Annotated in this window: 44 protein-coding genes (2 of these 44 cut by a window edge); 18 read left to right on the forward strand and 26 right to left on the reverse strand. The window is 66.0% G+C overall.

All coding sequences use genetic code 11. From position 1 onward, the window contains the following. Positions 1–5: the 3' portion of a DUF1028 domain-containing protein gene (locus tag C454_RS18395; RefSeq protein WP_004977943.1), read on the forward strand. It extends 685 nt beyond the left edge of the window; only the last 5 of its 690 coding nucleotides appear in the window; the start codon falls outside the window, past its left edge; it ends in the stop codon at positions 3–5. 45 nt (positions 6–50) lie between these two features. Here C454_RS18395 and C454_RS18400 read toward each other — a convergent pair whose 3' ends face one another. Genes C454_RS18400 through C454_RS18415 form a run of 4 tightly spaced genes read right to left on the reverse strand, consistent with a single transcriptional unit; the run spans position 51 to position 5,748 of the window. Beyond that, entirely contained in the window at positions 51–2,204 is a 2,154-nt protein-coding gene (locus C454_RS18400) for a dipeptide ABC transporter ATP-binding protein (protein WP_004977944.1), read from the reverse strand. Further along, positions 2,201–3,100 carry an ABC transporter permease gene (locus C454_RS18405; RefSeq protein ID WP_004977945.1) on the reverse strand — a complete coding sequence of 300 codons (900 nt, stop codon included), beginning with the start codon at positions 3,098–3,100 and terminating at the stop codon, positions 2,201–2,203. The genes C454_RS18400 and C454_RS18405 overlap by 4 nt, the downstream gene beginning before the upstream one ends. Continuing rightward, positions 3,100–4,059, reverse strand: a complete 960-nt coding sequence (locus tag C454_RS18410; RefSeq protein ID WP_004977946.1) for an ABC transporter permease — start codon at positions 4,057–4,059, stop codon at positions 3,100–3,102. Before C454_RS18410 ends, C454_RS18405 begins: the two co-directional genes overlap by 1 nt. A gap of 15 nt (positions 4,060–4,074) precedes the next feature. Beyond that, on the reverse strand, positions 4,075–5,748 hold the full coding sequence (locus tag C454_RS18415; RefSeq protein ID WP_004977948.1) for an ABC transporter substrate-binding protein: 1,674 nt from the start codon (positions 5,746–5,748) through the stop codon (positions 4,075–4,077). Positions 5,749–6,170: 422 nt separating this feature from the next. On the opposite strand from C454_RS18415, the gene C454_RS18420 reads away from it, so the two are divergent. Together C454_RS18420 and C454_RS18425 are read left to right on the forward strand one after the other, a co-directional pair. Continuing rightward, positions 6,171–7,418 carry a Zn-dependent hydrolase gene (locus tag C454_RS18420; RefSeq protein WP_004977951.1) on the forward strand — a complete coding sequence of 416 codons (1,248 nt, stop codon included), beginning with the start codon at positions 6,171–6,173 and terminating at the stop codon, positions 7,416–7,418. 401 nt (positions 7,419–7,819) lie between these two features. Beyond that, complete coding sequence (locus C454_RS18425; protein ID WP_004977952.1) at positions 7,820–8,635, forward strand: IclR family transcriptional regulator; 816 nt, start codon at positions 7,820–7,822, stop codon at positions 8,633–8,635. A 913-nt stretch (positions 8,636–9,548) separates the two neighbouring features. Here C454_RS18425 and C454_RS18430 read toward each other — a convergent pair. Then, positions 9,549–10,310 (reverse strand): universal stress protein, encoded by a 762-nt coding sequence (locus C454_RS18430; RefSeq protein WP_004977954.1) that lies wholly within the window; start codon positions 10,308–10,310, stop codon positions 9,549–9,551. Then, positions 10,303–11,772: an APC family permease gene (locus C454_RS18435; protein WP_004977956.1), complete on the reverse strand. Its 1,470-nt coding sequence runs from the start codon at positions 11,770–11,772 to the stop codon at positions 10,303–10,305. Before C454_RS18435 ends, C454_RS18430 begins: the two co-directional genes overlap by 8 nt. A gap of 203 nt (positions 11,773–11,975) precedes the next feature. Between C454_RS18435 and C454_RS18440 the strand changes: the two genes are divergently transcribed. After that, positions 11,976–13,226 (forward strand): tyrosine-type recombinase/integrase, encoded by a 1,251-nt coding sequence (locus tag C454_RS18440; protein ID WP_004977958.1) that lies wholly within the window; start codon positions 11,976–11,978, stop codon positions 13,224–13,226. A gap of 596 nt (positions 13,227–13,822) precedes the next feature. Here the strand turns inward: C454_RS18440 and C454_RS18445 are convergent. Together C454_RS18445 and C454_RS18450 are read right to left on the reverse strand one after the other, a co-directional pair. Continuing rightward, on the reverse strand, positions 13,823–14,287 hold the full coding sequence (locus C454_RS18445) for a DUF1269 domain-containing protein (RefSeq protein ID WP_004977961.1): 465 nt from the start codon (positions 14,285–14,287) through the stop codon (positions 13,823–13,825). 224 nt (positions 14,288–14,511) lie between these two features. Beyond that, positions 14,512–15,768, reverse strand: a complete 1,257-nt coding sequence (locus C454_RS18450) for an AI-2E family transporter (protein ID WP_004977962.1) — start codon at positions 15,766–15,768, stop codon at positions 14,512–14,514. Positions 15,769–16,307: 539 nt separating this feature from the next. On the opposite strand from C454_RS18450, the gene C454_RS18455 reads away from it, so the two are divergent. The 5 genes from C454_RS18455 to C454_RS18475 all read left to right on the forward strand — a co-directional run bounded on the left by C454_RS18455 (position 16,308) and on the right by C454_RS18475 (position 26,339). Then, positions 16,308–17,678 carry a TIGR00341 family protein gene (locus tag C454_RS18455; protein WP_049905294.1) on the forward strand — a complete coding sequence of 457 codons (1,371 nt, stop codon included), beginning with the start codon at positions 16,308–16,310 and terminating at the stop codon, positions 17,676–17,678. Between the two features lie 69 nt (positions 17,679–17,747). Beyond that, entirely contained in the window at positions 17,748–19,076 is a 1,329-nt protein-coding gene (locus C454_RS18460) for a metallophosphoesterase (RefSeq protein WP_004977965.1), read from the forward strand. Positions 19,077–19,148: 72 nt separating this feature from the next. After that, positions 19,149–19,988, forward strand: coding sequence for an ion transporter (locus tag C454_RS18465; RefSeq protein WP_004977966.1), 840 nt, complete (start codon positions 19,149–19,151; stop codon positions 19,986–19,988). A 77-nt stretch (positions 19,989–20,065) separates the two neighbouring features. Next, positions 20,066–21,736, forward strand: coding sequence for an MFS transporter (locus C454_RS18470; RefSeq protein ID WP_004977967.1), 1,671 nt, complete (start codon positions 20,066–20,068; stop codon positions 21,734–21,736). Between the two features lie 454 nt (positions 21,737–22,190). After that, on the forward strand, positions 22,191–26,339 hold the full coding sequence (locus C454_RS18475; protein WP_004977968.1) for a PKD domain-containing protein: 4,149 nt from the start codon (positions 22,191–22,193) through the stop codon (positions 26,337–26,339). Positions 26,340–26,443: 104 nt separating this feature from the next. On the opposite strand, the gene C454_RS18480 is transcribed toward C454_RS18475, so the two are convergent. From C454_RS18480 to acs (C454_RS18510), 7 genes are all read right to left on the reverse strand, one after another. Continuing rightward, on the reverse strand, positions 26,444–26,659 hold the full coding sequence (locus C454_RS18480; RefSeq protein WP_004977969.1) for a hypothetical protein: 216 nt from the start codon (positions 26,657–26,659) through the stop codon (positions 26,444–26,446). A 68-nt stretch (positions 26,660–26,727) separates the two neighbouring features. Further along, positions 26,728–27,210, reverse strand: coding sequence for a universal stress protein (locus C454_RS18485; RefSeq protein ID WP_004977972.1), 483 nt, complete (start codon positions 27,208–27,210; stop codon positions 26,728–26,730). Positions 27,211–27,213: 3 nt separating this feature from the next. Further along, complete coding sequence (locus C454_RS18490; RefSeq protein ID WP_004977974.1) at positions 27,214–28,863, reverse strand: VC_2705 family sodium/solute symporter; 1,650 nt, start codon at positions 28,861–28,863, stop codon at positions 27,214–27,216. Continuing rightward, positions 28,860–29,297, reverse strand: a complete 438-nt coding sequence (locus C454_RS18495; protein ID WP_004977976.1) for a DUF4212 domain-containing protein — start codon at positions 29,295–29,297, stop codon at positions 28,860–28,862. Before C454_RS18495 ends, C454_RS18490 begins: the two co-directional genes overlap by 4 nt. 54 nt (positions 29,298–29,351) lie before the next feature. Next, entirely contained in the window at positions 29,352–31,346 is a 1,995-nt protein-coding gene (gene acs / locus C454_RS18500) for an acetate--CoA ligase (protein ID WP_004977978.1), read from the reverse strand. Between the two features lie 198 nt (positions 31,347–31,544). Continuing rightward, positions 31,545–33,311: a bacterio-opsin activator domain-containing protein gene (locus C454_RS18505; protein WP_004977979.1), complete on the reverse strand. Its 1,767-nt coding sequence runs from the start codon at positions 33,309–33,311 to the stop codon at positions 31,545–31,547. Between the two features lie 143 nt (positions 33,312–33,454). Continuing rightward, positions 33,455–35,371 carry an acetate--CoA ligase gene (acs, locus tag C454_RS18510; protein WP_004977982.1) on the reverse strand — a complete coding sequence of 639 codons (1,917 nt, stop codon included), beginning with the start codon at positions 35,369–35,371 and terminating at the stop codon, positions 33,455–33,457. 144 nt (positions 35,372–35,515) lie between these two features. On the opposite strand from acs (C454_RS18510), the gene C454_RS18515 reads away from it, so the two are divergent. Beyond that, positions 35,516–36,679 carry a pyridoxal phosphate-dependent aminotransferase gene (locus C454_RS18515; protein WP_004977983.1) on the forward strand — a complete coding sequence of 388 codons (1,164 nt, stop codon included), beginning with the start codon at positions 35,516–35,518 and terminating at the stop codon, positions 36,677–36,679. Between the two features lie 37 nt (positions 36,680–36,716). Here the strand turns inward: C454_RS18515 and C454_RS18520 are convergent, their stop codons facing one another. After that, on the reverse strand, positions 36,717–38,729 hold the full coding sequence (locus C454_RS18520; RefSeq protein WP_004977985.1) for a sensor histidine kinase: 2,013 nt from the start codon (positions 38,727–38,729) through the stop codon (positions 36,717–36,719). A 148-nt stretch (positions 38,730–38,877) separates the two neighbouring features. Here C454_RS18520 and C454_RS18525 point away from each other — a divergent pair, with 148 nt between their 5' ends. Then, on the forward strand, positions 38,878–39,468 hold the full coding sequence (locus C454_RS18525; RefSeq protein WP_004977987.1) for a TetR/AcrR family transcriptional regulator: 591 nt from the start codon (positions 38,878–38,880) through the stop codon (positions 39,466–39,468). Next, positions 39,465–40,931 carry an MATE family efflux transporter gene (locus C454_RS18530; protein ID WP_004977989.1) on the forward strand — a complete coding sequence of 489 codons (1,467 nt, stop codon included), beginning with the start codon at positions 39,465–39,467 and terminating at the stop codon, positions 40,929–40,931. The genes C454_RS18525 and C454_RS18530 overlap by 4 nt, the downstream gene beginning before the upstream one ends. Positions 40,932–40,959: 28 nt before the next feature. On the opposite strand, the gene C454_RS18535 is transcribed toward C454_RS18530, so the two are convergent. Genes C454_RS18535 through C454_RS18545 form a run of 3 tightly spaced genes read right to left on the reverse strand, consistent with a single transcriptional unit; the run spans position 40,960 to position 43,806 of the window. Next, positions 40,960–42,018, reverse strand: coding sequence for a proline racemase family protein (locus C454_RS18535; protein WP_004977990.1), 1,059 nt, complete (start codon positions 42,016–42,018; stop codon positions 40,960–40,962). Further along, entirely contained in the window at positions 42,015–42,338 is a 324-nt protein-coding gene (locus tag C454_RS18540; RefSeq protein ID WP_004977992.1) for a hypothetical protein, read from the reverse strand. Before C454_RS18540 ends, C454_RS18535 begins: the two co-directional genes overlap by 4 nt. A gap of 1 nt (position 42,339) precedes the next feature. Beyond that, complete coding sequence (locus C454_RS18545) at positions 42,340–43,806, reverse strand: sodium-dependent transporter (RefSeq protein WP_081605266.1); 1,467 nt, start codon at positions 43,804–43,806, stop codon at positions 42,340–42,342. A 360-nt stretch (positions 43,807–44,166) separates the two neighbouring features. Here C454_RS18545 and C454_RS20120 point away from each other — a divergent pair, with 360 nt between their 5' ends. After that, a complete protein-coding gene (locus C454_RS20120) occupies positions 44,167–44,391 on the forward strand; it encodes a hypothetical protein (RefSeq protein WP_239639955.1) in 225 nt (74 codons plus the stop codon). Positions 44,392–44,662: 271 nt separating this feature from the next. Here the strand turns inward: C454_RS20120 and C454_RS18550 are convergent, their stop codons facing one another. From C454_RS18550 to C454_RS18560, 3 genes are all read right to left on the reverse strand, one after another. Further along, entirely contained in the window at positions 44,663–45,403 is a 741-nt protein-coding gene (locus C454_RS18550; RefSeq protein WP_004977998.1) for a helix-turn-helix domain-containing protein, read from the reverse strand. 352 nt (positions 45,404–45,755) lie between these two features. Beyond that, complete coding sequence (locus C454_RS18555; RefSeq protein WP_004978000.1) at positions 45,756–46,448, reverse strand: hypothetical protein; 693 nt, start codon at positions 46,446–46,448, stop codon at positions 45,756–45,758. 58 nt (positions 46,449–46,506) lie between these two features. Next, positions 46,507–47,118: a hypothetical protein gene (locus tag C454_RS18560; RefSeq protein WP_004978001.1), complete on the reverse strand. Its 612-nt coding sequence runs from the start codon at positions 47,116–47,118 to the stop codon at positions 46,507–46,509. 191 nt (positions 47,119–47,309) lie between these two features. On the opposite strand from C454_RS18560, the gene C454_RS18565 reads away from it, so the two are divergent. After that, a complete protein-coding gene (locus C454_RS18565) occupies positions 47,310–47,549 on the forward strand; it encodes a DUF7120 family protein (protein ID WP_004978002.1) in 240 nt (79 codons plus the stop codon). Positions 47,550–47,926: 377 nt separating this feature from the next. Beyond that, positions 47,927–49,225: a carboxylate--amine ligase gene (locus C454_RS18570; protein ID WP_004978003.1), complete on the forward strand. Its 1,299-nt coding sequence runs from the start codon at positions 47,927–47,929 to the stop codon at positions 49,223–49,225. A gap of 207 nt (positions 49,226–49,432) precedes the next feature. Here the strand turns inward: C454_RS18570 and C454_RS18575 are convergent, their stop codons facing one another. From C454_RS18575 to C454_RS18585, 3 genes are all read right to left on the reverse strand, one after another. Further along, complete coding sequence (locus C454_RS18575; protein ID WP_004978004.1) at positions 49,433–49,861, reverse strand: type II toxin-antitoxin system VapC family toxin; 429 nt, start codon at positions 49,859–49,861, stop codon at positions 49,433–49,435. Then, a complete protein-coding gene (locus C454_RS18580) occupies positions 49,858–50,133 on the reverse strand; it encodes a hypothetical protein (protein ID WP_004978005.1) in 276 nt (91 codons plus the stop codon). Before C454_RS18580 ends, C454_RS18575 begins: the two co-directional genes overlap by 4 nt. Positions 50,134–50,206: 73 nt before the next feature. Then, a complete protein-coding gene (locus tag C454_RS18585) occupies positions 50,207–51,637 on the reverse strand; it encodes a twin-arginine translocation signal domain-containing protein (RefSeq protein WP_004978007.1) in 1,431 nt (476 codons plus the stop codon). Positions 51,638–52,030: 393 nt separating this feature from the next. On the opposite strand from C454_RS18585, the gene C454_RS18590 reads away from it, so the two are divergent. The 3 genes from C454_RS18590 (at position 52,031) to C454_RS18600 (ending at position 55,845) form a co-directional block, all read left to right on the forward strand. Further along, positions 52,031–53,287 carry a polysaccharide deacetylase family protein gene (locus C454_RS18590; protein WP_004978008.1) on the forward strand — a complete coding sequence of 419 codons (1,257 nt, stop codon included), beginning with the start codon at positions 52,031–52,033 and terminating at the stop codon, positions 53,285–53,287. 322 nt (positions 53,288–53,609) lie between these two features. Then, on the forward strand, positions 53,610–54,725 hold the full coding sequence (locus tag C454_RS18595; protein ID WP_004978010.1) for a glycosyltransferase family 2 protein: 1,116 nt from the start codon (positions 53,610–53,612) through the stop codon (positions 54,723–54,725). A gap of 73 nt (positions 54,726–54,798) precedes the next feature. Beyond that, positions 54,799–55,845 (forward strand): DUF1616 domain-containing protein, encoded by a 1,047-nt coding sequence (locus tag C454_RS18600; protein ID WP_049905296.1) that lies wholly within the window; start codon positions 54,799–54,801, stop codon positions 55,843–55,845. 190 nt (positions 55,846–56,035) lie between these two features. Here C454_RS18600 and C454_RS18605 read toward each other — a convergent pair whose 3' ends face one another. Continuing rightward, positions 56,036–57,671: the 3' portion of a hypothetical protein gene (locus tag C454_RS18605; RefSeq protein ID WP_049905297.1), read on the reverse strand. 1,124 nt of this gene lie beyond the right edge of the window; 1,636 of the gene's 2,760 nt are visible here — the last part of the coding sequence; the start codon falls outside the window, past its right edge — the gene reads right to left on this strand; the stop codon is at positions 56,036–56,038.

Below are 57,671 nucleotides of genomic sequence, written 5' to 3' on the forward strand. Positions count from 1 at the left end.
ACTGAACCGGCTTCGGCGCTAAATACTGAGAAGAGACCGCGCGGGCGGATTCAGTCCGAGTCGGCCGGACTGGTCTCCGCGCGCTTCGACGGCGTGATGAACGAGTCACGCTGGCTCATCTCCTCCTCCGAGAGGTGACAGGAGATGTAGTGGTCCGCGCCCCCGACCGATTCGAGCTCCGGGAGCTCCTGCTCGCAGACGTCGCCGATTTTCTTCGGACAGCGCGTCTGGAACGGACAGCCCGACGGTGGGTTGATGGGACTCGGAACGCTCCCCTCAAGCAAGATGCGGTCCGTCTCGCGGTCCGGGTTCGCGTGGGGGACCGCCGACAGGAGGCTCTCCGTGTAGGGGTGGAACGGCGGCGAGAACACCTGCTCGATGCTCCCGAACTCCGCTATCTTCCCGAGGTACATCACGGCCACGCGGTCGCAGATGTGCCGGATGACGCCGATGTTGTGCGAGATGAACAGGAACGAGATGTTCTCGTCTTCCTGAATCTCGTTCAGGAGGTTGAGAATCTGCGCCTGCACGCTCACGTCGAGCGCCGAGACGGGCTCGTCGCAGACGATGAGCTTCGGTTCGACGGCGAGCGCGTGCGCGATGGCGACGCGCTGTTGTTGTCCCCCGGAGAACTCGTGGGGGTACTTGCTCGCGGCGGCCCGCGACAGGCCGACGCGTTCGAGCAGGTCGCCAACTCGCTCGCGCTTTTCCTCGCCGGTGGCGATGCCGTGTTTCTCCATCGCGCGCCCGACGATTTGGCCCACGGTCTTCCGCGGGTTGAGCGAACTCTGAGGGTCCTGGAATATCATCTGCATCTCGCGGCGCAGACTCCGAATCTCCGAGGAGCCGAGCTCGTGGAGCGGCTGTCCCTCGAAGTACACCTCGCCGTCGGTCGGTTCGAGGAGCCGGAGCGCGGTGCGAGCGACCGTGGACTTCCCGCAGCCGGACTCGCCGACGAGCCCGACGGTCTCGCCGGGATAGACGTCGAAGCTCACGTCGTCGACGGCCTTGACGTGCCGCCGTTCGACCGTCGGCAGGCCGCCGCCCTCCCACGAGAGGTGGACGTTGCCGAAGACGCCCTCGCCGGCGTTGAAGTACTTCTTCAGGTTCCGCACCTCGAACAGCGGCTCGCCGCTGCGGTCGATGTCGCGGCGGCCGGCCCCGGATTCGGGGACCGTGCTCTCCGAGAGGTCGAGGTCGGCGGCGTGGAGACACGCCGCGCGCGAGGAGTCGTCGCCGACGGAGTCGAGCGACGGGTCGCCGCCGGTCCGACACGCCTCGGTGGCGTGGGGACACCGCGGCGCGAAGTTACACCCGCTCGGGAGGTTCCCGAGGTCGGGCATCGCGCCGTCGAGCGTCGGCAGTTCGTCGTAGTCGGTGTCGACCTCCGGGATTGAGTCGATGAGCGCGCGGGTGTAGGGGTGTCGCGGGCGGTCGAACAGGTCGCCGAGTTCGGCCGTCTCCACGAGGTTCCCGGCGTACATCACGCCGACGTGGTCGCACGTCTGGGCGACGACGCCGAGGTTGTGGGTGATCATCAGCACGGCCGTCCCCTCGCGCTCCTGCATCTCGTTGAGCAGGTCGAGAATCTTCGCCTGCGTCGTCACGTCGAGCGCGGTGGTCGGCTCGTCGGCGATGATGAGGTCCGGCTCGCAGGAGAAGCCGATGGCGACGAGGACGCGCTGGCGCATCCCCCCGGAGAACTCGTGGGGGTAGTCGTCGATGCGTTCTTCCGCGTCGGGGATGCCGACGTCGTCCATCGATTCGATGGCGAGCTGGCGTGCCTCTGACTTGGAGACGTCCTGATGGCGGCGAATCGTCTCCGTGATTTGCTCGCCGACGGTCATCACCGGGTTGAGCGACGACATCGGGTCCTGCGGAATCATCGCGATGCGGTTGCCGCGGATGTCGCGCATCTCGGCTTCCGTCTTCTGCAGGAGGTCTTCCCCGTTGAAGACGACCTGCCCGCCGGTGATTTCGCCGGGCGAGTCGATGAGGCGCATGAGCGACCGCGCCGTCACGGACTTGCCCGCGCCCGACTCGCCGACGAGACCCATGGTCTCGCCGCGGTCGAGCGAGAACGACACCTCGTTGGAGGCGACGATGGGGCCGGCGTCGGTGCGGAACTCGGTTCTGAGTCCGCGCACGTCGAGCAGCGGGCCGTCGTCGGCCTCGCGGTCGGTCGCGGTGGTTGGTGCGCTCATTCTATCGCCTCCACTTTGGGGTCGAGCACGTCACGCAGTCCGTCGCCGAGCATGTTGAACCCGACGACGGCGATGCCGATAGCCAACGCGGGGAACAGCAACATCCACGGCGCGGTCTCCATGAAGCCGCGACCGGTGTTAATCATCAGCCCCCACGACGGCCGCGGCGGCTGCGCGCCGAGGCCGAGGAACGACAGGCTCGCCTCCGCGAGGATGGCGAACGAGACGTTCAGCGACCCCTGAACCAGCATGGGAGCCATGCAGTTCGGGAACACCTCGCTGAAGACGATGCGCGAGTCGCTCTCGCCGCGGGCGACGGCGGCCTCGACGTACGCCTCGTTGCGCTCGGCTAACGCCGCGCTCCGCGAGACGCGGGCGATGTACGGCGTGTAGACGAACGCCAAGGCGATGACGACGTTACTCAACTCCGGGCCGAGGACGACGAGCAGGGTGAGCGCGAGCAACACCGGTGGGAACGCCATCGCGGCGTCCATGACGCGCATCAGTATCTCGTCGGTCAGGCCGCCGGCGTAACCGGCGACGACGCCGACGACCGCTCCGACCGCGAGCGCGCCGGAGATGGCTCCGAAGCCGACGTACAGCGAGATTCGGCTCCCCATGACGACGCGGCTGAAGATGTCGCGGCCGAGGTCGTCGGTGCCGAACGGGTGTTCGACCGACGGGGCCTGCGAGCGGTCTTCGATGTTCGTCGCGTCGATGGGGTACGGCGCGATAATCGGCGCGAAGATGGCGACGAGCACGAGCAGCACCACGATGGAGAAGCCGAGCATCGCCTTCGTGTTGCTGCGGAACTTCCGAACGAACCGGGCGATGCGGTCGCGCTGTGACTGCGTGATGGTGAAGCGACCGCGGTCGGTCTCCTGTTCGGTCGCCATCAGTCGTCACCTCCGTAGCGGATGCGCGGGTCGAAGTACGCGTACAGCAGGTCTGCGGCGAAGTTCGAGAACATGTAGATGAGTGCGACCACGAGGATGCACCCCTGAATCAGGGGGATATCGCGGCTCTGAATCGCGGTCAGCGTCAGCCGACCGATGCCGGGCCAGAAGAACACCTCTTCGAGCACGACGACCCCGCCGAACGCGTAGCTGAACTGGAACGCGATGACCGTGATGACGGGGATGATTGCGTTCTTGAGCGCGTGTCTGAGGACGATGACCCGTTGGCTCATCCCCTTCGCACGCGCGAGATTGATGTACTCCTCGCTGAGAACCTCCAGCATCGACGACCGGGTCATCCGCATGATGTACGCGGTGAGCGCGAAGCCCATCGCCCCCGCGGGGAGGACGAGTCGCGTGAGCGACCCGACGAGGTCCTCGCTCGGGGAGACGTACCCCCCGGTCGGAAAGAGGTTCAGCCAGACGGCGAACACCAGGATGAACACCAGTCCCCACAGGAATATCGGCATCGAGATGCCGACGAAGGCGAACATCGAGGCGCTCACGTCGGGCGCTTCGTTCTGGTTGACGGCGGCGTAGACGCCGAGCGGGACCGACAGCACGACGGCGACGAGCGTCGCGGCGACGGCGAGCATCATCGACCGGGGCAGGCGCTCGGCGATGAGTTGCGCCACGGGCTCGCCGAATCGGAGCGATTCGCCCATGTTCCCCTGGAGGAGCCCGACGACCCAGTCGATGTACTGCACGTACAGCGGGCGGTTGAGTCCCAGTTGGGTTTGGAGCGCTTCGAGCGATTGTTCGGTCGCGTTGGGGCCCAAGATGAGCAGGGCCACGTCACCGGGCAGGATGTTGGTGACGGCGAAGGCGATGAGCGTGACGAAGAACAGCGTCACCGCCATGAACCCGACGCGCCGAAAGACGTAGTTGTACATCGACATTGTGTGGAATCTCTGTTAGCGGTCGAGCCAGTTGTCGCCGAACTGCAGCGTCGACCCGTCGGGCGCGCCGATGTCGCCCTTGTACTGCGAGGCGGCTCCGTAGAGGCTCGGCTGCCACCACAGGAAGAGGTGGCCGGCGCGGTCCTCGTGGAGAATCTCCGTCGCCTGGTGGTAGAGCTCGGCGCGCTCCTGTTCGTCGTAGATGGTGCGCGCCTCCTCGACGAGCGCGTTGTAGTCCTCGTTCACCCAGTTGGTGAAGAAGAACGCCCCGTTGGGGTGCAGGAACTTGTAGAACGACACGTCGGGGTACCAGAGCGCGAGGTAGGAGCTCGTCGTCGCCTGGAAGTCGCGGTTGGAGTAGACGTCCGAGAGCCACGTGCTCCACGTGATCTGCTGGATTTCGAGGTTGATGCCGACCTCGGCGGCGTCGGCTGCGATGACCTCCGCGGCCTGCACCTGCGTCGGGTAGGACTGCGGAATCTTGAACGTCGCCGTGAAGCCGTCGGACATGCCGGCGGCGTCGAGGTGCTCCTGTGCCTTGTCGAGGTCACGCGGGCGCGGTTCGATGTCCGGGTTGACCCACGGGCTGCCGGGCGTCGCCGGGGACGCCGTGGTCTGACCGGTGCCGTAGAGGGCCGCCTCGGCGACCTTCTCCTTGTCGATGGTGTAGTCGAGCGCGAGGCGGGCGTCCTTGTTGTCGAACGGAGCCACGTCGCAGTTCAGGCCGAGGTAGACGAGCGATTTCGGGAACTGCTTTTCGAACCGAACGTCGGGGGCCTGCTCGACGCGGGAGACGTCCTTCGGCGCGATGCCGTTGATGAAGTCGTACTCGCCGGCGAGGAACGACTGGAGGCGGACGCTCGGGTCCGGCACCTCGCTCTTGACGATGGTGTCGATGAACGGGCCGTCCTCGTCGGACGCGCCCCAGTAGTCCTCGTTGCGCGACATCGTGAACGAGGTCTCGATTTCGCGGCTCTCGAACACGTACGGGCCGGTCCCGATGGGTTCTTCGACCATGTCCTTCTCGGCGTTCTCGGCGGGCATGACCGACAGTTCCGCCGTCGCCATCTTCGCGAGGAACGGCGCGAAGGGTTCGGTGAGTTGGACTTCGAAGGTGTAGTCGTCGGGGGCGCGAAGCTCCTCGACGTAGTCGAAGAAGCCGGTGGCGAGGTAGTCGCCGTTCTGGACGCGCTCGTAGCTCGCCAGCACGTCCTCGGAGGTCATCTCCTTGCCGTTGTGGAAGGTGACGCCCTCCCGGAGGTTGAACGTCAGGACCGTGTTGTCGTCGGACTGCTCCATCGACTCCGCGAGGTGCGGCTGGATGGAGTAGTCGTCCTGCAGCGCGACGACTTCCTCGTAGATGTTCTCCAGAACGCGCTTGGAGGCCGCCGAGGTGTCGATGTGCGGGTCGAGCCCCTGCACCGGCACCGCGCCGCCCCACTGGAGCGTGCCGCCCTGCTTCCCGCCGCTCGCGGCGGTCGTGTCGGTGCTCTCCGTGTCGTCGCTTCCGCCCGAGGAACCCGAATCTTCGGTCGTGCTGTCGTCCGAACCGCCGCCCGTACACCCGGCGAGCGCCACCGCGCCGGTCGTCGCCGCCGCCCCGAGGAAGGTACGGCGGTCGAAACGACTGCGACGCGTGCCGTCGCCGGTGCTGTCGGAGGAGTCGCTCCCCTTGCCATTCTCTTGCATACAGTCGCTCAAATCCGTTACTGTGTGATAAAAATTGTGGTTATGTGAGTACAATCCCCATATCGAGACGGTGAAAATGTAATATCAGAGACTGTTCCGAGCGCCGAGCGCGATGGAACTGTAGAATGACCAATTCTATCCCGTCTCTATGCGTGATTACTCCACGTATGTCAACCCCCTCGTCGCAAACGACGGCCCGCATCGGCGTCCCGCAGGTCGCGACGACCGAACCGTCGCCGACGCGCGTCCTCGAACGTCGCCGATGTGCGCCCTCGAACGACACGGGCGGTGGGCAGAGTCCCAGAACCCACATCCAGCGCGCCGTGCCTGCTGATTTCGGGGAGTTCGCGGCCGCTCGGTACTGTCACGCATGTGACCGAATTCCAAACAGTAAAATAGGGTTAGTCACGAATCCGGGAACCATGCGAGTCAATCAGCAGCGACTCCGCAGCGACATCGAGTCGAACGCGGAGTTCGGGGCCGTCCCGACGGACGAGGGTCGGGGGCGGACGGTCCTGAGCGGCAGCGAGGCGGACCGGCGGGCGAGAGAGTTCTTCTGCGAGCGCCTCCGGGACGCCGGTCTCTCCATCACCATCGACGAGGTCGGCAACATCGTCGGTCGGTGGGTTCCCGAGAGCGCGGACCCCGACGCGGCCCCCGTCGCCACGGGAAGTCACCTCGATTCGGTCCCCGAAGGCGGCATCTTCGACGGTCCGCTCGGCGTCTACGCGGGGCTGGAGAGCGTCCGCGCGATGCAGGACGCCGGAATCGAACCCGTCCGACCCGTCGAGGTCGTCAACTTCACCGAGGAGGAGGGCCAGCGGTTCGGCGGCGGCCTCATCGGGTCGGCGGTCGCCGTCGGCGAGTTGAGCGTCGAAGAGGCCCTCGACATCGAGGACGCCGACGGGATTCCGCTCGGCGACGCCCTCGCTGACATCGGCTACCGAGGCGAAGGGCGCGTCGACGCCGCCGACTGGGACGCGTGGATAGAACTTCACATCGAGCAGTCCGAGCGCCTCGAAGACGCGAACGTCCCCGCCGGCGTCGTCACGAGCATCGTCGGTCTCTCCCGGTGTGCCGTCGAAATCACGGGCGAGGCCGACCACGCCGGGTCGACGCTCATGGACGACCGGTCGGACGCGCTCGCCGCCGCCAGCGAGTTCGTCCTCGACGTGGAGCGCGCGACGACCGAGCGCAACGAGGTCTCGGAGACCGCGGTCGGGACCGTCGGCAAACTGGAGGTCTCGCCGAACGCGCCCAACGTCATCGCCGGGAAAGTCGCCCTGACCGTCGACATCCGCGACGTGGCGTACGACTCCATCGAGTACGTCATCGACGAGGCGGAGGCGAGCCTCGACCGCATCGAGGCCGAGCGCCCGGTCGAGGCCTCGCTCTCGCACCCGTGGGACCGCAAGCCCGTCGAGATGAGCGAGCGCTGCCGCGCCGCGCTCCACGACGCCGGGACCGACGCCGACCTCGAAACCCTCGACCTCCACTCCGGGGCCGGCCACGACACCATGCACGTCGCGGCCGTCACGGACGCCGCGCTGCTCTTTGCCCCCTCCCGCGACGGCATCTCGCACAACCCCCGCGAGTGGACCGACTGGGAGGACTGCGCCGACGCGACTCGCGTGCTCGCCGGCGCGCTCGCCGACCTCGCGACCGAGTGACGGAACCGCCCGACTGACGACTGCTGTTCTCGGTTCCGCTCTCCGCGGACCCGCCCTATCGATGCGTTCGAATCGGCCGCCGCCCGCCGCGCCGCGACGACCGCATCGTCGAAACGTCAGCCACCACGATGCGCTATTCTCCGCCCAGTGTCCCTGAAACCCGTGTTCTCTCGCTGTGCGATGAGTCTGGAATCGGTCAGAGCATCGCGGTGTTTGTACAATGAGAACACGGTGTCTAAGTGGTCGAATTCACTCGTTTCGGCCACGTTACAGACGATATTCGAAATAAGAACCGCGCCAATTACGCTACTTTGCGGCAATCAGTGCGATTTGCCGGCGATTTCAGAAGTGACCGTTCGTCAAATACAAACACATATGACTTCGCGGCTTCGAACTTGACTATGGCAGACGAACACACGACCGGTTCGCCGCGGACCCTGAAGACGGTGTCTCGTGCGTTCGATGTCGTTCGGGCGCTCGAGGAGCTGGACGGCGCGCGGGTGACGGAGTTGGCAAACCATCTGGACCTCTCGAAGAGCGTCGTCTACAACTACCTGAGCACGCTTCGAGCCGAGAAGTTCGTCGTGAAGGAAGAAGACACCTACCGGCTGTCGCTGCAGTTCCTCCTCGTGGGCGAGTACGTCCGGTACCAGAACATCCTCTACCGCATCGGCAAGCCCGAAATCGAGGAACTCGCGGAGAAGACCGGCGAGTACGCGCACCTGGCGACCGAACAGCACGGGCTGGGCATCAACCTCTACAAGGTGAGCGGCGAGAAGGCCGTCGGGAGCGACTACCAGGTGAACAAGCTCCAGCGCGCCGACTACCTCCACTTCTCGGCGACGGGGAAAGCGATTCTCGCGCACCTCCCGAAAGAGCGCGTCGAGTGGATTATCGACCAGTACGGCCTGCCGGGCAAGACCGAGGCGACCATCACGACCCGCGAGGAGCTCTTCGAGGAGTTGGAGACGATTCGCGACCGGGGCTACTCGCTCAACGACGAGGAGGAAATCAAGGGCCTGCAGGCCATCGGGGCGCCGGTGACGAACCGTCACGGACGCGTCCTCGGCTCCATCAGCGTCTCCGGTCCGGTCCGCCGGATGAAACAGCCCGACTACCACGAGCAACTCATCGAGAGCGTCGTCAACACCGCCAACGTCATCGAAGTCAACGTCAACATGGAGGAGTCCGACGACGATTTCCCGACGTTCAGTTAGCGGTCCGCGTCGTCCTCAACGCTTCTGCGGCGGTATCGCCTTCGCGCCGACCGCGCGTCGATACGGTTCACAAACGGAGAACCGACGGTCTCGGCCGAGTCGCGGGCGAGTCGGAGACCGCTTCGGTACGATCGACGGGCCGAACGAGTCGCCAGTCCCCGAATCTCGGCGTCATGCTGTCGAAGCCGCGCTCGGCCCCTCGATACGGCTTGCCGGACGAGATTGACGTTTTCGAACGTCGGACGGTCAACGCGCCCCGAAAAGTTTCGAGAACGGAACATCTGAGAGACGACACACGACAACGAGTATCGCGGTGTATTGACCATATATGAACACAGTCAGGACATCCGTTAGAGAAGATACAACGATACGCCATATTACAGCTAGTTCCCCGTAGTTCTCGTCACTAGCGATACGCCTCACCGGAGGAACTGGCGGTGACTAACGCCCCGCAAACGACCCACACTACATTACATAATTACTGGTGTAATGAAAGTGCGAACGTCCACAGCAGTCGGATGTCGTTCGCGGACGACCGAGCCGGCCCGAGCGAGTCGCCGATGGGGGGACGCTCCGCGCCGACCGAGTGAGTCGAGGCGGGCGAGACCCGTCGGAGACGGTCGTCTGACCGAGATAGTGATTCAGTTATTTTGCAATAATAATCGATTCCGAATCGACTGTCGATTGTACTCTGGATTCGCGGGAGAATCACGTTCGACAGTCCCGGACACTGATATCAAATCATCAGCGCCCCACACCTACAAACAATTTGGAATTTGTAAAAATTGTAGAAATTTTTGTTCTACCTGTGTTTTGTGCAGCTCTCAGAACAGTCGGTACGAGTCGTGATAATTGGAATAATAGTACAATAGTATCCCGTGTCGGGCCGGAGACGTTCGAGGGCGAACCGCCCTCACTCCGAATCGTCGGTACCGCCGGCGTCGTCGGGTTCGGGGTCGAGCGGTCGCCGGACCACGAGCACCGGGGCGACGGTCTGCTCGGCGACCCGGTCGGAGGTCTCGCCGAACAGTCGGCCGCGGAGCGTTGGCTTCTCCTCGCCCATCACGACCACGTCGTGGTCGTCCGCGCCCTCGATGAGCGCCTGGAGCGGGTTCTGTGCGACGACGACGACGCGCGAGACGTGCTCGCGGTTGACGCCGAGGACCGCCAGGTCGTTCGCGACCTCGTCGAGGAGGGCTTCGCCGTCCGGGACCGCGCCGTCGTCTTCGACCGCGTGGAACAGCGTGAGTTCGACGTCTCCGCGCTTTCCGACCGCCGCGGCGACCTTGGTAATCGTCTCGAGGTTGATGGCCTCCTTTATCGGAACGATGACGCGGTCGATGGTCGGTGCGGGGTTCGAGAGTAGTACCGCGTCGCACTCCGCCTCCGTGGCGATGCGCTCCGTCGTCTGGTCCATATCGTGAGTGAACACGAGTCGCGTCTCGACGGTCGCACCGGCGGATTCGAACACCGAGACGAGTTCGTCGAGTTCCTCGCGGGCCTTCGGTTCGAACTGCTCTCTGGCCTGTTCGGGGGCCGTCTGCTCGGGTATCTCGTGGTACGCGAGCAGGACGACCGTCGTCTCCGAGAGGAGGTGAATCAGTTGGTCGGGAATCACTTGCCCCTCCAGTACCGCGACGGGGACGAGCACGCGAACGTCGGGAGCGTCACGCATCGGCGCTCACCCCCTTCAGGCGCACGTCTCGGGCGTAGACGAAGTACCACACCAGCGCGGCGAGCGCGACGACGACGCCCACCGCCTGCGAGAGCGGTTGCATGAACGCGACGAGGCTGAAACTCGCGAGCGCCCCGAGGACCGGGACGACGGGGTAGCCGGGGACGCGGAACGACGGGTCGTACCACGCGGGGTTCGAGCGACGGAGCCCGATGAGCGCCACGCAGATGAGCCCGTAGGTGACGAGGTGCAGGAACGACGCGACCTCGGCGAGTACCTCCGTCCGACCGACGGCGACGAGGACGACCGTCGGTCCGCCGACCAGCGCGAGCGCGACGTGGGGCGTCCCGTACCGGAGGTTGATTCGCGCGAGTTGCGGCGGGACCAGCGCGTCGCGGCTGAGCGCGTAGAGGGCGCGCGACGAACTGAGAATCGAGGCGTTCGCGCTCGACACCGTCGCCAAGAGCCCGGCGATGAGGATGGCGACCGCACCGGGGAAGCCGAGGTACGAGCGCGCGACCTCGACGATGGCCGTCTCCCCGAACGTGGCGAGTCGACCGCTCCCGAACGCGCCGGTCGAGACGAGGATGGTCACGACGTACAGCACCCCGACGACGACCACGGACCCGACCATCGCCAGCGGGAGGTTCCGCCCGGGTTTCGTTATCTCGCCGGCGACCGTCGCCACCTGTGCGAACCCGAGGTACGAGGTGAACACGAGCGCCGCCGTGGTGAAGATGCTGAGCGTCCCGTAGGGCATGAACTCCTCGGGGACGGTCTGACGGCCGAACAGCCCGAGCGTGTCGAGCGAGCCGTAGACGAGGAACACGAGGAGGATGCCGAGGAGCAGACTCACGATGCTGTTCTGGAGCTTCGTCGCGTTCTCGGTCCCGAACATGCTGAGAGCCGTCAAGACGACCCCGAAGCCGACTCCGAGGACCGCCACGAGCGGCAGGTCCGAGACCATCGACGCCGCACCCAACTCCGTCAGCACGGCGATGGCGTACTGCGCGAAGCCGACGAGGTAGAACGCCGAGGCGAAGACGAGCCCCAACCAGAGCCCGATGCCGACGACCGCGCCGAACGCCGAACCCATGCCGCGGGAGATGAAGTAGTACGCGCCGCCGCTTTTCGGCATCGCCGTGGCCAACTCGGAGGTCGGGAGCGCGACCAACAGCGCGATGACCGCCCCGAGCGCGAACGAGAGCGCGGCCGCGGGACCCGCCTGCCCGGCGGCGAGGCCGGGAAAGACGAAGATGCCCGCGCCGACCATCGTCCCGATACCGATCGCCAACCCGCCGCGAAGGCCGATCGTCCGCTCCAACTCGGTCCCGCTTTCGAGGACCGTCACCTCGTCGGCCGCGGCACCGACGTCGACCGCCGGGTCCGCGTCGCCGACCCGTCCCCCCTCGCCGGGCGGGTCCGCCTCGAGCACCGAACCGCCGTCGTTTCCATCGGACATTGTGGTTTCCTGTTATCGCGTCTCCCCAATATATCTACTACCCGTCATATTGAGGGTCGACGGGTCGGTCGGCGGGCACAACTCACCGACGCGCCGTCGGTCCCAGCGAGAGAAAGTGTTAATCCGTCCGCGGCACGCCCTGCATGCAGAACGATGGCGCACGGAACGCGACGCGGCGGCCGGTTCGCGCGGGGTGAGCCGCGGTGAACTGGTCGCGGAAGTCGCTCGACGAACTCGAAGCGTTCTACTGGGAGACGATGGCACCCGCGATGGACCGCGACGGGATGGACCCGACGCGGGACGTGCCGACCTACTCGTGGCTGACCGAACGCGGCTGGTCGGGCATCGCCTACGCGCTCCGCGAGAAACACGACCTCACGCCGCGGGAGTTCTTCGTCGGCGTCGTCGGCCTCGGCGACGAGGCGACCGACGAAGGCTACGACTGGGGTATCGACGACGACCGCACCGTCGAGGCGTTCGAGACGTACCTCGACATGCTCGAATCGCGGCGCGGCCTCGCGGACTCGACGCTACCGACCCGCCGGACTCACCTCGCGCGGTTCGCCCGGGTCTACCGCGACCGACACGGTTCGGCCGACCTGCTCTCACGACTGGACGACCGCGACGCCGAGCCCGACGAGATAGACCGCTGTCTCGCGGTCCTCGACGAGTTCGACGCCGAACTCGCCACCGACGGGACGAAGCTCAAGTACCTCCAGACGGTCCGGTCGTTCTACGAGTACCTCGTCGACTTCCGGCGCGCGCGGTACAACCCCGTCGGGAACGCCGCCAAACAGTTCCGCTGGGAACAGGGCCAGCCCGACAACCGCACGATGACCGCGGACCAAGTGAGCGACGTGTACGCCGTCGCCGACGACCTCGAAGACCGCCTGCTCGTCCTCGGACTCGCCGGCTGGGGGCTCCGCCCGAACGAGCTCGCGTCGCTCCGCGCGTCGCAACTCGTCCTCTCCGGCGGCGACCCCCACATCGCGTTCGAAGCGCGGAAGAACGGGCCGGGAACCGTCGCGCTCCTCTACGGCGTCGACGCCGTCGCCGCCCGCATCGACGCGCTCGCCGAGGACGACGACTGGAACGGCGCGCTGTTTCCCTCCTCGCGGGCCGCCTCGGGTCACATCGCCCGCGAGACGGTCAACCGCCGGTTCAAGCGCCTCGCCGACGAGGCCGGCGTGACCGTCGACGGCGAGGTCCCGACGGCGAAGCTCTGTCGGCGCTTCTGGTACACGGCCTATCAGGCGGCGGTCGACGAGATGCTCGCGCAGTTGGAGGGCGTCGCCGCCGACCAGGGGTCGAAGAGCGCCGACGTCGTCATGTCGAACTACCTCTCCGAGGAGCGCCGGCGGTCGTTCCGCCGGCAGGCGATGCGCGAGACGCTGGCCGAGGTGTTCGAATCGACGGACGAGTCCGTGTCCGTCGAAGAGCAGATAGCGCAGTAGCTGTCGGTTGCGCCGCGGCGCGTGCTCTGCGAGCCGGCGACGATTCGGAGTGAACACCCGTATAAACCACATGTCGCGATACACAACAATCGTGCGATGAGCCGAAGAGAGGAGTAACGTATTTCTGTACGAGAACGGCCCGGTGAGGGTCCAGAACGGCCAAACTGTTCAACGGCGGACACCCGTTCTAGACGACAACGACCCTTCGCGGCCGGGAGAAGCCGACAGATGACGCGATTATCGGAGGCCCGCGTTCCCCATACTGACGACCATCTAACGTTTTTGTTACACAGCTACCTTTGTAAAGTATAGTGAATCTCGTTCCGGGGACCAAGATACTGAAGAGCACCGGAACGTCCGCTTGAGTCGGGGACGCGGACGCCTCTCGCGCGTCTCCGAGAAAACCCCGAGCGAAATCGGGCGATTACGAGAGAATCGAGCCAACGGGCGGTTGCGGGGCGACCGCCGCCTGCTTCGACAGTCATGGGCGAAGCGCTCCGCTCCGCGCAGGCGCTCGCCACCCGTCGCACGTCGCGCCGTCAATCGAACACGGCGAGGCCACTATCGCGCCCGGTCAGACGGGAACGGGTTACCATCTATCCCGAAATTTCCTCGGCGGCGAACGCCTCACGGAGCCGGTCTTCGTCCTCGGGCGAGAGGTTCGTCTCGATGATCTCGAACTTGTCGTCGGACAGTTCCGCTCTGATTCGCTCCATCTGTGCGCCGCGGGACAGGAGGAACAGCGCGGAGTCGCCGGGTTCGACCGTGTTGGCGACCTCTTTGATGAACGCGTCGTCGATACCGATATCGGTGAACTTCCCGCTGAGCGCGCCCGTCACCGCCCCGACCGCCATTCCGAGCCAGGGCATCCAGAAGATGACGCCGATGAGGAGGCCCCAGAACGACCCGCCGAGCGCGCCCACGCCGACGAGGCTCTGGGCCTGTTTGACTTTCACCTGACCGTTCTCTTTTCGAACCGCGATAGCGGCGTCTTCTATCGTAATCAGTTCGCGCCGCTGGAGTTGGTACAGCTTCTCCCGCATGTTCTCCGCCCCGTCCATCGTATCGAACGCGAGTACTACTAGTGAACTCATCTATTCAACCCGGCTACACGTAAGCAGGAAAGCATAATAAACTGCATTTGTCGGGTCGCTGAGAGTCTCACGGACAGGAATTTGCTGGAGAATCGTGAGAACGAAACGGAGTAGAAACCCCGTGCAGAGAGGGATGGGCCCGCGCCAGCCGCCGTGGACACCAACCCCGTCAACTAGCCGCTCCCCAGTTCTCATTCGTCCACAGTCGGTCCGTCGCTCTCGACGGGGGCCGAAAGCGACTGGGTGCCTTCAGTCATCGAAATATCGGCGTCCCGAATTTTCGAGGGCGGCTTCGACGGTGTCTGCGCGCCCTCGGCTTGTCCGAGGCTGTCGGCGTCCACTCCCGACGGGTCGAGGAGCCAGGGGAAGAGTATCCGACCGAACTCGAACACCGCGACGAACAGGAGCGGTGCCAAGAAGATGCCGTACCAACCGAAGAGAAGCGGTCCGATGGTGTACGCGAGCATCACTGCGCCGACGTGGAGCGTCCGGCCGCTGACGTACGGACGGAGGAGTTGGTCGGGGACGTAGTCCACGATGACAAAGGAGACGGCGAAGAACGCGATGGGAAACCAGACGACGTCCGGGTCGAGCCAGAGTGCCCGTCCGAGGAGGTACGCGCCGACCGGCCACGTGACGAGCTTGATTCCGACGACCGGAATAAGGCTCGCCGCGCCCACGAGGAGGCCGAGGAACGCCGCCTCCGGGATTCGAGTGGCCGCGGGCGCGAAGACGTTGAGCAGGGAGTACGTCGTCGAGGCGAGCACTCCCGTAAGAAGCGCGTTCAGGATGTTTCCGAAGTAGACGTTGTGAAGGTCCCTGTCGACCCGAACGAAGTAGGCGTCCAGGTGGCCGTCCTCCTCAACGAACGTGTTTCGAGCCCACCGAGCGACGCGGTAGTCGTCCCTGAGCAGGTAGAAGACGATGATGAGGACGACGAACGCGTGGATACCCACGTTGACGGCGACACCGACCCAGCCAAGTATCGACCCGACGACGTCCCCGGCGAAGCTTCCGAAGTCGACGTCGGCGAGCCGACTCGGGTCTCTGATGACCGCCTCGGTGAACGCCCCCAGTTGGCTCAGCAGGGACGTGAGGTCGAGGTACGGCTGGACGAACGCCTCGACGTTTCCGAAGACGTCCGATTCGAGCAGGTCGTTCACCGACGTGACGAGGATGGTGAACGTCCAGCCGACAACGAACAGGAGCGGCAGCGCGACCGCGGTGAGCGTGAGAGCGACCGACACTGTGCGCGACTCGAACCGACCGTCGATGCGGCGTAGCACCGGGCGCGTCACGTAGTAGACAAACAGCCCCAAGACCACGCTGCCCACGTACCGCCACGCCACGTAAAGGAGACCGGTCACGGCGACGACGGTGATGAACCAGAGCGCCGCACGCTCGCGGTCGACCGCGGGCCACTCGACAGTCACGCTATCGATGGTCACGTTGATTCGCCCGAGTCGATTCGTATCGGGGGTATCGGACGCCGGTGAACTGGGACTGGATTCTTCGGCCATGGGACAGGTGTGAGACGGCAGTAACGGACGGTGTCGAGGACGCTGCGCGTGTCTCGCCTACGCGTGGGAGAATGCGAGGAGGTCAAATAGCTCTTTCTCGCGCCGTCTCTCGGCGACCTCCACGTCACCGGCGGCTGGCTGCCGCGGTTGAAGCGCCCGAATAGTCGGTCGGGGGCGACCCACGTCGCTATACTCGCCGCCCGCCAATCGTCCGAGCGCGGGCGACTGCGACGGAGCGAAACGAGTACGGGGAGTTCGTCAAGTGGTGCGCCGAACGAGTCGCGGACGCCGGTGTCGAAGGCGGGCTACTCCGACTGGGCGGCCGGCGAGTCAGTCCCGCCGAACGGGCGTTCATCGACGCTATCGGAGAGTCGCTCTCCGTCGACGACGCGTCGAGCGAGACAATCGAGTAAGCTATCCTATCAAAGCACTCATATTTTTTGTTCCCTCGTGACGTTGTAGCCCGTATGCGACTCGTTCAGGTGCTGATACCACAGGGGAGACGAGAGAGCGTGCTGGAGTCGCTCGACCAACAGGGAGTCGACTACGCCGTCTTCGAAGAAGTCGGACGGGGCGACTTCGAGGCGATGGTGCAGTTTCCGGTCCCGCCCAGCGGCGTCGAGACGGTGATGGAAGAACTGACGAACGCGGGCGTCCGAGACGACAGCTACACCATCGTACTCCCCACCGAGACGGTCGTTTCGCAGCGCATCTCGGCCCTGAAAGAGCGCTTTCCCGGTCTCAGAATCTCCCGCGAGGAGCTTCACGCCCGATCGGAGGACCTCGCGCCGGCGAATTCGACGTTTTTCAGCTTCTTGATACTCAGCACGATCATCGCCGCGACGGGCCTGCTGCTCGATTCCGCGGCGACGATTATCGGGGCCATGGTCGTCGCTCCGCTCATGGGACCGGCGGTCTCCGCGTCCGTCGGGGCGGTGCTGGCCGACCGACAGATGGCGTCTCGCGGCGTCGTCCTGCAGGTGTTGGGCCTCTTGGCGGCCATCGCGACGGCCGCGGTGTTCGGAGTAGTGCTCCAGGAGACGATACTCATCCCGCCGGGGCTCGACATCCAGTCGATTCCGCAGGTCGCCGAGCGAACCAGCCCGAACGTCCTGTCGCTGTTCCTGGCGTTGGGGTCGGGAATCGCGGGGGCGATAAGCATCATGCGTGGGTCCGGTTCGACCCTCGTCGGGGTCGCCATCGCCGTCGCGCTCGTCCCGCCGGCGGCGACGTCCGGCTTGGGGCTGGCGTTCGGTCTCCCGGGAGTCGCCGTCGCGGGCGCGGTGCTCGTCGTCATCAACCTCCTCGCAATCAACCTCTCGGCGCTGATTCTGTTCTACCTGTCGGGGTTCAAGCCGTTCGACACCGACCAACGGGAGCGGGTCAAGGCGTCTATCGCCTCCCGAATCGCCGTCATCGGGGTGGCTATCGCAGTCCTCTCGCTCGTCCTCGCCGGCGTGACGTACGCGTCGTTCCAGACCGCCTCGTTCGAGCAACAGACGCAGGTCGAACTCCAGCGACAGTTCGACGAGGCGGACATCGAGGGCGTCGAACTCGTCAGCGTCACGGTGGAGTACGAGCCCGCCGACCTGATTCTCGGGAACCAGCCGCGAGTCGACGTGCTGGTCGGGATTCCGCGCGACTTGCAAGCGCCGCCCGACCTCGCACAGCGGTTCGACGACCGACTGACCGAACAGTTCGACCGGGACGTGGTCGTCAGAGTCGGCTTCGTCGAGGCGCAGGTCTCCGACGACACGGCGACGAGAGCCTCGGTGAGTGGCTCCGCGTTCGACCGTACCGCGCGGTTCGACCGCACCACGCGGGGCCGCCATGCGTGAGCGAGGCGAACCGCGCGGCGTGAGCCGCCGCGGAAGGGTCTCGGCCCGAAACGGTCCGGAGGGCCGACCGTGACCGACTCGTACTACCTCATCAGCGACCTCCACATCGGCGGCGACGAGCAGCTGGGACGCGTCGATTTCCTCGACGAGCTACTGTCGTTCCTCCGGACGCTCGAAGCGAGCGACGAGGACGCCGAGCTAATCATCAACGGCGACGCGTTCGGGCTGTGGGAGTTCACCGACGTCGACGGGCTCGACAAGTTCGACGCGCTCGTCGACCGCTACCCGGAGCTGTTCGAGCAGTTCGAAGCGACCGGCGACCGAATTCCCATCACGCTCATTCCCGGCAACCACGACTACGAACTCGCCGCCTACCCCGAGTACGTCGACCGACTGGCCGAGTTCAACGTCACGCTCCGACAGGAGGTCTCGCTCACCCGAAACGTCGGCGACCACGTCCTCTACGTCGAACACGGGATGCAACGGGACCCGAACAACCGGATTCCCGACTTCGGAAACCCCTACGCGAACCCGCCGGGGTACTTCGTCAACAGACAGCTCACGAGTCGCGCCGGCAGGCTCTCCGAGCGCGGGAAGTTCAACTGGCTCAAGGACATTCAGGCGGTGACGCCGATGACGCAGATTCCGGCGTGGATGCTGTCCAACTATTTCTATCGGGAGATGAGCCCGTGGCTCAGGTACGTCTCGGCCCCGTTTCTCCTCCTGTTCAACGTCGGGTTCCTCTACGTGCTCGCGTTCGCGCTCGACGCGACGGGGCTCTGGTCGCTTCCGATGGACCTCATCGAGCGGTTCCTCGGGCTGTTCGGCCCGGTTGGGCTGCTGGTCGACGTACTGCTGACCGCGAACCTCGCCGTCACGTTACTGCTGATACTCGTCGCGATACCGCTTTTCGTCTTCGCCAGAGACGTCCGAAAGACGCTCAGACGGTTCGGCATCGACCAGCCGGACGAACGGGACTCGGCGGACACCTATCTGGAGGGCGCGAGGGCGCTGTTCGCGTCGGATCCGGCAGTCGCCGTGTTCGTCTACGGGCACACACACCGACCCGCAGTCACCGAAATCGACGGCAGAGTCGTCGTCAACACGGGGACGTGGTTGAAGCGACTGCGACGCGTCGAGTCCGCGTTCGGCGTCCTCCCCCCGGTCTTCTACTCGTGGTACCAACTCAACTACGTGCGCGTGTCCGCGACGGAAGACGGCGGTGTCGCCGTCGACTACGAACTCGTCGCGAAGCAAGCGCCGGACGAGGAGACGTGGTTCCAGCGACTCGTCACGCCCGCACCGAAGCGAGACGACGCGATTCCGCCGCGGACCGTCGTCCGACCGACGGGAGAGCCGAGCGAAGCGGACGCCGAGTCCGACCCGAGCGGACGCTGACGGCTCGACTCGACCCGTCGGGTGAGAGGTAACGACATATTGCTCGGCGAACATAACTGTGGCATGGCACAGATGTCCAGAGACCAAGTGTGGACGGTGGTCGACCCGGAATCGGAAAACCGGTGGGGCGAGCGGTTCAGCCGACTCGTGTTCCTCTTGGCTTCGGCGAACGTCGTCGCCGTCGTTCTGTCGACCGTGGAGTCGCTTTCGGTACGGTTCGGCGTCTACTTCGACGGCCTGCTCGTCGTCTCCATCGCCCTGTTCACGGTCTTGTACGTCGTTCGACTCTGGGCCGCCGGCTCCGACGCCCCCGAGTCTGGTCGGCACAGTCGGGTCGCGTTCGTCCGCGACCCCATCGCGGTCGTCGACTGCTTCGTCATCGTAACGTTCTGGGTCGGACTCCTCTTCGAGATACGGCTGTTCGAGTCGGGACTGTTCCGCGTCTTCTGGCTGGCTCGCGTCCTCAATCTCTCGTGGTTCAGGCGCTCGCGGGGGCGGTTCAAGCGGGTCATCGACGCACAGCGCTCCGACCTCGGCGTCGCGTTCAGCGGGGCCGGAATGCTGGTCCTCGTCTCGTCGACGCTCATGTACTTCGTCGAGGGGAACGTCCAACCGGAGGCGTTCTCGTCGATTCCGGAGACGCTCTGGTGGGGCGTCGTGACGCTCACCACGGTCGGGTACGGTGACGTGGTTCCCGTGACGCCGCTGGGCCGTCTGCTCGGGGCGGTGACCATGCTGGGCGGCGTCGCCTTCTTCGCGCTCCCGTCGAGCATCTTGGCCGCGGGATTTTTCGCAGAGCGAACGGGAGAGCGGATGCAACCGGGCGAACGGACACGGCCGGGAGAGGGACCGAGGTTCGAGTGGTGTCCGTACTGTGGCGAGTCGCTCGACGCGGAATCGTCTCACGGCTGAACCGAGCCGGCCGGGAGACCAGCGCCGCTCCGGTCTGTCAGAGAGATTTATTGAGTGAGGCGTGCTATCGAAGGGCAATGGACGCAGACGCGAACGCTCACGTTCTCGAAGGAGGAGGAGCGGCGGCGACCGGTTCGGCGGGAGGGTTGGCGTACTGGGGCCCCGCGGTGGCGGTGAGTCTCGCGATGTTCATCGGCGTCATCGATTCGACGCTCATGAACGTCGCGATTCCGTCCATCGTCGCCGACCTCGACACGACCGTCACGGTCGTACAGGGCGCGATTTCGTTCTACGCGATGGTCATGGCGGCGCTGATTCTTCCCGGCGGCAAGCTGTCGTCGATGTACGGGATTCGCCGACTGATGACCGCGACCCTACTCGTGTACGGCGTCGGGACGACGCTGGCGGCGCTGAGTTGGAACGTGGTCGTCCTGTACGTCGGCTGGTCGGTCATCGAGGGGGCCGCCGCGGCCGTGTTGCTCCCGCTGACGTTCACCGTCCTCCTCGTCAGCTACGAGGGCGCGGACCGGGCGAAAGCCCTCGGCATCCTCGCCGGGGTGAACGCGGCCGGGGCCGCGTTCGGGCCGCTTTTGGGCGGCGCGGTCACGACGTTCGCCAGCTGGCGATGGGGGTTCGGCGTCGAGGTACTGATCGTCCTCGTCGCGCTCGCGTTCGTCCGGTATCTCCCCGAGGAGTCCCTGAGCGAGACGCGGACGAAACTGGACGTCGGCGGGACGCTCCTCTCGGTAGTGGGGACGACCGCTCTCGTCGCCGGCGTGCTGCTGGCCGGGCGGTACGGCTGGATATCGGCCCGCCGGCCGTTCGCCGTCGGCGACGTTCGACTGGACCTGTTCGGCGCGTCGCCGACCGTCTGGCTCGTCGGCTTCGGAATCGTCGTGTTCGCGGCCTTCGTCCAGTACGAACGCCGCGTCGAGCGCGAGGGCGGGTCGCCCCTCGTGCCGGTCCGCCTCCTGTCGAACGGCCCGTTCACGGCCGGCATCGCCACGAACGCCGCGCGGTCGCTGGTCCTCGCGGGATTCATCTTCGTCGTTCCGGTCTTCCTCCAGTCCGGGGCCGGCTACACCGCGTTCGAGACCGGGGTGGCGATGCTTCCGTTCTCCGTCGCGACGTTCGTCGCGTCCATCTTCACGACCGACTGGCGGCGGTTCGTCGCACCGAAACTGCTGATTCAGGGCGGCGTCGTCCTCATGGGACTCGGCGTGCTCGCGCTCGTGTCGCAGACGGCGCTGGACGCGACGGTCGCCCAACTGGCGGTGCCGATGGCGCTCGTCGGACTCGGCCTCGGGCTCGTCATGGCACAGCTCATCGACATGACGCTCTCGTCGGTCGACCAGCGGGACTCGGCGGCGGCGTCCGGCCTCCTGAACGCGACGATGATGCTCGGCTACTCCTTCGGGACCGCTATCGTCGGCACGTACCTGCTCAGGGGGTTTTACGGCGGCGTCGTCGACGGGGTGTTGACCGCCGCGGGCGCGGGCGTGTCGGCGAGCGACCGAGGGGCGCTCGTCATCGCGCTCGAAGACGCCGCGGAGACGGCGACCAAAGAGACCCAGCGGGCGGTCCTCGACGGTCTCGCTCCGGCACAGCGGGAACTGCTGGCCGACGTGTTCGACGCCGCGATAGTGCAGGCACAGCGGGAGACGCTGCTGCTCCTCGCGCTGTTCGTGTTACTCGTGCTCCTCGTTTCGACGCTCCTCCCGGGCGGTGAGACCGACAGCGGACCGTGAGCGCAGCGGCACCGTTCTCCCGAGGGACTGAACGGAATAGACGTCCGCACGGCTCGACTTCAGACGGGGAGCCATCGATGGAACATCCGGCTAGCTAAAATCTTCAATTTGATAATTTTAATTTCAACAGTAGTGCGTGTTTTCCAAATTACCACTCACTATATGATAGTTCGTATTTCTGGAATGCAAGATAGAAACCCTGTATTGAAGTAGCAGAGGAAAAAATCGAGTTTCGTCACATATAATAGTGTCTACTATATACATTAGTCATAATTTCTCTTGCTCGTCTGCTGTAAGATTTACACCGTATATTCCGTTTTTATACGAAATTATTATATCTTCATCCAGACAGTCTGAATCGCCTAATTATCGGTGGTGAAACCGAATTCGGCAGGGAAATGACATCGAAGGGAACCACAGGGAAGGTTGCGACGGACAGGGAGGCGAACAGCAGGTGACGCAGAGACCACGGATAACGCGACAGCAGGCCAACACGCTCCTTCTGACGCTCGTGACGGTGATTTCGCTCGTCGCGTGGGTTCCGGTCGGCGCATCGGCGGTCGCGAACGGCGCGGATATCTCGTATACGAACCTCTCGGTGACGCCGACGACGCTCTACGAGGGAAGCGCCGTCACCGTGAACGTCACCGTCGAGAACACCGGCGGGACACAACAGTCGTACAACGCGACGCTCACCGTCGACGGCGACGTCGTGGCGTACCAAACCGGGACGCTCAACGCGGGTGCGACCGAACAGGTCACGTTCACGAAGACGCTCTGGGGGGCGGGCACGTACGACGTCGCCGCCGGGGGACTCGCCGCACAGACCGTGACCGTCGAGGAGGCCAACGCGAAATTCCACGGCGGACCGGGGAACCACGGCTACTACCCGAATCAAGAGGGGCCGCTCACGGAACCAGTCGAAGTGTGGAACATCTCGGACGGAACCCCGCAGGTGATGCAACCGACCATCGTGGGCGACACGCTCTACACCGCCTTCCACAACGGCGGCAGTCTGTACGCGTTAGACCCCGAGACGGGCGAAGAGAAGTGGAACGCGACGCCCGGCGGCCTTGACGGGTCGACGTGGACCACGCCCGCCTACGCCAACGGCGTCCTCTACATCGGAAGCAACAACCACAAGCTACACGCCATAAACGCGACCGACGGCACCGAAATCTGGAGCTACGGGACGCAGACGAACGTCCGGTCGGCCCCCGCGGTCGTCGACGGCGTCGTCTACTTCGGAAGCAACGACGGGAACCTGACCGCGGTGGACGCCGACACCGGCGAAGAACTCTGGTACTACACGATGTACCAACCGGTGCTGGTGGAGTCGAACCCCGCGGTCGTCGACGGCGTCGTCTACGTGTCGGGCGACGACGACAACCTGACCGCGCTGAACGCCACCACCGGGGCGCGACTCTGGAACTACACGCTCATCGACGAAAGCCAGTCGGGCCCGACCGTCGCGAACGACACGGTGTTCGTCGGGAGCGATAGCACGGCGGGCGAGACCGGCGGAACCGGGAGAGTGTACGCGATAAACGCGACCGACGGCACCGAGCGCTGGAACTACTCGATGCCGGGGGACGTGGATTCGAGTCAGGTGTACGCCGACGGCGTCGTCTACGCCGGGAGCCGCGGCGGCGAGCTCGTCGCGCTGGACGCCGACGACGGCAGCAGACTCTGGAACGCGACGGGGAGCAGTTTCCGCGGCGCGCCGGTCGTCGCGGGCGACGTGCTCTACATCTCGGATTTCGGTAACGACACCGTCCACGCGTTCAACGCGACCGACGGCACCGAGCGCTGGTGGTACGACTCGCCGGTGAACACCCTCTACCCGACGCCGCTCGCGTGGAACGGCTACCTCTACTACGGCAGCGGCAGCCAGTTCCACGCGCTCGCGGAACCGGCACCGGCCGTCTCGGCGGTCAACGCGACGAACCCCTCGGGACAGAACCTCTCGGTGTCGTTCGACTCGTCGCAGGAGCTGGTGAACATCTCGGTCTCGGTCTCGGGACCGGGTTCGACGACGTTCACCGAGGGCGACTTCGCGGAGTCGGGAACCGGCCCGTACACGTACGCGCTCGCGTCGCCGTACGAGACCGGAACCGACGGCACGTACACCGTCACGGTCCGGACCGCCGAGAACGCCGACGGGAAAGACGGGGCCGGAAACGAGTCCGACAGCGTCACAATCGATACGGCCGCACCCGCCGTCGATGCGGGCGAGGACGCGACCGTCGACGAGGACGTCGCGCTCGACTTCAACGCGACGGCGACCGACGCCGTCGGCGTCACGAGCACGTCGTGGGACTTCGGCGACGGCTCCGCGAACGAGACGGGCGAGAACGCGACCCACACCTTCGCCGACCCCGGGACGTACACGGCGACGTTCACCGCCGCCGACGCCGCGGGGAACGAGGAGACCGACTCGCGGGTCGTCACCGTCAACGACACGACCGCACCCGCCGCCGACGCCGGGGTGAACCAAACGGTCGACGAGGACACCGCCGTCAGTTTCGACGGCTCGGCCTCCACCGACAACGGAGCAATCGACTCGTACGAGTGGGACTTCGGCGACGGCTCCGCGAACGTCACGGGCGAGGGCGTGACCCACGCGTTCGCCGACCCCGGAACGTACACCGTCACCCTGACCGTGACCGACGGCGGCGACAACGCCGATTCCGACTCGCTCGTCGTGACGGTCAACGACACGACCGCACCCGCCGCCGACGCCGGGGTGAACCAAACGGTCGACGAGGACACCGCCGTCGAGTTCAACGCGAGCGGGTCGGTCGACGCTTCGGCAATCGACTCGTACGAGTGGGAGTTCGGCGACGGCTCCGCGAACGCCACGGGCGAGAACGCGACCCACTCCTTCGCCGACCCCGGGACCTACACCGTCGTCCTGAACGTGACCGACACCGTCGGGAACACCGCGTTCGACACGCTCACCGTGACGGTCGACGACACGACCTCGCCGACGGCCTCCGTCGGAACGAACCAGACGGTCGACGAGGACACCGTCGTCAGTTTCGACGGCTCGGCCTCCACGGATAACGGGGCAATCGCCGCCTACGAGTGGGACTTCGGCGACGGCTCCGCGAACGCCACGGGGGCGACTCCGAACCACACGTTCGCCGACCCCGGAACGTACGACGTGGTGCTGACCGTGACCGACGGCGGCGACAACGCCGATTCCGATTCGCTGGTCGTCACCGTCAACGACACGACCGCACCCGCCGCCGACGCCGGCGACAACAGGTCGGTTACGCGGGGCGACGCGGTCGAGTTCGACGCCAGCGGCTCCGCCGACAACGGAGCAATCGACGCCTACGAGTGGGACTTCGGCGACGGGTCGAATTCGACGAACGCCTCCGAGACGCACAGCTACGACTCGACCGGGACCTACACCGTCACGCTGACCGTGACCGACGCCGCCGGCAACGTCGGGTCGGACACGGCGACCGTGACCGTGAACGCCGACTCGTCGTCCTCGTCATCGTCGTCGTCTTCGTCCTCGTCATCGTCGTCGACATCGGAGTCCCCCGAGGCGACCGGCGGTGACTCAGAGGTCGTCGTCGACACGAAGGGCGAAGGCACGAGTAAGCGGTCGAACGTGTCGGTCAGAAACGTCGACACGAGCCGCGCCGTCGTCATCGCGCTGGAACCGGTCGCGAACGACACCGAGGCCGGGGCGGTCGAGAACGGAACGACCGGGACCGACGCGACCAACGACTCCGCCGAAGCGGCGGACGGGTCGGCCTCGCCCGCCCCGGAGAACATCTCGGTCGCACAGCTCTCGATGAACGTGAACAGCGGCGAGGACTTCACGCTGAACGTCACGACGTACGAGGCGGCCGACGACGAGGCCACGGGCGAGCGCTTCCAGCGCGAGACGGGCGCGACGTCCGCGGGCTACGTCGTGGTCAACCACTCGATACACGACGACGACATCGAGGACGTGACGTTCACCTTCAGCGTGCGAAAGCGCTACTTCGAGACGACGGGCATCAGCCCGGAGTCGGTCGCGCTCTACCGCGACGAGCACACGCAGTGGCGCAAGCTCGACGCAAGCCTCGTCGAGGAGTCCGAGACGCACTACGTCTTCGAGGCGACCTCGCCGGGCCTGTCGCTGTTTACCATCGGCTCGACCGTCCCCGTCTTCGAGACGACCGCCGCCGAAGTCACCGAGACGAGCGTGTCGGTCGGTCAAGCGGTCGAAATCGCGGTCGACGTGTCGAACCTCGGCGGCGCGGGCGGAGTCCACGCGCTCGACTTACTGGCCGACGGCGAGCGCGTCGCCGGCGGGACCGTCGAACTCGGCGCGTTCCAGAACGGGACGGCCACGCTCAGCTACGCCTTCGACGAGCCCGGGACGTACGAACTCGCGGTCGGCGAACAGGTCGTCGGCAGCATCACCGTCGAAGCGCCGCAAGCGGCTCAGACGGCGGCGTCGGTCGACGGGGCGGACCCCGACGCTGACGACAGTTCCGGAGACGGCGACAGCGCAGGGTGGACGATTGCCGTCGTCGTCGCCGTCCTGTTGGCCGCCGGACTGGGCGTCGCCTACCGGCGGCGGGAGCGCGACGAGTAGCCGCGGAGCGGTCCACTCTTTTCGGCGGGTCGTGTACAGAACAGTTAGACAATTGGTACTATTGGACGTATAGAAAACCACAGCCGTCCCGGTCGAGTCCGTCGTCAGCGCTGCTCGCGGACGGCTTCGACCGAGGCGAAAAAGCCGAAGTACGCGACGACGCCGGCACCCAGACAGAGGTAGAAGGCCCACTGCGGTCCGTCGAGCACGTCGAACAGGACCGAGACGACCGTCACCCACGCCAGGGCGAACAGCAGGTCGGTCAGCATCCCCGAGCGGTGTTCGCGCACGTGGGTTCGAATCGTCTCCGCGAGGCTCATCGGCGGGTCACCCCGTCCGGAGCCGCGGGTGGCGTGGTCGTCCTCGCGTGGGTCGTGTTGTACATGGCTTACGCTTCCGCTTCTGTTTCCGCTTCCTTTTCGTGGACGTCGACGACGAGCACCGGGAGCCGAGTCCGCCGCAGGACGCGTTCGGTCACGCTCCCGAGGACGACACGGGAGAGACCGGAGCGGCCGTGAGAGCCCATCACGACGAGGTCGATGTCGTTGTCCTCGACGAACTTCCTGATGGCTCGCGCCGGTTCGCCCGCAACGACGTGTTCGCGGACGGCCAGACCGTGCTCGGTTGCGGCGTCGGCGACGTACCCCGTCGCCTTGTCGGCCGCCTCCTTCACTTCGGGCATGTCGTCGAGGCGGCCCTGTCGGATGCGGTCGACCTGTTCCGTCCCCAGCGAGTAGCTGGTGGCGTCCACGTCGACGACGTACAGCGCGTGAACCGTCGCCCCGTACTTCGACGCGATGTCGACTGCCTGTTCGACGGCGTACTCCGCCGCGTCGCTTCCGTCAGTCGGAATGAGGATGTGTTCGTACATTGGTTAGTCGTCCGCGGGGGACTGCCCTCCGTCTGCGCTCATGACCACGTCTTCTGCGGACTGTTGCTGACCCATCGGTTCGGGGCTGTGACACTGCCGAACCATCTTCTTGATTCGCTCCGGCGGTTCGTCCGTCGCCATCGAGACGGCGATGGTGATGACGAACACCAGCGGCGTGCCGACGAGCGCCGCGCCGATGGCCGGCACGAACTCGGCGAAGGCGTCGCTGAAGTGGAAGATGAGGTCGTTGACCACCGCGGCGACCCAGAGCGCGAGACCGACGCTCATACCGGCGAGCGCGCCCTGACGGTTGGTGTTCTCCCACCAGAGGCCGAGGAAGAACATCGGGAACAGCACGATGGCCGCGAGCGAGAACGCGAGCGCGACCAGTTCGCCGACGAGCGCGGGCGGGTCGAACGCGGTTATCGTCACGATGATACCGAGCGCGACGATGGTCGCGCGACCGACGAACACCTGCTGGCGCTGGGTCGCGTCGGGGTTGATGATGTTCGTGTAGATGTCGTGGGAGACGGCGGACGAGGCGGTGATGAACAGCCCCGCCGTCGTCGCGATGGCGGCGGCGATGCCGCCGGCCGCCACGAGGCCGACGAACCACGTCGGCAGGTTCGAAAGCTGCGCCGCGAGCACCACGATGAGGTCGCCCTCACCGCCGCTCATGCCGCCGTTGGCCGCGAACGTCGGGCCGTACTGGGAGGCGTCGTAGAGGTCGACGCCGAACGTCGCCAGCGCCGGGGCGCTCCAGTACAAAAGCAGGATGAAAAACAGCCCCCAGACGGTCGACTGACGCGCCGTCTTTTCGTTTTCGACGGTGTAGAACCGAACCAGCACGTGCGGGAGCCCGCAGGTCCCGAAGATGAGCGAGAACGCCGTGGCGATCCAGAGGTAGAACCCCGCGTTGGCGAACGGTTCGGAGAACTCGGCCGATAGCTCGCCGATGAGTCGGCCGTATTCGATTTGCGGGAGGACGGTCGAGTAGCCGCCGGTGAACCCGACGACGTAGACGGCCGTCAGGAACGCCACGATGAGGATGACGTACTGGACGGCCATGTTCTTGGTCGCGCCCATCATGCCGGAGATGGTCAGGTAGCCGACCGTAATCGCCATCATGATGATGACCATCGTGACGTAGTCGGTCCCGAAGACGTACAGTCCGACGAGGCCCATCCCGCGGGCCTGTCCGACCGAGTAGACGAACCCGATGAGAATGGTCGTCAGCGCGCCGATCGCCCGCGCCGTATCGGAGTTGAATCGGTCGCCGACGAAGTCGGGCGCCGTGTACTTCCCGAACCGACGCATCTGCGCGGCCAGGAAGATGAGGAGGACGAAGTACCCGGCCGTCCAGCCGATGATGAACGCGAGCCCGTAGAAGCCCGCGAGGGCGACCAGTCCCGCTAACCCGAGGTACGACGCCGCCGACATCCAGTTCGCGCCGATTGCCATGCCGTTTTCGACGTTTCCAATCGACCGACCGGCGACCCACATCCCTTCCGTGTCGGCGACCTTGAACACGTAGCCGATGGCGAGAAAGAGGGCCAACATCCCGACGACCATGATGGCCGGCACGAGTTTGAACGAGATGTTGAGCGCCTCGGGGAGCAGGTCGCCCGACTGGAGGAACACGCTCGCAGTCATTCGACGCTCCCCCCGTCGGTGACGGCGGCCTCGCCCTCACTCTTCGAGCGCGACTTCGAAGCCGCGTGGTCGATGCCGTACCGCCTGTCGAGTTGGTCGCGCTTGCGGGAGTATACGAACGCGAGGACGAGCGAACTGGTCGGCGACAACACGGCGACGAGGAAGTAGTGCGCCGGGAAGCCGATGACCGGGAGCTGTGCGGTCATCGTCGCCGGTGCGAAGTAGGTGAGAACCGGCGGTCCGAACGTGAGAAGCGCCCACGCGATGAACCCGGCCCAGATTATTTTCAGGTGGTCTCGCATGAACGGGGTGCTCGGTTTCAGCAGGTTCACCTCCCTCGACAGGTAGTCTACCTCGTCGTGGTCGGGAGCTGTGCTCCGGTCGGTGTTCGCGGCGTGTGAGTCAATTTCTGACTCGGTTGATTCGCGTGACATAGATTGTTGGTCGTCTCGTAGTTACACTCGATACGGGCGGCCGAAGGCGGCCGCTCAGTCGCTCTGCGCGCGGACCTTCGCTTCTATCTCCCCGACGATTTCGGGGTTCCGGAGCGTCGAGGTGTTACCCAGTTCCGCGCCGTTCGCCACGTCTTCGAGCAGGCGACGCATGATTTTGCCCGAGCGCGTCTTCGGCAGTTCCGGCGTGAACACGACCTGTTCGGGTCTGGCGATGGGCCCGATGGCGTCCTCGACGCCCTCGATGATGCGCGCGCGGAGGTCGTCTCCCTCCTCGTACCCGTCTTCGGTGATGACGTAGGCGTAGACCGCCTCGCCTTTCACCTCGTGGTTGCCGCCGACGACCGCCGCCTCGGCGACGCCCTCGACGCCGACGATGGCCGACTCGATTTCCATCGTCCCGAGGCGGTGCCCCGAGACGTTGATAACGTCGTCAACGCGCCCGAGTACGGTGATATAGTCGTCTTCGTCCACTTTCGCGCCGTCCTCCGGGAAGTAGACCCAGTCGTCGGGGTCGTCGCTGTCGGTGTCGGAGTACTCCTCCCAGTATTCGGAGATGTAGCGCTCGTCGTTGTTGTAGAGCGTCCGAAGCATCCCCGGCCACGGCTTGTTCACCGTGAGATAGCCCGCTCGGCCGGGTTTCACTTCGTCGCCGTTGGTGTCGACGATTTGGGCGTCGATGCCCGGCAGCGGCGGGCCGGCCGACCCGGGTTTCATGTTCTTGACGCCCGGGAGAGTCGTTATCATCATGCCGCCGGTCTCGGTCTGCCACCACGTGTCTACCACCGGGCAGTCCTCGTTGCCGATGTGCTCGTAGTACCACTTCCACGCCCGCGGGTTGATTGGCTCGCCGACCGTGCCGAGCAAGCGGAGACTCGACAGGTCCCGCGATGCCGGGTACTTGCTGCCCCACTTCATGAACGCGCGAATCGCCGTCGGCGCGGTGTAGAAGATGTCGACGGCGTACTTCTCGACGATGTCCCACATCCGGTCGCGGTTGGGGAAATCGGGCGTCCCCTCGTACATCACCGTCGTCGAACCGAGCGCGAGCGGCCCGTAGACGATGTAGGAGTGACCCGTAATCCAGCCGATGTCCGCCGAACACCAGTACGTGTCCTCCTGCTCGATGTCGAGGACGGCGTGGGAGGTCCACGTCGCGTAGGAGAGATACCCGCCGGTGGTGTGTTTGACACCCTTCGGCTGGCCGGTGGTCCCCGAGGTGTACATCAGGAACAGCATGTCCTCGGCGTCGCGTTCGACGGGCTCGACGCGCTCGCCGCCCTGTTCGTCGAGGAGGTCGTCCCAGTCGTGCTGGTTGCCCTTCAGGTCGTGGCCGAAGCCGTCGTCGCCGAGGCGGTCGACGACGACCGTGGCGTCCACACCGTGGTCGACACTGTCGAGTCCCTCGTTGGTTTTGTCGAGGTGGTCGAGCGGGTCGCCGCGGCGGTAGTAGCCGTCGCAGGTGACGAGGAACCGGGAGTCCGCGGCGTTCATCCGCGTCGCCAGCGCCTCGGCGGAGAAACCGGCGAAGACGACGTTGTGGGGCGCGCCGATGCGGGCGCAGGCCAGCATGGCGATGGGCAGTTCGGGAACCATCGGCATGTAGAGCGTGACCACGTCGTCTTCCTCGACGCCGAGGTCGCGCAGCGCCGCCGCGAACTCGTTCACCTCGCGGTAGAGGTCCTGATACGTGTACGTTCGCGTCTCGCCGTGTTCGCCCTCCCACTTGATGGCGACCCGGTTCTTGTCCCCGTTCTCGACGTGCCGGTCGACGCAGTTGTAACAGGCGTTCAGTTCGCCGCCGGTGAACCACTCGTAGAACGGCGGGTTCGAGTCGTCCAGCACCTCGTCGTACTCTTCGTCCCAATCGAGCAAGTCGGCGGCCCGCTCCCAGCACACGGGCCAGTTCTCCTCGAACTCGTCGTAGATGTCGGAGTCCGAGACGTTCGCTTGCGCGACGAACTCCTCGGAGGGTTCGAACTCGTCTTGTTCTTCCAGCCGTGCCTCCAGTTCGGTGTCACCCTGTGCCATATGTCGTGTTAACGAGTCTCCACAAGGGGCATAAGTAGGGTAACTAATTATCGAAAATTAACATCACGATTATGAATAGCAGTCTAAACGCGGTTCGATAGGCTCCAGAGAGGGATACAGAAGATATAAACAACTATCGAGATATATTGATAAAATTTCAGTCAATAATGAACGTTCGTGTGCTAACCGGTCGCACGCCTAAGGGTTTAGGGTCGAAGCGTGTTCGTCGCTGTCATCGTCGAAGAACGCGGTCATGAGTTTCTGCTGTGCGGTTCGGAGGTGCTGGTGGAGCGTCGGCGACGAGATGTCTATCGAATCGGCGAGGTCTTCGGCGGTACTACCGCGGGGCCACTCGAAGTACCCGGCGAGATAGGCCGCTCGCAGGACGGACTGTTGCTTGTCAGTGAGTCGCGCCACGAGCGACTCCCGAAAGTCGGCGGTGTTTCGCGTGGGCCGTTCGACCTCCTGTTTCGCGACGAGTTCGGTGGCGGGATACGCGTCGGTCAGGTCGGACATCACGTCTCGGAGCGGCGCTTCGTTCGAAAATTCGCCGACGAAACGGGCCACGCCGTCCTCCGCGACGAACCGCGAGACGGTTCCGTCGTAGGACGTGAGCGTCGTAATCGTCGACCCCGCGGAGAGCGCGACTTCGAGGAGCGACTCCGTTCCCCGGTCGCGGATCAGGCGGATGTGTTCGACGGCGTCCGTGGCTTGCAACTCGTCGAACACCGCGTCCGTCGTCGCCCCCCGAACGGTGAGAAAGCACAGCAGCGACCGCTCCTCGATAGGAACGACGCCGCGGAGCCGAACCGAACAACCGAGGTCCGCGGAGAGTCCGACGAGCACGTCCTGTTCGTCCGATGATTCGAACTCCAGTTGAACGACCGTGTCGGCGAGGAGTAGCTTCCGACGCTCCGCGGCGGCGATAGCCTGTCCGACGTGGCGGCCCAGCGTCACCAGTACGTCCGTCTCGGCGTCGGAGGCCGCTTCCTCAGCGAGCGCGACGTAGAGCGCGCCGTAGGCGGTTTCGCCGTGTACCAGCGGAACGACAGCGAGGTGGCCGCTCTCGGAGTTCGGCGGCAGGTCGGTACGCACGGTCTGCACGGCACCGGTATCGCACGCGCGTCGAGCGAAGTCCGCGTCTCGACCGCCGAGCGAGCGACGAACCGCTTCGAGCGATTCCTCGTCGAGTCCGGCGACGGTGAGTTCCGCTCGCGCATCGGTTTCGTCCGACGCTATCCAAGCGAAACGGTAGTGGCTCGAATCGGCGAGTCCGTCACAGACGGCCTGTTCGACCTCGCCTCGCGTGTTCACCCCCGAGAGTGCCGACCCGACGCTTCGGGCGGTCTCGACGACCTGACGCACTCGGTCGGCATCGCCGCCCGCGGGACGCCCGCCGCTGTCGACGGCGTCCGGCGAGAGCGCATCGAGCACCTCGTCTTCGCTCGGTTCGTCGAGGAGCGGCGCGAGACTCTCGATGCGGTCCCACCCGCCGATTCGCATGACGACGCTCGGCGGGACGCCGTCACCGAGCATCGTTCGGGCGAAGTGCCGACGCAGGTCCCGAGTCGAAACGTCCGCCAACCCCTCGCGGCCAGTTCGTTCGGCGGCCCGCGTTCCGACCGACGCCACGAGCATCTGCAGACGCCGCGGCGTGACCGGAAGCACCCGTTCAGTCTCGTCGATGTCCGTCGTCGTGACGTACTTGCGAACGTCGTGTTCGACCTCGTTCGGTAGGTACGCCTCCCGGCCGTCGGTCGGAACGGCGAGGAAGTGGAGCTCCGTTCCCCGGTGTCGCCGCTGGGTCACGTGTGCGGGTTCGAACTGACTCATCTCGGCCGGCGTGAGCCCGACTTCCGCGCCGAGTCGAAGCACGAGGTCCTCGCGGTACGTCTCGGTCGACCGTCGCAGTTGCTCGTACCCACCCGCGGACAACGGCGTCGGCTCGGAGTCTCCGCCCGGCATTCGTTTCGGAATAATATCGAAGAGCGAACTAAATCTTCCGGTAAAAGGAGAACGGAGACACAGAGAAGCCAGCGAGCGGGGAAGAACACCGCTCATCAGGGTAGAAACAAGATTTCGTAGAGAGAGTATTATCCGAAACGTCGTCAGCTGTCTCGGACGATGGATTCGAGTTCGCCGACGATTTCCGGGTTCTGAAGCGCGGACGTGTCGCCGAACTCCTCGCCGTTGGTGATATTCTCGAGAAACCGACGCATGATCTTCCCGGACCGCGTCTTCGGGAGGTCGGGCGTGAAGACGACGGCGTCCGGAGTGGCAATCGGACCGATGCGCTCGCGGACGTGCGAGCCGATTCGCTCGCGGAGGTCGTCGCTCCCGGAGACGCCCGTCTCCAGCGTGACGTACGCGTGGATACCGCCCGTGTCGGCGTCGTCGACGCTGACGACCGCGGCCTCGACGACGCCCTCGACGTCGACGATGGCCGACTCGATTTCCATCGTCCCGAGGCGGTGCCCCGAGACGTTGATGACGTCGTCCACGCGCCCGAGCACGGTGACGTAGCCGTCTTCGTCCACTTTCGCGCCGTCGCCGGTGAAGTAGTGCCAGCCGCCCACGTCGAGCTTCGCCGCCTCCTCGCCCCACCGCTGGCCGTGTCGCAGCGCGAGCGGCATGCCGGGCCACGGGCGAGTGAGAACGAGATACCCCGCCTCGTTCGCAGGGACTTCCTCGCCGCGGCCGTCGACGACCCGAGCGCCGACGCCCGGCAGCGGCGGCCCGGCGGTGCCGGGCTTCATGTTCTTGACGCCCGGGAGGGTCGTTATCATCATGCCGCCGGTCTCGGTCTGCCACCACGTATCGACGATGGGGCAGTTCTCGTTGCCGATGTGCTCGTAGTACCACTTCCACGCCCGCGGGTTGATTGGCTCGCCGACTGTGCCGAGCAGGCGTAAACTCGACAGGTCCCGCGACGCCGGGAGCGACGTGTCCCACTTCATGAACGACCGAATCGCCGTCGGGGCCGTGTAGAACACGTCGACGGCGTTCTCCTCGATGAGGTCCCAGATGCGGTCCTTCTCCGGGTAGTTCGGCGTTCCCTCGTACATGACCGTCGTCGTTCCGAGCGCCAGCGGGCCGTAGACGACGTACGAGTGGCCGCTAATCCAGCCGATGTTCGCCGTACAGAGATAGGTGTCCTCCGGCTTGAGGTCCAACACCGCCTGCGACGTCCACGCGACGTGGGCGAGGTAGCCGCCGGTGACGTGTTCGACTCGTTTCGGTTCGCCCGTGGTCCCCGACGTGTGGATGAGAAACAGCACGTCGTCGGCCGTCCGCTCGACCGGGTCGACCTCCGCGCCGGCGTGGGCGTCGACCAGTTCGTCGTAGGTGTGCTGTCCCGCTCCGAGGTGTGCGGTCTCGCCGAGGTGCTCGACGACGACCATCTCTTCGAGGTCGTGGGCGGCCTTGAGACGGGCGTCGTCGGCCTTGCTCTTCAGGAAGATGGCGCTCCCTCTCCGGTAGTAGCCGTCGCAGGTGACGAGGAACGCCGAGTCCGCGCTCTCCAGTCGCGTCGCCAACGCGTCCGCCGACAGTCCCGCGAAGACGACGTTGTGGGGCGCGCCGATACGGGCGCACGCGAGCATGGCGATGGGCAGTTCGGGAATCATCGGCATGTAGAGCGTGACCACGTCGTCCTCCTCGACGCCTTGCGCGCGGAGCGCCGCGGCGAACTCGTTGACCTCGCGGTAGAGGTCCTGATACGTGTACGTTCGCGTCTCGCCGAGGTGGCTCTCCCACTTGATGGCGACGCGGTTCTTGGCCCCGGCTTCGACGTGCCGGTCGAGGCAGTTGTAGCAGGCGTTCAACGTCCCCCCGGCGAACCACTCGAACGGGGGTTCGTCGGCCGGAAGGACCGACTCGTAGGGGTCGAACCAGTCGAGCGTCGCCGCCGCTCTCCCCCAGCAGTCGGGCCAGTTCTCCTCGAACTCGCCGTAGACGGAGTCGTCGGTAACGGTGGCCTGTTCGACGAACGACGCCGGAGGCGGTATCTCCTCGTCTTCGGCCATCCTCGTTTCGAAGTCCGGCCCACGACGGTTCGACATACAGGAGGTACGTCGGCCTCATCGCATTAAAACGTTCGTCGGGGTGTGCGACTCGGGCTCCCGATGGCGTCCGCCAAGCTTCTTGTGTCAGCCAGTCCCAGCCCACGTATGCCACATCCGACCGCGTTCTCCCGGCCCATCGGGAGCGAGCGCGTCGCGGGAACCCGCGAGTCCGTCATCCGGGAGATGACCCGCGAGGCGCACGAACACGACGCCATCAACCTCTCGCAGGGCATTCCCGACGAGGACGAGACGCCGGCGAGCGTGAAGGAGGCCGCCAAGGAGGCAATCGACACGTCGAGCCAGTACACCATCACGTGGGGGCTCCCGGAACTCCGCGAGGCGGTCTCGGAGCGCTACGCCGAGTGGAAGGGCGTCCGCTACGACCCCGAAACAGAGGTCACCGTCACCACCGGGACGAGCGAGGCGGTGGTCTCGACGCTCCTCGCGCTCTGCGACCCCGGCGACGGCGTCATCTACTTCGAGCCGACCTACGAGAGCTACATCCCGGCCGTCCAGTTCGCCGGGGGAGAGCCGATGCCGCTCGACATCACCGACGGCCTCGAACTCGACGCCGGCGCGCTGTGGGACGCCGCCGAGGACGCGTCCATGCTGATTCTCAACCACCCCCACAACCCGACGGGGAACGTCTTTTCGCCCGCCGAACTCGAACTCGTCGCGGAGGTCGCCGAGGCGGAGGACCTCGTCGTCGTCACCGACGAGATATACGAGCACATCGTCTACGCCGACGACTACGTCAGTCCGGTCGAAATCGACGGACTCGCGGGCCGGACCGTCGTCTGCACGGGGCTGTCGAAGACGTACTCCGTGACGGGCTGGCGCGTCGGGTTCGCGCTCGCGCCCGAGCCGCTGTCGGCCGAACTCCGGAAGGTCCACGACTACACGAGCATCTGCGCGCCGACGCCGTTCCAGCGGGCGGGGGTGGAGGCGCTTTCGCTCCCGGCGGACTACTACGACGACCTCTCGGACTCGTACGAACGCCGCGGCGAACTGCTGTACGACGGGCTCCGGGATGTGGGCCTCGACCCCGTGAAACCGGACGGCGCGTACTACATGCTGACGCGCTATCCGGGCGACGCCGACGACGCCGAGTTCGCGCACCGACTCGTCCGCGAGGCCGGCGTCGCGGTCGTCCCCGGGAGCAGTTTCTACACCGAGGGGTCCGCGGACTGGGTCCGGTTTACCTTCTCCCGCAACGAGGCGACCATCGAGGAGGCGCTGCGACGGCTCGACGAGAACCGCTTCTGGTAGGTCCGGTCGTCCCGGCTCGGCGGTCCGCAGGCGGCGGTTAGGCGTCGTCGGACGACGCCGAGCTCGACGCCTGAACCGGGTCCTCGGCGCGTTCGACGCCCCGAATCACGAACCGAGCGCCGGCGTCCGCGGCGTCCTCGTAGCCGACCGACCAGTCGTGGGCGTCGGCGATGGTGCGGACGATTGCGAGGCCGAAGCCGGTGCCGTCGGCCGCGGTCGTGAAGCCGGATTCAAAGAGCTTCGGGCGGTCTTCCGACGGGACACCGGGCCCGTCGTCTTCGACGTAGAAGCCGTCCCGAGTCGCGCCGACGGTGACGGTCACGCCGTCGCCGGCGTGCTCGACGGAGTTCCGAAACAGGTTCTCGAACAGTTGGAGGAGCCGAGTCCGGTCCGCCATGAACGACGCGCTTTCGGCCACCTCGAGCGCGGCCGATTTGGTGTCGACGTTCGCCCACGCCTCGGTCGCCACGGCGTCGAGCGAGACCGTCTCGCGCTCGTCGACCGTGCCGCCGCGGGCGAGCGCGAGCACGTCGGTGATAATCTCGCCCATGCGCTCGTGGGCCGCCTCGATTCGCTCGACGTGGTCCGGGTCGGGACGCTCCGCCTCCTTCACCAGTTCGAGGTAGCCCTCCGCCACGTTCAGCGGGTTGCGCAGGTCGTGCGAGACGACGTTTGCGAATGTTTCGAGCTGTTGTTCGTGTTTTCGCCGGTCGGTCACGTCGTGGGCGTTGACGACGACGCCGCCGACGACGGGGTCGTCCAGAAGGTTCCGACACCGGACGCTGAAGACGCGCCACCCGCGGGTCGAACTACGGAACCGGAGTTCGGCGGTGGCGTCCTCGTCGGGGCGCGCCAGCGCCTCCCGGAACGTCTCGACGGCGGCGTCCTCGTCGTCGGGGTGGAGGAACCGCGCCAGCGACCGAACCTCGCTCGGGTCCGCGTCGGCGCCGAGCGTCTGCGCGGCCGAGTCGCTCAGGTAGCTGACCGAGCCGTCGGCGTCGAGGACGAAGATGAGGTCGGAGGCGTTCTCCGTGAGCGCGCGGAACCACCGCTCGCGGACGCGGCGCTCGGTGATGTCGTGGAGGATGTGCAGGTGGCCGCGAACCGCGTCACGGCCGTCGGTCACGGCCGACCTGTCGACCTCGAAGTAGCGCGCCTCGCCGTTGTCGTCGACGACCCGGAGCTCCCCGTCGGTTTCGAGGGCCTCGGCGACCTCCGCGTCGAACACGTCGGCGACGGGCGTCCCCAGCGACGAGGGCTCCACGTCGAAAAGCGCCCTCGCCGACGGGTTGGTGTCGGCCAGCCGGTCCTTTCGGTCGACGACGATGACGGGGTCGGCCATCCGCTCGATGACGAGGTCCCGCGCGATGGGGCTGATGTCGAGGATTCGGTACCGCGAGAGCCCGATGGCGAGCAGCGACGACGTGGCGGCGAACGAGATGGCGATGGGGTTCGCGGGCGAAAACGGCGTCCAGAGATACACCGCGCCGACGATGGGGGGAACGAGAACCGCGACGAACAGGAGGAGCGCTTGCTTTCGGTATATCTGTCGGCTCCGCAGGCAGTGGATGCCGAGGACGACGAGCGCGGCCCCGACCGCGACGTAGCTGTAGACAATATCCACCCAGAACAGCGGTCCGTAGACGACATCGGCCGTCGTGATTCCACCGGTGGTCGAAAACGACAGCGACTCCCACAGCAGCGTGTGGAGTCCGAGCGCGTTCGTTACCGCCCCCACGACGGTCAACGTGGGCCACACGGCGAACAGCGCGGCGGTGCGGCGAGAGACCAACCGCTCGTAGCCCGCGATTTCGAGGGCGAAAAGCAGGGTGAAAAAGACCGCCGCCTCCGCGGGTATCAAGACGAGAACGTACCACAGGAGGCGGGCGGACGCCGAGTCGGCGAGGAGGTAAAACGCCTCGAACAGCGCCCAGCCGCTGGCGCTCAAAGCGAGGGCGATGAACCACCGCCCGGTCGGTTCGTCGCGGTACTGCCAGCCGTAGCTCGCGACCCCGGCGGAAATCGCGGTCGCGAGGAGAAGCGCACCCACGTACGGTGACAGCGAGAGAGGCACTACACTCGGGTACCCGGCTCGGCCACTTAGAAACTCTGGCAGACGGCCGGCCGTGAGTCGCCCTGACGAAGGGGTTCGCGGTCCAAAGTCTCTTAACTGACCGGTCAGTAAGCCGGGACAGAAGATGGACGCAGAGACCAGGGCCGAGATACTCGGGGCGACCAACCGGGCGCTCTGCGAACACGGGTACGCCGGCCTCACGGTACAGCGAATCGCGGACGAGTCGTCGGTGACGAGCGCCGCGATTCACTACCACTTCGACACGAAAGAGGAGCTCCTCAACGCCTTCCTCGACGACCGAATCGAGCGATTCGAGTCGAAGTTGTCGTGCGGCGCGTCCGACCCCGGAAAGCGGCTCGACGCGGTTCTCGACGCGGTGTTCAACCCCGAGGACCCCGACGTCGACGGCTTCCCCGTGGCGCTCATGGAACTGAAGGCGCAAGCGCCCTACCACGAGCTGTTCCGCGAGCGCTTCCTCGACCTCGACGACGTGATGCGCGGAACCGTCGCCGACATCGTCCGCGACGGCGTCGAAACGGGGGTGTTCGACGAGACCGACCCGGCGGAAATCGCGCGGCTCGTCACGACCATGAGCAACGGCGCGCACGCCCGCGCCGTCGCGCTCGGCGAACACCCCGCTGAGACCCGGCGGGTCGTCGAAGACGCCCTCGAACTCCACCTCGGCTGGACGCCGGGGTCGGAGGTGGACGAATGAGCCTGTTCAAGGGACAAGAGGAACTCAACCTCACCGAGGGCGGCATCGTCAAGCCGCTTCTCTACCTGTCGCTCCCCATCGTCGTCACGAACCTGCTCCAGACGGCGTACAACCTCGCGGACACGTTCTGGCTCGGCCAGTACTCGACAGAGGCGCTCGCGGCCATCTCGTTCGCCTTCCCGATGGTGTTTCTCCTCATCTCGCTCGGGATGGGGCTGTCCGTCGCCGGGAGCGTCCTCGTCGCCCAGCACACCGGGGCCGAGGAGACGGACAAAGCCGAGTACGCGGCCTCCCAGACCGTCACGTTCGCGTTCCTCGGGTCCGCGATGCTCGGCGCGCTCGGCTACCCGCTCGTCCGCCCGTTCCTCGATTTCCTCGGGGCCTCGCCGGACGTGCTGCCGGGCGCGACGGCCTACATGCAGGTCATCGCGCTCGGTCTGCCGTTCATGTTCGGCTTCTTCGTGTTCATCTCGCTGATGCGCGGAGCGGGCGACACCATCACGCCGATGCTCGTGATGTTCGGGACCGTCGTCCTCAACGTCGTCCTCGACCCGTTTTTCATCAACGGGTGGGCGCTGGGGCCGGTTCAGTTCCCCGAACTCGGGATTCAGGGCGCGGCCATCGCCACCGTCATCTCGCGGGTCCTCGCGATGGTCGTCGGCATCGCCATCATGGTGTCGGGCACCAGAGGCATCCAGATTCACCTCACGGACATGCGACCGGACTTCCGGTACCTGCGGAAGATTCTCCGCATCGGCATCCCCGCCAGCATCGAGGGGACGGGTCGCGCGCTCTCCATCAACGCGCTTCTCATCGTCGTCGGCCTGTTTTCGACCTCCGTCGTCGCGGCGTTCGGTATCGGCACCCGCGTGTTCTCGGTCATCTTCCTCCCGGCTATCGCCGTCGCCCGCGGCGTCGAGACGATGTCCGGTCAGAACATCGGCGCGGGGAAGTACGACCGAGCGGAGCAGGCGAACTACGTCGCGGCCAAGGGATTGTTCTTCGTCCTCGGCCTGCTCGGACTCGCCATCTTCCTCGTTCCTGAGCCCATCGTCTCGGTGTTCACCACCGACGCGGCGGTCCTCGACGTGGGGGCGCAGTTCCTGCGGTACGTCTCGCTGTCGTTCGGCTTCATCGGCATCATGCGGGCCTTCACCGGCGGCTTCCGTGGCGCGGGCAAGACGCTCATCGCCGCGGTGATATCGGTCGTCACGCTCGCCGGTATCCGGCTTCCGGTCGCCTTCGTCGCGTCGCAGGGGCTCCTGCCGACTGACTTCTGGTTCCTCGGGAGCATCGACGTGCGAGGAATCTGGATCGCGTTCTTCGTCTCGAACGTCGCGGGCGCGTTCATCGCGTGGCTCTGGTTCCGCCGGGGGACGTGGCGCGAGGGCGACGTGCGCGGGACGCCGGCCGGCGGCGAGTTGGAGAACGACGACGTGGAACTATCGAGCGGGATGGACTGATTCGGAAAAAGGAGGCGGTCCGAACCCGCTACTCCGCCGAGATGCTGAACCCGGAAAGCGAGTCCTTCGCGTCTTTGACGAACGTGTGTTTTCCCGTGATGCGGGCCGAACCGGTGATGAGCGGCGTCGTCAGCGTCACGCCGTCCCGCTCTTCGGCCGCGACGAGTCTGCCTTCGAAGCGCGTGCCGACGATGCTCTCGTGGAGGTACGACTCGCCGATGTCGAGCGCGCCGGCGTCGTGGAGGAGCGCCATCTTCGCGCACGTTCCGGTCCCACAGGGCGAGCGGTCGACCTGTCCCTCGCCGAAGACGACGATGCTCCGGTCCACCTCGTCAGGCGTGCCGTATATCTCGGTGATCGAGACCGAGCCCGCCTCGCCGGTGAGCGGGTGGACGATATCGAGGCGCTCGTTGACGGCGTCGCGGATTTCGAGGCCCCAATCGACGAAGGTCGATGCGTATCGCGGTTCGACGGGCAGGTCGAGCTGGTCGCTGTCGACCAGCGCGAAGAAGTTGCCCGCGTAGACGACGTCGACGCGGAGCGGCGAGTCGAGAAACGAGACCGGGACGGTCGCCTCGTCGTAGACGAACGACCGGACGTTCTCTATCGTGACGCGCTCGACGCCGCCGTCAGGCGCGTATTCGGGCGTCGCCTCGACGAGTCCGGCCGGCGTCTCGACGCGGACGGTCTCGCGTCGGTCGAGTCGCCCCAGTTCGAGGAGCGCGGAGACGACGCCGATGGTCCCGTGGCCGCACATGTCGAGATAGCCCCGACTGTCCATGAAGAAGACGCCCAGGTCCGCGTCGGGACGGGTGGAGGCGACGACGACCGCTCCGAACATGTCGTCGTGGCCGCGGGGCTCCCGCATCAGCAGGTCGCGTACCCAGTCGTGGGTCTCGGCGAACGAGTCGCGGCGCTCCCGAACCGAGTCGCCCGCGAGCGCGGCGCGGTCGATGCCGTCGACGACGATGCGGGTCGGTTCGCCCTCGGTGTGCGTGTCGATGGTCGTGAACGACGCGTCCGTGGTGAGGTCGTCGAACTCGAACTCACTCTCGTTCGCGAGTTCGTCGGCGTCGTTTCCGTTCATTCGTCCACCAGTTCGAGCCGGGCGATTTGCTCGTCTGACCAGTCGTAATGCGGCTCGTCAATCGCTCGGAGCGACCGCACGCACTCGTTGTAGCGGCGGCGGGCAATCGGCGCGTAGGGGTCGTCGGGGTTCGCGCGAATCCACTCGCGGAGGTCGGATAGCGCCCGCGGCGAGTAGCTATCGACGTCGTCCTGTTCCCGTAAGAGCGCGAGTTTGCGCTCCTCGGTTCGGAGCGACCTGACGAGGACCGCGGCCGCGACGCCGGGCAACAGGAGGAGCGAGACGAGCATCGAGACCCACGTGAGCGTCGAGAGGGCCATCTCAGTCGTCACCCCCCGGGACGGCCGCGGAACCGGACGGCGGCTCGTCGCCGACGACGCTCATCACGACCGTGCTCACGACGACGAGCGCGGCCATGAACGCGACGCCGAGCAGCATCAGCCGCTGGTTCGACGTACCGATGCTGGAGTAGACGCCGTAGCCGAGGATGAACACCATCACGACGGGGATGACGTACTTCACGACCGGATTCCACCACGGGCCGACGTAGATGCCGGCGTTACGGTTGAGGTCGAGAACGCGGGCGCGCTCGGGACCGAACTTCCACGCGACGAGCGCGATGATGGAAAGCGTCGCGAGCGGGAGGCCGAAGCTCCCGAACATGAAGTCCATCCGCCCGAGGAACGCCGACGAGTAGGCGCTCGGGAGGCCGAACAGCCAGATAGCGCCGCAGGACGCGAGCACGGCACCCGTCCGAGAGAGCCGCGTCTCCTCCGAGACGGTGGTGACGGCGACCTCGGTGATGCCGAGGCCGGAGGTGAACGTCGCGAAGAAGAAGGAGACGAAGAACACGATGGCCCACAGACTCCCGCCGGGGAGTTCGGGGAACACCTGCGCCATCGAGATGAAAAGCAGGTTCGACCCGGCGCTCGGTTCGAGTCCGAACGCGAAGACGACGGGGAACGTGGCGAACACCGCGAGCAGGCCGATGCTCGTGTTCCCGATGGCGGTGAACAGGCCGCCGCCGAGCGGCACGTCGTCGTACCGGCTGAGGTAGCTCCCGTAGGTCAGCGCGATACCCCACCCGAGACCCGTCGAGAACAGCGCCTGACTGAGCGCCGCGACCCACGTACTGCCGCGGGTGAGGTAGCCCCAATCTGGCGTGAAGACGAACGCGACGCCTTCCATGCCGCCGGGGAGCGTGATGCCGCGAATCGAGACCGCCACGAGCGCGACGACGAGCAGCGGAATCATCCACTTCACGACGCGCTCGATGCCGCGGCGGATACCGAACACGAGGACGCCGGCCAAACCGGCCATCGTCACCGTGTGCATCCCGACGACGAGCGCCGGGTTGTTGATGAAGCCATCCCAGAACGCCTGCGGCTGGAACCCCGGCTGGGTGAACGTCATGAGCACCGAGTGGCCGGCGTAGTAGAGCGCCCAGCCGATGATGGGCGCGTAGTACGACATCAGCGCCACGTTGACGATGAGGACCACGAGGCCGAGACCCTGCGCCCGCTTGCTCCCGAGGACCTGCTTGAACGCCCCGATGACCCCGTTGTTCGTGTAGCGGCCGATCATCGTCTCGGCCATCAGTCCGGGAACCGCGATGAGGTACAACAGGAGGATATAGGCCACGAGGAAGGCGCCGCCGCCGTTTTCGCCCGTCGTGAACGGCATGCGCCAGATGTTGCCCGCGCCCACCATCGCGCCGAGCATCGCCATGAGGAAGCCGAACCGGCTTCCCCACTCCTCTCTCGCCGTTCTCGCCTCTGAGTCTGACATGATAATCCTACCCAGAGCCTTGAACAGGAGGTAGTTATACGGATGTGCTACTATGGTCGGGGTCGTCAATGGAAAATATATATGAACGCTGTTGTAATGGGTTTGATAGTCCCACGATATTCCGAAATTAATCCTCATCAGGAGGTCTCTAAGGGTTTTGAGGATTAGGCACCAAACATCAACAGCTGGGAAGTTTCGACCCGAATCGTCGGCCGGACCGTATCATAGTCGGGGATGGGTATATAACCGCGAAGCGAACACCACCGGTATGGTCACGACCAGCGACGAGCGAGTCGAAGACGACCGGACGCCGAGAGACGAACGCCGGACGAAACGCGACTCGGAAGCGCGTCGGTGTGCGTGAGAGAGCGGGCGGACGAGGTCGAGCGGGCGGTGCTCGCGCTTCTCGACCGCCGCGGACCGACGCCGATAGACGAGATACTCGCCGGAGTGGACGGACATCCGATCGAGATAGAACACGCCTGTAGCCGACTCCAGCGGGCGGGCGAACTCCGAAGCCGGAGTTGCGGCGTGTACGCTCGCCCGACCTCTCACCAGGGCCACCCTCCCATGGACAGACACTAGTATAACTCGCCCTCCGCCGAGGACTCAGCCATGACGAACTCAGTCACGGGGCGACTGTCGGCCCAACGATGCCCGGAGTGCGGTTCGGAGACGCAGACGCGACACGGAATCGAACGCTGTACGGACTGTACGTGGCGCGCGCCACAGGGGGCCGACTGAACGGAAAGACGCTGTCGGTACCGCGGGCGCGACCCGTCGAGCCGACACCACCGTGTCCGGAGTAAACCGGGGAGAAAGTTATCGAATCGAATAACGAGCGGGGTCGACGGCGTTACGGAGTTGACTCCGCGTACTGGTTGAGGAGTTTCGCCTCGGCCTTCCGGAGATGTTCGAGCAGCGTGGTCTTCGAGATGTCGAGTTCGTCGGCCAGTTCCCGCGTCGTCGTCGCCCGCGGCCACGTGTAGTAGTCGCGCCGGCAGGCGAGTTCGAACACCTCGCGCTGGCGGTTCGAGAGCTTGTCCAGTTGGTGCGAGACGTGGTTCTTCGCGCCGGCGACGGAGGTGACCTTGGTGACGATGATTTCGGCCTGATTCGCCGCCTCCAGCGAGTCGAGGCGCTCGCGGAGGTCGGCCCGGTCGTCGGTGTCGATGACCGGCCAGTACTCCCATCCGTCGTCGACGCGGACGGGCGCGTCGTGGACGAAGCCGTGCGACAGAAGCGAGTCGGTCATGCTGTTTTCGGGGTCGTACTCGACCATCATCTCCCGCGTCGTGTTACCGACGTTCGACGCGCCGTTGTCGAACTCGTGGCGGGGGCTCAACTCGGAGACGGAGTCGGTCAACCGCGACCGCTCGGTCGCGCGGACGAAATCGTCGATGTCCTCGACCCGGTCGGCGTAGACCGTGAAGTGTCCCTTGACCGTGTCTTCGGGCGTGTTGTACACGGTGTGAGCGGTGACCCCGGCGTCGACGTTCTCCGTCACTTCCAGCGTCCAGCAGTCCGGGTGCCAGACCTTGAGCGTGAGTCTGGTCGGGCCCGTGAGTTCGGAATTCGGTGCGCTAGCGTTCGACATACGACGACGGTTTCGTCCCCGCGGCGTATATATTCAACCGACCATGGGAGGGCGGTATAGCCAACGCTCCCACCCGCGTTCGCCGACGGCTCCGAACCGAAGCCACGCATCAAACCCGAGAACAGACCGCTCGAATAGGGGCGAGTGAATTGCCGCAGACTCCCTAGAGACGGTACTGGACAACCCGGCGATGCGGGAGGCGCTCTCGGTCGTCGTGGAACGGTCGAAGGACACGACATCGACCCTTCGGGGTGGTCGGTCGTCTCGGACTCGACCGCCGCAAAGGAAGCCGAGTAGCCCCCGAGTCGACGGCGTTGGCGGCGTCGACGGTCGCGTTCGGTACCCGCGGCCCTCACTCCAGCGTGAGCGAGAAGCCCCACGTCGCCTCCCGTCTGTCGTCGTCAGCGGACCCCGAGAGCCCGCCAGTGGCGAAGTCAGCCTCGAAGCGGAACTCGCCGACCGGGAGACAGCTCACTTCCTCGTCCTCGGACTGGGCGACGCCGTAGAGGTTCAGCAGCTCCGACCGCGACTCGCCGGGTTCGAGCGAGAGAATCCGGTACTCCTCGGTCACGGCGATATGGTCTTCGAGCCGCCAACAGCCCGCCTCGGCGGGATACTCGCCGTCCGCGGGGAGGAAGATGAGGTCGTTCGTCGTGTCCGAGACGTACTGGAAGAAGACCGTTCTCCCCTCGCCGACCTCGACGACCTCGTCGCCGGTGTTCGTCAGCGTGATGCGGACCTGCGGCGGGTGGTCCTCGGTCGCGAGGTCCTCCGTTATCTCGATTTCGTGTTCGACGGGCACGTCGGGGTCGTCGTCGACGCCGACGAGCGAGATGCCGGGACCGCCGGACGGGCGGGTGCCGCCGGTGCCGTCGTCGGTGCCGTTTCCGTCCGGGAGGTCGTCCGTCGTGTCCGTCGGCTCGTCGGTCGTCTCGTCGTCAGTCGTCGCGCCGTCGTCCGACCCGCCGTCGCCGACGCAGCCGGCGAGGAGACCGAACGAGAGGAGGGCGGTCGAACCGAGGAAGGTGCGTCGTGTCAGGGACATACCCGTTAATCGTCGCGGACGGGAATAACCCTACGCGAGAGTCAAATCGCGATTTGAGTCACGGGGCGGCGTCGCGGTGGCTGCGGTAGTGCTCCCACTCCGCGTCGGTGCCGTAGTGGACGAGCAAGTCGGTCGCGGTCTGCTCTGCGACCCCCGACGCGCGCCTGAGCGCGGCGGTGTTCCGTTCGAGCACCGCGGCCGCGACGGCGTCCGCGCTCCCGAAGTGCTCGAAGAGCGCCCGCGAGACGCGGTCGCCGGCGTTGGGAACCGGCGCGCAGGCCGCCCGGATGCGCGCCCGTTCGGCCCGGTCGTCCACGCGGTCGACCCACGTCCGAACCCACGCGGCGACCGCCTCGCGGTCCTCGTCCGACGCCGGCGGCTCGAACTCGCGGACCGAGTCGTCGACGACGCCGCCGAACCGCGCCGAGACGGAGAGGCCGCCCGGATGCGGGAGGACGTGGACGCCCAGCGAGTCGCCGGGGTCGATACCGACGAGCACCGCGGGGACGGCCTTCTCGAAGCGGAGCGCGAAGTTCGCCGGCCGCGGCTCGCCGGGGGGATAGATGACCCACTCGTCGCTCGGCAGTTCGACGCGCTCCGGAAGCCAGCCGAGCTCGTCGCTCTCGGCGGGGGCGGCGTCCTCGGTCGCCGGGTCTGTGTCGCGTGTCACGTCGGTCCCTCGCTCGGGGGCGTCGGAAATCGACGCCGTTCGTCGCGTGGACGGACTGACCGGGCGCTGATAAGACACGCGGTTACGACTGCCGGGCGACGCGGACTGTCACGCGGAGCGACCGATTACCACGCTCGGCACGAACTACTCACACCCGGCCGCTCAAGTACATCGAGCACGAACGCGTCTCTATGCCCGTCGTAGAAGTCAATCTCCCGGACGAACTGCTCGTCGAGTTCGAACAGCTCGTCGACGAAGAGTTCATCAGCGAAGAACAGGCCGTCGAGGAGCTCCTCTCGATGGGAATGGACGCCTACGGTGCCCCCGTCGACGACGAGGACGGCGTCCAGTCCGACTTCGTCCAGAGCGCCCAGAACAACCTCTTCGACACCGCCGGCGACCCCGGCGGACTCGACGACGACGTGCTCTGAGGCGGCGACGCTCCGCCTGAACCGTCGGCACCGCGGCACCGCGCCGAACCGAACCGTTCTCGGACGAGAGCGTCTGCCTCGCCGACTCGGCAGGTCCGCTGACCGTGGAGACCATCTCTCTCGCCCCGGTATGCTGTGGATAACCGAGGCGAAACCGTCGGTTTTCTCGACTCTCACGAATCGAATCCGGTCGGGCGCGTTCGAATCCGCAGTTCGGTCGGCGACGCGACGAACCCCCGACGGCGCAGTCTGACCCCGTCGCGGACGGCCGCCCACGCTCTGACCCCCGAGTCGAGCGGTCAGAACCGACTCCCGGCACCGACCCCGAACCCGTTAGCGGACCCATACTAATTCCGTCACCGCGCGACGGTTCAGGCATGTCCAAACGCGCGCACGCCCGGAACTCGGTGCTCGTTCCGTCGGGCAACTACACTTGCATCCGGTCGCTCGGCGAGCGGGGAATCCACACGGTGATGGCCTCCGAACACGACGACACGCCGGCGGCCTCGTCCCGATTCTGCGACGAACTCGTCCGCATTCCCGCCCCGAAAGACGACCTCGTTGCCTACAAGGACGCCCTCGTCGGCATCGCCGCCCGACCGGACGTGAAGACCATCATCCCGACGCGGCCGGAAGACGGCTACATCTTCTCGAAGTACCTCGACGAGTTCGAGCAGTACGTCGACCTCGTCGTCCCCGACTTCGAGACGCTCCGCCGGGTCCACGACCGAAAACTCCTCTACGAGGCCGCCGTCGAGGCCGGCGTCCCCATGCCGCGGACCCGCCTGTTCAGCGAGGTCGAGGCGTTCGACGAGCCCTCGATTATCAAGCCGCGGTACAACGTCGTCGCCGGCGAGTACGTCGACAGCTACGACCCCCACGAGTACGACATCGTCAAGAGCGTCCGCCACGTCCGCCCCGGCGACCGCCCGGACCCCGACGAGATATACGCCGAGATGAAACACGACCCCATCGTGCAGGACTACGTCCCGACCGAGGACAAGTACATGTTCGCGGCGCTGTACGACCACGGCGAGCCCCTCGCGACGTTCCAGCACCTCCAGATTCGCGGGAACTCCTACACCGGCGGCGGCGGCGTCTACCGGACTTCGGTGTACGACCCCGAACTCGAATCCGTCGCGCGGAAGCTCCTCGGCCACATCAACTGGCACGGCCTCGCGTGCATCGAGTACCTCAAGGACGCCGAGACGGGCGAGTTCAAACTCATCGAAATCAACCCCCGGATGTGGCAGTCGCTCCCCTCGACCGTCCGCGCGGGCGCCGACTTCCCGTACTACTACTGGCTGCAGGCGACCGGGCAGAAACACCGCATCGAACCGGGGTACGAACTCGGCGTCGGCACCCACTACCTCTGGGGCGAACTCGGCTACGTGATGAGCGTCCGCCGCGACGACTCGCCGCTCGTCGAGCGCCCGTCGCTCGCCAAGACCGTCTGGGAGGTCGCCGCCTCCATCTACCACGAGCCGAGATTCGACCTCGCGCGACTCGACGACCCGGTTCCCTTCGCCCGCTACGTGCACCACGCGCTGTTCAACCGGGGCGGCGACGAGACCGAAGAGGAACCGACCGCCGACCGCGACGGTGACGGAGACGAGTCGGAAGAACCGAGGACCGGCATCACGCTGACGCCGGGGCTCAACTTCAGGGGTCGCTGAGCAGACTGGGTGTCGGTGCGCCGCCGCTCGCCGCGGGGCTGTTTGAATTCCGAGCGCGTGCCGAAGTGGCGTGCTGGGCGGAGAGGATGTCGTCAGACAGTAGTGATTTTATTCCGCGTAGAATTTTATGAAAATCCAGTTGATAGGTATGTCAAAGAGTAGGTGAGCCGCCAACGACTCGGCTCGAACAGGTCGGAGAAGACACCCCTAGTATCTCGGTTCGATGCGGTCGACGAGCCCATCGAAATCCGTGTCGAAACTCAACACGGCGTCGATGCCACGCGACTCGCACAGCGAGACGATGGTCGCATCGGTGAAGCTGAGGTCGTGGTCCTCGTATCGACGGAGCGTCTCCAGCGACGCCCGGACGTCGTCCGGTTCGACGTGAATCAGCTCGAACACGTTCGGAAACGGTTCCTCGCCGAGAATGCGACTGGCGACGGTATCCGCAGCCTCGAACGAACCCGTTCGAGCGCGCGTGAGCGTTACCGTCTCGTCGAGGACGTAGTCGTTCGTGTACGGCTGTCCGAACTCCCCGTCGAACAGTTCGTCGAACGCGCTGACGGCTTGGTCGTGCCGGTCGGCATCCGTATCGTGGTGCGCGAAGAACACGCCGGTATCGACGAGGACGCTCATCCGTACAGCACGTCGTCGATGTCGTCTTCCGTCGTCGTGACGCCGGACGAGACCATCCCGTCGTGGAACTGCTCGCGCTCGGACTCCGAAAGCGGGACACGCTTCTCGCGGAACGAGTCGATGAGGTCCGCCTTGGACTCGACGGCGTTCTCGACGAGCCGCGCCAAGACTTCCTGCTGCGTCACTCGCGTCCCGGTCTGCAGCCGAATCTCGGCCTGTAACCGTTCGAGACGAGATTTCGTGTCGTCGTCCATCTTCACCGACGTGGCCATGTTCGCTGGTAGAACATGCTACTGGGTAAGGTTTGCTACCAGTCTGACTGGAGAAATACGGACCGGCGTCGGCTCACTCGTCGCGGAACGCGCAGGTCGCGGTGTAGGACACGTTATCGAGCAGGAGTTCGACGCCGCGGGTCCGGGTCGGCGGGCCGCTGACGTTGATGCTGGATGACTCGACGGCGCAGTTCGACGCGCGGTTGACGAGCACGCCACCGACCCGGCCGTTCGGCAGGTGGATACAGCTATCGACGATGCGGGAGCCGTTTCGGTTCTCGTCGACGACGACCGCCGAGCCGTAGGGTTGGCTCTCGCACGCCCCCGAGATGGTGACGTTGTCGAGGACCATCCCCCACGGCTCCCGCGCGATGTCGGTGTCGACCGGTCCCGCGTAGATGGTCTGGACGCCGGTGTCGTTGACGATGCGGCAGTTACGCAGGGTGAAGCCGCCGTGGCTCCCGTACGTCGGGGCGGTGATGATGCCCGGAGAGGAGGGACTCGACCGGAAGATGAAGTCGCAGTCCTCGATGAGAACCCCCGTGTAGCCGTGGCCCGTCGAGTCGATGCGGAGGCCCTCGGGACTGTCGAGTCTGTCGCCCTCCCGCGCGTGTTCGTTGAGGTTGTCGGCGTCGACGATGACCGTCGCGCCCTTGATCCACGAGGTCTTCGTGGGGTGGTCGCCCGCGGAGATGCGCATGTTGGTGTTGTCGTTGTTCTTGAACAGGCCGCCCTCGACGCGGAGGACACCGCGGGTGTGGGTCGCGCGGAACGACGACGACCCGCGCTGTTCGATGTGGCAGTCTATCATCCTGACCTCGCCGACCGACCGCTCGGTGATGCGAATCCCGGCGACGCCGTTCGGGTAGCCGGGGAGCGCCGCGCCCTCGCGCATGTAGACGCGACGGATGACGTTGACGCCCTCCACCGAAGTGCAATCGAAGAGGAGCAGTTGGTCGCGCGCGTGGCTGTCCGTGGGGGTTCGACCGAGCCACTCGACGTCCTCGATGAGCGCGCCGTCGTCGTTGGCGAGCCAGATGTCGGCGCTCGTGGTGTCGTCGTCGGTCTGCTGGACGGAGAAGTTCTTCAGGACGTGGTGGTCCCCGCTCGTGATTCGGAGCATCCGGAACCGCTCGCCGGGGTCCGCCGGCGGGAAGACGAACTGCACGTCCTTGTGGGAGTCGCCGAGGCCGACGAGTCGGAAGTTCGAGACGCCGCGGTCCCAGTCGTGCTCGCGGGTGATGAGGTAGTCGCCCGGCGGGAACTCGACGGCCGTGTCGTCGCCGTACACCCCGTCGAGGATGTCGTCGACCGGCTCTTGGCCCGTCGGGTCCATCCCGAGGTCGTCGACCGCGTCGAAGACGGTGAGGTCCGGTTCGGGCGTCGGCGTCTCCTCGGTCGTCGGCGTCTCGGTCGGCGTCTCCTCGTCCGGCGTGTTACAGCCGGCGAGCGCGGCACCGATGCCGACCGCGCCGAGCGTCTTCAGGTAGGTTCTGCGATTCACCGGCGACCACCCGCGTGCTCGGGGCGTTCCCGGTGACTGTCGGGCGTCCGTCGAGCGTCGGGGCCGGGTCGCCTCGAAGGGCGAGACGAGAGTTGGAGAGAGAGGGACCGACGTCGGTTACACATGTTTCCCGTCAGTTGGACCGGGGAGGTGATTGGTAAACGGTGTGTAACCGCGGGTGGCGGGGAGAAAGCCCCTGAATTCGGGCGGGTCGACGGCGGCGAAACGGGCGAGAGACTGTGCGAAAGGACGGGTCAAAATCGGCGACAGTCGCGGTTTCCGACGCCGTCAGTCCGTGGCTACGGAAATTACGAGTGGCATTACTATCGACTCGTGACGACAGTTATCCGTATGAAACTATCACGGCGTTCGTATCTTGGACTGAGCGCCGCCGTGCTCAGCGGCTGCGTCGCGAGGGGCGGTGAATCGGCCGGTACTCCCGAGGCGACCGCGACGAGCGAGCCACCGGTCCCGACGCCGCGGTTCAGCTACGACGACCCGAGCGTCGACGCGGCGGGCGACCCGCTGGCGGTCGCGTTCAACAGCCGAGAGCGGTTCAGAGACGTTGGATGGCTCGTCGACGACTTCGAGGACGAACGGCTCTGGGGGACGTTCGCGGGGCGGTACGCCGTCGAAGAGGACGTCGTCTACTGCGGGACGCAGTCGCTCCGGCTCGAAGCGACGCCGGACGACGAGCGGGTGTGGATTTACCGGACGTTCGAGGACGGTATCGACCTCTCGGAGGCCGACCTCTCGCTGGCCGTCAACCTCGAAACGCCCGACACCGAGGGCATCACGGTTCGCCTCGCCGCGCCCGACTACGACAACACGCTGCTTCTCGGTCGGCACATCTGGAAGGCAGGCTGGCAGCGCCTCGACCTCGGTCCGCAGCGCGTCACCGGGTCGCCGGACCTGACGAACGTCACCGAGATAAGCATCCAGCTGTACACCGGCGGTGGCACCGCGGCGCGGTTCTACGTCGACTCGCTCCGGGCCAAACCGCGGGCCGGCGCGGGGTCGGTGATGATAACGTTCGACGACAACACCCTGAGTCAGTACGACACGGCGTATCCGATACTGGAGTCCCACGGCTTCCCCGGCGTGGTCGGCGTCATCCCGTGGACCGTCGGGTCGAGCCACCGCATCCCGCGGTCGGGGATGGACGAGATGGTCGAGTCGGGGTGGGACATGGTGAGCCACCCCCAGCAGTCGGACTCGTTCCGCGTCCTCTCGCCGGCCGACCAGCGCGCGAGCATCAGGGAGTCGAAGGCGTGGCTCGTCGAAAACGGGTTCGAACGCGGGGCCGACTTCATCATCTGGCCGTACGGCCGGTACAACGAGTCGGCGCTCGACGTCGCGAGCGACTACCACTACCTCGGGTTCGTGACCGTCGGGGGGCCGACCGGCGCGATATCCGACCCGCAAATCGTCGGCCGGACCGACGGCGACGACGTGCAGAAGGCGAAGAAGGCCCTCGACTTCGCCGCCCAGTACAACCAGCTCGCGGTGCTCATGTACCACGACGTGACCGGAGAGGGACGCTCCGTCAGCCCGGCGGCGTTCGCCGAGACGATGGACTACATCGACGAACTCGGGCTGGACGTGGTCACCGCGTCGAGCTACTGGGACTCGATCCGAGACACCATCTGACGCCGCGGTTCGCCCGGTACGCCGGCCCGAGTACGGCGACATGCTGCTTTTCAAGACAGTCTCGACGGACGTGATACGGATTCGATTAGTCGCGGTTTCGTGAACGTTAGACAGCCGTTCTAACCGTCCTAAACGCCTGAAATTCGGCTTTACATACGTGTTGCTGACGACTAACAAAGACCCGAACGGCCCAATCACCGGATCGAAGTATCGATGTTCCTACGCACTCTCCAACTCGATTCGCGGCCGCGGGACGACACGCCCGGCGGCGGCGGACCGGTCGACACGCCGCGTTCAACACAGGGGTCGCACGCGAGGGGCGATGTACCGCGGTAACGCCGTCGGCGTCGTCGTGCCCGCGTACAACGAGGCGCGGTTCGTCGGCGGCGTCGTCGACACGCTCCCCGCGTTCGTCGACCGCGCGTACGTCGTCGACGACCGCTCGACCGACGGGACGTGGGAGGAGATTCGGCGGCACGCGGCGCGCGCGAACGAGCGAGCGGCCGAACCGGTCGTCGCCGCGGCCGACGGCGGCGCGTCGCTCGACGGGCGCGTCGTCCCGATTCGACACCCGGTCAACCGCGGGCGCGGCGCGGCCGTCAAGACCGGCTACGAGCGCGCTCTCGCCGACGGGATGGACATCGTCGTCGTGATGGACGGCGACGGACAGATGGACCCGGATATCATGCCCGCCATCATCGACCCCGTCGTCGACGGAGACGCCGACTACGCCGTCGGCGACCGACTCGCCGCGCGGGACACCCGCCGGGGAATGCCGCCGTGGCGACTGTTCGGCAACCTCCTGCTGTCCGGGCTGACGCGCATCGCCAGCGGCTACTGGCACATCCGCGACCCGCAGAACGGCTACACGGCCATCTCGGCGGAGGCGCTCTCGGAGCTGGATTTCGACCGGCTGTACGACCAGTACGGCTTCCTGAACGACCTGCTCGTGAACCTGAACGTCGCGGAAAAGCGCGTCGCCACCGTGCCGATGCGCGCGCGCTACGGCGACGAAGAAAGCGGTATCAGGTACTCGACGTTCGTTCCCGGGCTGTCGTTCCTCCTGCTCAGGGACTTCCTCTGGCGGCTCCGCGTTCGATACCTCGACGGCGGCGTTCACCCGGTGGCCGTCCTCTACGCGCTCGGCGTCGTGAGCGTCCTCGCCGGCGCGCTCCGACTGGTCGGCGGGGTCGCGTCGAAGGACCGACCGGGCCGGCAGTCTCTCACCGGACTCCTCGTCGGCCTCGGGTCACTCGGCGGCGCGATGGTCCTCGACAGCCGCGAGAACGAACGGTTGCGAGTCGCGGCGGAGCCGTCCGCGTCGTTCGAGCGGAGCGCGTCGAACGGGGCACAGCCGTCGTCCCGCGTCGACGGTGCCGACGAGACCGACGAGAGAACTGAGAAGGGGCCAGACGGCCGCGAGATAGTCGGGAGTTAGTCACCTCGTACCGCCGAAATCAGGGGTGTGAGGCGCTCAATAACAACAGCCTAGTCGCGTCATCTAGCCGGTAATGGGGTCTACATCACACAGCAAAGGACGGTTGAACCAGGCACTCGACGAACTCTCGTTGGACGTGCCCACTGCGCTCCTCGTCGTCGTCTCGAGTAGCCTCGTCGCGGTTCTCGACGTTGTTCCGACCGTCCAAGCCCTCGTCGGACTCCCCGTGCTGCTGTTTCTTCCCGGTTACGCGCTGTTGCTCGCGCTGTTTCCCGCCGGGTCGTCGGGCAATCCGGGCGAGGGACCGTCGTTCGGCCGGTTCGAGTGGCAGCCGGACCTCAGCCTCACGGAGCGATTTGCGCTCGCTTTCGGGATGAGCGTCGCGCTCTTGCCGGTGGTCGGGCTGGCGCTCCTCTGGGCTGGCGTCGGACTGAACGCCGCGCCCGTCCTGCTCGCGCTGTCGGCGATCATCGTCGGCGGTCTCGCCGTCGGCGAGGTGCGGCGGCGACGACTCCCCGAGGGAGAGCGCTTCCACGTCCCGATTCGGCGCTGGTACGCCGACGTGGTCCGGTCGTTCGACCAGTCCTCGCGGGTCGACTCGCTCCTGAACGTCGCGCTCGCGTTCGCCGTCCTCCTGGCCGTCGCGAGCCTGAGCTACGCGCTCGTCGCACCGGGGACGGGCGAGTCGTATTCGAGCCTGTCGCTTCTCACGCAGGACGCCGGCGGCGAGTTCGTCGCCGCCGACTACCCCGAGGAGCTGACGGTAGGCGAGCAGACCGAACTGTTCGTCTCCGTCGCGAACGCCGAGGGGGAGGCGACGAGCTACACGCTCGTGGCCGAACTCCAGCGCGTCGAGCGGACGAACGGCGAGACGACGGTCGTCGAGCGACAGGTGCTCGGGTCGCGGACGGAGACCGTCGCGGACGGCGAGACGTGGCGGACCCGCCACACGTTCACCCCGGCGCTGACCGGCGAAGACCTCCGGCTCACCTACTTCCTGTACGAGGGCGACGCGCCGGCGGAACCGAGTACCGACACGGCGTACCGCTCGGCGTACGTCTGGCTCACCGTGACCGAGGAACCGACCGAAGACGCAGCCGCCGGCGACGACGCGGCATAACCGCGTCGTACTGGCGTCCGAACTCGGTCCTCGACGTACTGCGTCGCCGAACGCGGCGGTCGCTCGGACGCGCGGGGAAAACGGAGAAAAACCGCGTCGAAGCGCGAAAATTGGGTGCCTCTGTCGCCTGCGGCGTCACCGCGCGAGCGACGCGCCGTCTACTGTTCTGCTAGTCTGCCGTGCTGTCGTCTCAGCCGTCGTTGTCTTCGAAGGTCAGCGCCGCGTCGCCGGTCAGGTTCATCTTCCTGATATCACCCGAGAACCGGAAGGCGTCGACGCCGTCCGTGACAGAGCCCTTCACCTTGCCGCTGGTGACGCTGTCGTCGCTCTCGATCGCCCCGACGAGCGGGTCGTTCAGGATGTCGCCGGAGACCATGAAGTCGTACGTCGTCTCCGTGCCGTCGCCCTCGACCACGAGGGTGTTCGGCAGCGAGAACACGCTGGGGTCGACCCGCGTGCCGTTGACGTAGACCTCGGCCTCGCCCTGGAGGAACGACAGCGACGTAATCGTGCCCGTGAAGGTGTACGTGTCGTCGACGCCCTCGGTGGTCACCCACCCCGTCGCGGAGCTTTCGGACACGTCGTCCCACTCCTCGATGGTGTCGCCCGAGGCTTCGAGCGTGCCGCTGACACTGACTTCGTACTGCGTCTCGACGCCGGTGCCGACGAGGCGCAGTTCGTTCTGGCTGTCGGTGGAGTCGTCGGTCGAATCCGTCGAGTCGTCCGTGCTCGAATCCGTCGAGCCATCGGTCGAGGAATCGGTCGTGGCGTCGGTGACCGTGCTCTCGGTCACCTGCTCGCCGTCGACGTAAATCTCGGCCTCGCCTTCGACGAAGCCGAAGGAGGTGACGCTTCCCGCGAAGTTGAACGTGTCCTCGACGCCCTCGGTCGTAATCCAGCCGCTGGCGGAGGTGCCGTCGATGGTGTCCCACGTCTCGACGGTGTCGCCCGAGGCTTCGAGCGCGTCGCTGACGGTGAACTCGTAGTTGGTCTGCGTGCCCGTGCCGACGAGTCGAAGCTCGTGCGAGAGGTCGGTCGTCGAGTCCGTCGTCGAATCGTCCGTCGAATCCGTCGAGCCGTCCGTGCTCGAATCGGTCGAGGAATCGGTCGTGGCGTCGGTGACCGTGCTCTCGGTCACCTGCTCGCCGTTGACGTAAATCTCGGACTCGCCTTCGAGGAAGGAGAACGAGTCGACGTCGCCGGAGAACGTGTAGGCGTCCTCGACGCCCTCGGTCGTAATCCAGCCGGTCGCGGTGCCGCTGGAGATGTCGTCCCACTCCTCGATGGTGTCGCCCGACGCCTGCAGCGAGTCCGTCACGGTGAACTCGTACTGGGTCGTCGTGCCCGTGCCGACGAGGCGAATCTCGTTCGGGAGGGGTTCGGTCGTCGAGTCGTCCGTCGAGTCCGTCGTCGAATCGTCGGTCGTCGAATCCGTCGAGTCGTCCGTGCTCGACGAGTCGCCGCCCGTGCTGTCGTCGGCGCTCGGGAGCGGACAGGAGTCGCTGCTCGTGATGTTGCTCGTGTCGACGTCGGAGCCGCTGAACACCGTCGCCTGCCCGGAGACGTTGATGTTCGAGTCCAGAATCTCGCAGTTCGTGGCGTCGTTGACGAGGACGCCGTCCACGTCGCCGTTCGGGAAGTGGATACAGCTGTTCTGGACGGTCGAGCCGTTTCGGTCGTTGTCGATGCAGACCGCCGCGCCGGCGGGCTGGGACCGCGTACTCCCCGTGATGGAGACGTTCTCGAGGTTCACGCCCCACGGCTTGTCCGCGGTGTCGGTGTCGACGGAGTCGGCGTGAATCGTCTGGACCGACGTGTCGTTCTGG

This window comes from Haloferax gibbonsii ATCC 33959, assembly GCF_000336775.1.
GTDB classification, from domain to species: Archaea; Halobacteriota; Halobacteria; order Halobacteriales; family Haloferacaceae; genus Haloferax; species Haloferax gibbonsii.

Excerpts from the sequence above, each read along its gene's own strand:
- C454_RS18400 (WP_004977944.1), bottom strand. The coding sequence starts at position 2,204 with ATGAGCGCACCAACCACCGCGACCGACCGCGAGGCCGACGACGGCCCG.
- C454_RS18405 (WP_004977945.1), bottom strand. The coding sequence starts at position 3,100 with ATGGCGACCGAACAGGAGACCGACCGCGGTCGCTTCACCATCACGCAG.
- C454_RS18410 (WP_004977946.1), bottom strand. The coding sequence starts at position 4,059 with ATGTCGATGTACAACTACGTCTTTCGGCGCGTCGGGTTCATGGCGGTG.
- C454_RS18415 (WP_004977948.1), bottom strand. The coding sequence starts at position 5,748 with ATGCAAGAGAATGGCAAGGGGAGCGACTCCTCCGACAGCACCGGCGAC.
- C454_RS18420 (WP_004977951.1), top strand. The coding sequence starts at position 6,171 with ATGCGAGTCAATCAGCAGCGACTCCGCAGCGACATCGAGTCGAACGCG.
- C454_RS18425 (WP_004977952.1), top strand. The coding sequence starts at position 7,820 with ATGGCAGACGAACACACGACCGGTTCGCCGCGGACCCTGAAGACGGTG.
- C454_RS18430 (WP_004977954.1), bottom strand. The coding sequence starts at position 10,310 with ATGCGTGACGCTCCCGACGTTCGCGTGCTCGTCCCCGTCGCGGTACTG.
- C454_RS18435 (WP_004977956.1), bottom strand. The coding sequence starts at position 11,772 with ATGTCCGATGGAAACGACGGCGGTTCGGTGCTCGAGGCGGACCCGCCC.
- C454_RS18445 (WP_004977961.1), bottom strand. The coding sequence starts at position 14,287 with ATGGACGGGGCGGAGAACATGCGGGAGAAGCTGTACCAACTCCAGCGG.
- C454_RS18455 (WP_049905294.1), top strand. The coding sequence starts at position 16,308 with ATGCGACTCGTTCAGGTGCTGATACCACAGGGGAGACGAGAGAGCGTG.
- C454_RS18465 (WP_004977966.1), top strand. The coding sequence starts at position 19,149 with ATGTCCAGAGACCAAGTGTGGACGGTGGTCGACCCGGAATCGGAAAAC.
- C454_RS18470 (WP_004977967.1), top strand. The coding sequence starts at position 20,066 with ATGGACGCAGACGCGAACGCTCACGTTCTCGAAGGAGGAGGAGCGGCG.
- C454_RS18480 (WP_004977969.1), bottom strand. The coding sequence starts at position 26,659 with ATGAGCCTCGCGGAGACGATTCGAACCCACGTGCGCGAACACCGCTCG.
- C454_RS18485 (WP_004977972.1), bottom strand. The coding sequence starts at position 27,210 with ATGTACGAACACATCCTCATTCCGACTGACGGAAGCGACGCGGCGGAG.
- C454_RS18490 (WP_004977974.1), bottom strand. The coding sequence starts at position 28,863 with ATGACTGCGAGCGTGTTCCTCCAGTCGGGCGACCTGCTCCCCGAGGCG.
- C454_RS18495 (WP_004977976.1), bottom strand. The coding sequence starts at position 29,297 with ATGTCACGCGAATCAACCGAGTCAGAAATTGACTCACACGCCGCGAAC.
- acs (WP_004977978.1), bottom strand. The coding sequence starts at position 31,346 with ATGGCACAGGGTGACACCGAACTGGAGGCACGGCTGGAAGAACAAGAC.
- C454_RS18505 (WP_004977979.1), bottom strand. The coding sequence starts at position 33,311 with ATGCCGGGCGGAGACTCCGAGCCGACGCCGTTGTCCGCGGGTGGGTAC.
- acs (WP_004977982.1), bottom strand. The coding sequence starts at position 35,371 with ATGGCCGAAGACGAGGAGATACCGCCTCCGGCGTCGTTCGTCGAACAG.
- C454_RS18515 (WP_004977983.1), top strand. The coding sequence starts at position 35,516 with ATGCCACATCCGACCGCGTTCTCCCGGCCCATCGGGAGCGAGCGCGTC.
- C454_RS18525 (WP_004977987.1), top strand. The coding sequence starts at position 38,878 with ATGGACGCAGAGACCAGGGCCGAGATACTCGGGGCGACCAACCGGGCG.
- C454_RS18530 (WP_004977989.1), top strand. The coding sequence starts at position 39,465 with ATGAGCCTGTTCAAGGGACAAGAGGAACTCAACCTCACCGAGGGCGGC.
- C454_RS18535 (WP_004977990.1), bottom strand. The coding sequence starts at position 42,018 with ATGAACGGAAACGACGCCGACGAACTCGCGAACGAGAGTGAGTTCGAG.
- C454_RS18540 (WP_004977992.1), bottom strand. The coding sequence starts at position 42,338 with ATGGCCCTCTCGACGCTCACGTGGGTCTCGATGCTCGTCTCGCTCCTC.
- C454_RS18545 (WP_081605266.1), bottom strand. The coding sequence starts at position 43,806 with ATGTCAGACTCAGAGGCGAGAACGGCGAGAGAGGAGTGGGGAAGCCGG.
- C454_RS18550 (WP_004977998.1), bottom strand. The coding sequence starts at position 45,403 with ATGTCGAACGCTAGCGCACCGAATTCCGAACTCACGGGCCCGACCAGA.
- C454_RS18555 (WP_004978000.1), bottom strand. The coding sequence starts at position 46,448 with ATGTCCCTGACACGACGCACCTTCCTCGGTTCGACCGCCCTCCTCTCG.
- C454_RS18565 (WP_004978002.1), top strand. The coding sequence starts at position 47,310 with ATGCCCGTCGTAGAAGTCAATCTCCCGGACGAACTGCTCGTCGAGTTC.
- C454_RS18570 (WP_004978003.1), top strand. The coding sequence starts at position 47,927 with ATGTCCAAACGCGCGCACGCCCGGAACTCGGTGCTCGTTCCGTCGGGC.
- C454_RS18575 (WP_004978004.1), bottom strand. The coding sequence starts at position 49,861 with ATGAGCGTCCTCGTCGATACCGGCGTGTTCTTCGCGCACCACGATACG.
- C454_RS18580 (WP_004978005.1), bottom strand. The coding sequence starts at position 50,133 with ATGGCCACGTCGGTGAAGATGGACGACGACACGAAATCTCGTCTCGAA.
- C454_RS18595 (WP_004978010.1), top strand. The coding sequence starts at position 53,610 with ATGTACCGCGGTAACGCCGTCGGCGTCGTCGTGCCCGCGTACAACGAG.
- C454_RS18600 (WP_049905296.1), top strand. The coding sequence starts at position 54,799 with ATGGGGTCTACATCACACAGCAAAGGACGGTTGAACCAGGCACTCGAC.